Annotated in this window: 58 protein-coding genes and 2 rRNA genes (2 of these 60 cut by a window edge); 30 read left to right on the plus strand and 30 right to left on the minus strand. The window is 53.6% G+C overall.

Going from position 1 to position 56,481, the window contains the following annotated elements; genetic code table 11:
* The 3 genes from JMG82_RS08120 to JMG82_RS08130 form a co-directional block, all read left to right on the plus strand.
* Positions 1-121, plus strand: a 23S ribosomal RNA gene (locus tag JMG82_RS08120); it begins 2,770 nt to the left of the window's first position.
* 273 nt (positions 122-394) lie between these two features.
* Positions 395-510 (plus strand): 5S ribosomal RNA (gene rrf, locus JMG82_RS08125).
* Between the two features lie 258 nt (positions 511-768).
* Positions 769-2,298, plus strand: coding sequence for a DUF3373 family protein (locus JMG82_RS08130; protein WP_201352201.1), 1,530 nt, complete (start codon positions 769-771; stop codon positions 2,296-2,298).
* Positions 2,299-2,379: 81 nt separating this feature from the next.
* Here JMG82_RS08130 and JMG82_RS08135 read toward each other — a convergent pair whose 3' ends face one another.
* Genes JMG82_RS08135 through JMG82_RS08145 form a run of 3 tightly spaced genes read right to left on the minus strand, consistent with a single transcriptional unit; the run spans position 2,380 to position 4,353 of the window.
* Positions 2,380-3,405, minus strand: a complete 1,026-nt coding sequence (locus JMG82_RS08135) for an Mrp/NBP35 family ATP-binding protein (RefSeq protein WP_201352202.1) — start codon at positions 3,403-3,405, stop codon at positions 2,380-2,382.
* On the minus strand, positions 3,398-3,775 hold the full coding sequence (locus JMG82_RS08140) for a hypothetical protein (protein ID WP_201352203.1): 378 nt from the start codon (positions 3,773-3,775) through the stop codon (positions 3,398-3,400). Before JMG82_RS08140 ends, JMG82_RS08135 begins: the two co-directional genes overlap by 8 nt.
* Entirely contained in the window at positions 3,772-4,353 is a 582-nt protein-coding gene (locus JMG82_RS08145) for a HEAT repeat domain-containing protein (protein WP_201352204.1), read from the minus strand. Before JMG82_RS08145 ends, JMG82_RS08140 begins: the two co-directional genes overlap by 4 nt.
* A gap of 338 nt (positions 4,354-4,691) precedes the next feature.
* On the opposite strand from JMG82_RS08145, the gene JMG82_RS08150 reads away from it, so the two are divergent.
* The 7 genes from JMG82_RS08150 (at position 4,692) to JMG82_RS08180 (ending at position 13,214) form a co-directional block, all read left to right on the plus strand.
* Positions 4,692-5,771 carry a sulfurtransferase gene (locus tag JMG82_RS08150; protein WP_201352205.1) on the plus strand — a complete coding sequence of 360 codons (1,080 nt, stop codon included), beginning with the start codon at positions 4,692-4,694 and terminating at the stop codon, positions 5,769-5,771.
* A gap of 10 nt (positions 5,772-5,781) precedes the next feature.
* A complete protein-coding gene (locus JMG82_RS08155) occupies positions 5,782-8,676 on the plus strand; it encodes a molybdopterin-dependent oxidoreductase (protein WP_201352206.1) in 2,895 nt (964 codons plus the stop codon).
* Between the two features lie 14 nt (positions 8,677-8,690).
* Entirely contained in the window at positions 8,691-9,791 is a 1,101-nt protein-coding gene (locus tag JMG82_RS08160; protein ID WP_201352207.1) for a 4Fe-4S dicluster domain-containing protein, read from the plus strand.
* Positions 9,784-10,989, plus strand: coding sequence for an ethylbenzene dehydrogenase-related protein (locus JMG82_RS08165; protein WP_201352208.1), 1,206 nt, complete (start codon positions 9,784-9,786; stop codon positions 10,987-10,989). The genes JMG82_RS08160 and JMG82_RS08165 overlap by 8 nt, the downstream gene beginning before the upstream one ends.
* The gene (locus tag JMG82_RS08170; protein ID WP_201352209.1) at positions 10,986-11,390 is read left to right on the plus strand and encodes a hypothetical protein; all 405 of its coding nucleotides are present in this window, start codon (positions 10,986-10,988) and stop codon (positions 11,388-11,390) included. Before JMG82_RS08165 ends, JMG82_RS08170 begins: the two co-directional genes overlap by 4 nt.
* 176 nt (positions 11,391-11,566) lie before the next feature.
* Positions 11,567-12,142 carry a TorD/DmsD family molecular chaperone gene (locus JMG82_RS08175; RefSeq protein ID WP_201352210.1) on the plus strand — a complete coding sequence of 192 codons (576 nt, stop codon included), beginning with the start codon at positions 11,567-11,569 and terminating at the stop codon, positions 12,140-12,142.
* Positions 12,135-13,214, plus strand: coding sequence for a 4Fe-4S binding protein (locus JMG82_RS08180; RefSeq protein WP_201352211.1), 1,080 nt, complete (start codon positions 12,135-12,137; stop codon positions 13,212-13,214). Before JMG82_RS08175 ends, JMG82_RS08180 begins: the two co-directional genes overlap by 8 nt.
* 160 nt (positions 13,215-13,374) lie before the next feature.
* Here the strand turns inward: JMG82_RS08180 and JMG82_RS08185 are convergent, their stop codons facing one another.
* From JMG82_RS08185 to moaC, 3 genes are read right to left on the minus strand one after another with little or no spacing between them, the layout of a single operon-like run.
* Entirely contained in the window at positions 13,375-14,481 is a 1,107-nt protein-coding gene (locus tag JMG82_RS08185) for a DUF6781 family protein (protein WP_201352212.1), read from the minus strand.
* Positions 14,482-14,492: 11 nt separating this feature from the next.
* The gene (locus JMG82_RS08190; protein WP_201352213.1) at positions 14,493-14,762 is read right to left on the minus strand and encodes an HP0495 family protein; all 270 of its coding nucleotides are present in this window, start codon (positions 14,760-14,762) and stop codon (positions 14,493-14,495) included.
* Entirely contained in the window at positions 14,737-15,174 is a 438-nt protein-coding gene (moaC, locus tag JMG82_RS08195) for a cyclic pyranopterin monophosphate synthase MoaC (RefSeq protein WP_201354314.1), read from the minus strand. Before moaC ends, JMG82_RS08190 begins: the two co-directional genes overlap by 26 nt.
* 213 nt (positions 15,175-15,387) lie before the next feature.
* Between moaC and JMG82_RS08200 the strand changes: the two genes are divergently transcribed.
* The 13 genes from JMG82_RS08200 (at position 15,388) to JMG82_RS08260 (ending at position 28,555) form a co-directional block, all read left to right on the plus strand.
* Positions 15,388-16,074 carry a recombinase family protein gene (locus JMG82_RS08200; RefSeq protein ID WP_201352214.1) on the plus strand — a complete coding sequence of 229 codons (687 nt, stop codon included), beginning with the start codon at positions 15,388-15,390 and terminating at the stop codon, positions 16,072-16,074.
* Complete coding sequence (gene ccoG, locus JMG82_RS08205) at positions 16,074-17,534, plus strand: cytochrome c oxidase accessory protein CcoG (RefSeq protein ID WP_201352215.1); 1,461 nt, start codon at positions 16,074-16,076, stop codon at positions 17,532-17,534. Before JMG82_RS08200 ends, ccoG begins: the two co-directional genes overlap by 1 nt.
* Before the next feature lies 1 nt (position 17,535).
* Complete coding sequence (locus JMG82_RS08210) at positions 17,536-17,886, plus strand: NifB/NifX family molybdenum-iron cluster-binding protein (protein WP_201352216.1); 351 nt, start codon at positions 17,536-17,538, stop codon at positions 17,884-17,886.
* A gap of 19 nt (positions 17,887-17,905) precedes the next feature.
* Positions 17,906-19,072: an NAD(P)/FAD-dependent oxidoreductase gene (locus JMG82_RS08215; RefSeq protein ID WP_201352217.1), complete on the plus strand. Its 1,167-nt coding sequence runs from the start codon at positions 17,906-17,908 to the stop codon at positions 19,070-19,072.
* Positions 19,073-19,083: 11 nt separating this feature from the next.
* The gene (locus tag JMG82_RS08220) at positions 19,084-19,476 is read left to right on the plus strand and encodes a DUF6858 family protein (RefSeq protein ID WP_201352218.1); all 393 of its coding nucleotides are present in this window, start codon (positions 19,084-19,086) and stop codon (positions 19,474-19,476) included.
* Between the two features lie 107 nt (positions 19,477-19,583).
* Positions 19,584-21,206, plus strand: coding sequence for a cation:proton antiporter (locus JMG82_RS08225; RefSeq protein WP_201352219.1), 1,623 nt, complete (start codon positions 19,584-19,586; stop codon positions 21,204-21,206).
* 238 nt (positions 21,207-21,444) lie between these two features.
* Positions 21,445-23,079: a CTP synthase gene (pyrG, locus tag JMG82_RS08230; protein WP_201352220.1), complete on the plus strand. Its 1,635-nt coding sequence runs from the start codon at positions 21,445-21,447 to the stop codon at positions 23,077-23,079.
* Positions 23,072-24,649, plus strand: coding sequence for a single-stranded-DNA-specific exonuclease RecJ (gene recJ, locus JMG82_RS08235; protein ID WP_201352221.1), 1,578 nt, complete (start codon positions 23,072-23,074; stop codon positions 24,647-24,649). The genes pyrG and recJ overlap by 8 nt, the downstream gene beginning before the upstream one ends.
* A gap of 73 nt (positions 24,650-24,722) precedes the next feature.
* On the plus strand, positions 24,723-26,213 hold the full coding sequence (locus JMG82_RS08240) for an NAD(P)/FAD-dependent oxidoreductase (protein ID WP_201352222.1): 1,491 nt from the start codon (positions 24,723-24,725) through the stop codon (positions 26,211-26,213).
* A gap of 34 nt (positions 26,214-26,247) precedes the next feature.
* On the plus strand, positions 26,248-26,565 hold the full coding sequence (locus JMG82_RS08245; RefSeq protein WP_236579119.1) for a hypothetical protein: 318 nt from the start codon (positions 26,248-26,250) through the stop codon (positions 26,563-26,565).
* 10 nt (positions 26,566-26,575) lie between these two features.
* Positions 26,576-27,010 carry a protoporphyrinogen oxidase HemJ gene (gene hemJ, locus JMG82_RS08250; protein ID WP_201352223.1) on the plus strand — a complete coding sequence of 145 codons (435 nt, stop codon included), beginning with the start codon at positions 26,576-26,578 and terminating at the stop codon, positions 27,008-27,010.
* Between the two features lie 13 nt (positions 27,011-27,023).
* The gene (locus JMG82_RS08255) at positions 27,024-28,145 is read left to right on the plus strand and encodes a hypothetical protein (protein ID WP_201352226.1); all 1,122 of its coding nucleotides are present in this window, start codon (positions 27,024-27,026) and stop codon (positions 28,143-28,145) included.
* A 26-nt stretch (positions 28,146-28,171) separates the two neighbouring features.
* Positions 28,172-28,555: a hypothetical protein gene (locus tag JMG82_RS08260; protein ID WP_201352228.1), complete on the plus strand. Its 384-nt coding sequence runs from the start codon at positions 28,172-28,174 to the stop codon at positions 28,553-28,555.
* A 120-nt stretch (positions 28,556-28,675) separates the two neighbouring features.
* Here the strand turns inward: JMG82_RS08260 and tpx are convergent, their stop codons facing one another.
* The 7 genes from tpx to JMG82_RS08295 all read right to left on the minus strand — a co-directional run bounded on the left by tpx (position 28,676) and on the right by JMG82_RS08295 (position 34,617).
* Positions 28,676-29,194, minus strand: coding sequence for a thiol peroxidase (tpx, locus tag JMG82_RS08265; RefSeq protein WP_201352230.1), 519 nt, complete (start codon positions 29,192-29,194; stop codon positions 28,676-28,678).
* Between the two features lie 141 nt (positions 29,195-29,335).
* Positions 29,336-30,328, minus strand: coding sequence for a tRNA (adenosine(37)-N6)-threonylcarbamoyltransferase complex transferase subunit TsaD (gene tsaD, locus JMG82_RS08270; protein WP_201352232.1), 993 nt, complete (start codon positions 30,326-30,328; stop codon positions 29,336-29,338).
* Positions 30,325-30,903 carry an RBBP9/YdeN family alpha/beta hydrolase gene (locus JMG82_RS08275; protein ID WP_201352238.1) on the minus strand — a complete coding sequence of 193 codons (579 nt, stop codon included), beginning with the start codon at positions 30,901-30,903 and terminating at the stop codon, positions 30,325-30,327. Before JMG82_RS08275 ends, tsaD begins: the two co-directional genes overlap by 4 nt.
* Positions 30,890-31,960 (minus strand): 1-deoxy-D-xylulose-5-phosphate reductoisomerase, encoded by a 1,071-nt coding sequence (dxr, locus tag JMG82_RS08280; RefSeq protein WP_201352239.1) that lies wholly within the window; start codon positions 31,958-31,960, stop codon positions 30,890-30,892. Before dxr ends, JMG82_RS08275 begins: the two co-directional genes overlap by 14 nt.
* 82 nt (positions 31,961-32,042) lie before the next feature.
* Positions 32,043-32,810 (minus strand): phosphatidate cytidylyltransferase, encoded by a 768-nt coding sequence (locus JMG82_RS08285; RefSeq protein WP_201352241.1) that lies wholly within the window; start codon positions 32,808-32,810, stop codon positions 32,043-32,045.
* A 90-nt stretch (positions 32,811-32,900) separates the two neighbouring features.
* Positions 32,901-33,227, minus strand: a complete 327-nt coding sequence (locus JMG82_RS08290; protein ID WP_201352243.1) for a hypothetical protein — start codon at positions 33,225-33,227, stop codon at positions 32,901-32,903.
* Between the two features lie 64 nt (positions 33,228-33,291).
* Positions 33,292-34,617, minus strand: coding sequence for an NFACT RNA binding domain-containing protein (locus tag JMG82_RS08295; RefSeq protein WP_201352251.1), 1,326 nt, complete (start codon positions 34,615-34,617; stop codon positions 33,292-33,294).
* A gap of 103 nt (positions 34,618-34,720) precedes the next feature.
* On the opposite strand from JMG82_RS08295, the gene JMG82_RS08300 reads away from it, so the two are divergent.
* From JMG82_RS08300 to mobA, 3 genes are read left to right on the plus strand one after another with little or no spacing between them, the layout of a single operon-like run.
* Positions 34,721-36,301 (plus strand): methyl-accepting chemotaxis protein, encoded by a 1,581-nt coding sequence (locus tag JMG82_RS08300; RefSeq protein WP_201352253.1) that lies wholly within the window; start codon positions 34,721-34,723, stop codon positions 36,299-36,301.
* Between the two features lie 57 nt (positions 36,302-36,358).
* The gene (gene leuC / locus JMG82_RS08305; RefSeq protein WP_201352254.1) at positions 36,359-37,624 is read left to right on the plus strand and encodes a 3-isopropylmalate dehydratase large subunit; all 1,266 of its coding nucleotides are present in this window, start codon (positions 36,359-36,361) and stop codon (positions 37,622-37,624) included.
* The gene (mobA, locus tag JMG82_RS08310; protein ID WP_201352255.1) at positions 37,625-38,194 is read left to right on the plus strand and encodes a molybdenum cofactor guanylyltransferase MobA; all 570 of its coding nucleotides are present in this window, start codon (positions 37,625-37,627) and stop codon (positions 38,192-38,194) included.
* A gap of 36 nt (positions 38,195-38,230) precedes the next feature.
* Here mobA and JMG82_RS08315 read toward each other — a convergent pair whose 3' ends face one another.
* Complete coding sequence (locus tag JMG82_RS08315; protein ID WP_201352256.1) at positions 38,231-39,133, minus strand: LysR substrate-binding domain-containing protein; 903 nt, start codon at positions 39,131-39,133, stop codon at positions 38,231-38,233.
* A gap of 177 nt (positions 39,134-39,310) precedes the next feature.
* Between JMG82_RS08315 and JMG82_RS08320 the strand changes: the two genes are divergently transcribed.
* Positions 39,311-40,348, plus strand: coding sequence for a YeiH family protein (locus tag JMG82_RS08320; protein ID WP_201352259.1), 1,038 nt, complete (start codon positions 39,311-39,313; stop codon positions 40,346-40,348).
* Positions 40,349-40,477: 129 nt separating this feature from the next.
* On the opposite strand, the gene JMG82_RS08325 is transcribed toward JMG82_RS08320, so the two are convergent.
* From JMG82_RS08325 to JMG82_RS08380, 12 genes are all read right to left on the minus strand, one after another.
* Entirely contained in the window at positions 40,478-40,738 is a 261-nt protein-coding gene (locus JMG82_RS08325; RefSeq protein WP_201352261.1) for a hypothetical protein, read from the minus strand.
* 26 nt (positions 40,739-40,764) lie between these two features.
* Positions 40,765-42,564: a CAP domain-containing protein gene (locus JMG82_RS08330; RefSeq protein WP_201352263.1), complete on the minus strand. Its 1,800-nt coding sequence runs from the start codon at positions 42,562-42,564 to the stop codon at positions 40,765-40,767.
* Between the two features lie 114 nt (positions 42,565-42,678).
* Positions 42,679-43,323, minus strand: a complete 645-nt coding sequence (trhA, locus tag JMG82_RS08335) for a PAQR family membrane homeostasis protein TrhA (protein WP_201352272.1) — start codon at positions 43,321-43,323, stop codon at positions 42,679-42,681.
* A gap of 56 nt (positions 43,324-43,379) precedes the next feature.
* Positions 43,380-44,414, minus strand: coding sequence for a dipeptide epimerase (locus tag JMG82_RS08340; protein ID WP_201352274.1), 1,035 nt, complete (start codon positions 44,412-44,414; stop codon positions 43,380-43,382).
* Positions 44,411-45,544 (minus strand): DUF819 family protein, encoded by a 1,134-nt coding sequence (locus JMG82_RS08345; RefSeq protein WP_201352276.1) that lies wholly within the window; start codon positions 45,542-45,544, stop codon positions 44,411-44,413. The genes JMG82_RS08340 and JMG82_RS08345 overlap by 4 nt, the downstream gene beginning before the upstream one ends.
* Positions 45,541-46,173: an N-acetylmuramoyl-L-alanine amidase gene (locus JMG82_RS08350; RefSeq protein ID WP_201352278.1), complete on the minus strand. Its 633-nt coding sequence runs from the start codon at positions 46,171-46,173 to the stop codon at positions 45,541-45,543. Before JMG82_RS08350 ends, JMG82_RS08345 begins: the two co-directional genes overlap by 4 nt.
* 1 nt (position 46,174) lies before the next feature.
* Entirely contained in the window at positions 46,175-47,683 is a 1,509-nt protein-coding gene (locus JMG82_RS08355; RefSeq protein WP_201352280.1) for a YifB family Mg chelatase-like AAA ATPase, read from the minus strand.
* The gene (gene def, locus JMG82_RS08360) at positions 47,680-48,207 is read right to left on the minus strand and encodes a peptide deformylase (RefSeq protein ID WP_201352282.1); all 528 of its coding nucleotides are present in this window, start codon (positions 48,205-48,207) and stop codon (positions 47,680-47,682) included. Before def ends, JMG82_RS08355 begins: the two co-directional genes overlap by 4 nt.
* Before the next feature lie 14 nt (positions 48,208-48,221).
* Positions 48,222-49,223, minus strand: a complete 1,002-nt coding sequence (locus JMG82_RS08365) for a GGDEF domain-containing protein (protein ID WP_201352290.1) — start codon at positions 49,221-49,223, stop codon at positions 48,222-48,224.
* Positions 49,224-49,241: 18 nt separating this feature from the next.
* Positions 49,242-49,829, minus strand: coding sequence for an ATP-dependent Clp endopeptidase proteolytic subunit ClpP (gene clpP, locus JMG82_RS08370; protein WP_201352292.1), 588 nt, complete (start codon positions 49,827-49,829; stop codon positions 49,242-49,244).
* Positions 49,826-51,151 carry a trigger factor gene (gene tig / locus JMG82_RS08375; RefSeq protein WP_201352294.1) on the minus strand — a complete coding sequence of 442 codons (1,326 nt, stop codon included), beginning with the start codon at positions 51,149-51,151 and terminating at the stop codon, positions 49,826-49,828. The genes clpP and tig overlap by 4 nt, the downstream gene beginning before the upstream one ends.
* 71 nt (positions 51,152-51,222) lie before the next feature.
* Positions 51,223-51,612, minus strand: coding sequence for a lysozyme inhibitor LprI family protein (locus JMG82_RS08380; protein WP_201352296.1), 390 nt, complete (start codon positions 51,610-51,612; stop codon positions 51,223-51,225).
* Positions 51,613-51,812: 200 nt separating this feature from the next.
* Between JMG82_RS08380 and folE the strand changes: the two genes are divergently transcribed.
* Together folE and fliI are read left to right on the plus strand one after the other, a co-directional pair.
* Positions 51,813-52,397, plus strand: coding sequence for a GTP cyclohydrolase I FolE (gene folE / locus JMG82_RS08385; RefSeq protein ID WP_236579217.1), 585 nt, complete (start codon positions 51,813-51,815; stop codon positions 52,395-52,397).
* A 12-nt stretch (positions 52,398-52,409) separates the two neighbouring features.
* Positions 52,410-53,708, plus strand: coding sequence for a flagellar protein export ATPase FliI (fliI, locus tag JMG82_RS08390; RefSeq protein WP_201352300.1), 1,299 nt, complete (start codon positions 52,410-52,412; stop codon positions 53,706-53,708).
* A 19-nt stretch (positions 53,709-53,727) separates the two neighbouring features.
* On the opposite strand, the gene JMG82_RS08395 is transcribed toward fliI, so the two are convergent.
* From JMG82_RS08395 to JMG82_RS08405, 3 genes are read right to left on the minus strand one after another with little or no spacing between them, the layout of a single operon-like run.
* The gene (locus JMG82_RS08395; RefSeq protein WP_201352301.1) at positions 53,728-54,093 is read right to left on the minus strand and encodes an HIT family protein; all 366 of its coding nucleotides are present in this window, start codon (positions 54,091-54,093) and stop codon (positions 53,728-53,730) included.
* Entirely contained in the window at positions 54,090-54,542 is a 453-nt protein-coding gene (locus JMG82_RS08400; RefSeq protein WP_201352303.1) for a hypothetical protein, read from the minus strand. The genes JMG82_RS08395 and JMG82_RS08400 overlap by 4 nt, the downstream gene beginning before the upstream one ends.
* The gene (locus tag JMG82_RS08405; protein ID WP_201352305.1) at positions 54,539-55,003 is read right to left on the minus strand and encodes a heme-binding domain-containing protein; all 465 of its coding nucleotides are present in this window, start codon (positions 55,001-55,003) and stop codon (positions 54,539-54,541) included. The genes JMG82_RS08400 and JMG82_RS08405 overlap by 4 nt, the downstream gene beginning before the upstream one ends.
* Positions 55,004-55,501: 498 nt before the next feature.
* Here JMG82_RS08405 and JMG82_RS08410 point away from each other — a divergent pair, with 498 nt between their 5' ends.
* The gene (locus tag JMG82_RS08410; protein WP_201352306.1) at positions 55,502-55,972 is read left to right on the plus strand and encodes a hypothetical protein; all 471 of its coding nucleotides are present in this window, start codon (positions 55,502-55,504) and stop codon (positions 55,970-55,972) included.
* A 107-nt stretch (positions 55,973-56,079) separates the two neighbouring features.
* Here the strand turns inward: JMG82_RS08410 and JMG82_RS08415 are convergent, their stop codons facing one another.
* Positions 56,080-56,481 carry the 3' portion of an endonuclease III domain-containing protein gene (locus tag JMG82_RS08415; RefSeq protein ID WP_201352307.1) on the minus strand. Its footprint extends 252 nt past the window's final position, so the window shows 402 of its 654 coding nt (coding positions 253-654); its start codon lies beyond the right edge, outside the window; its stop codon occupies positions 56,080-56,082.

Consider the following 56,481-nt stretch of genomic DNA (forward strand, 5'->3'; position numbering starts at 1 on the left):
CCAACTCCAAGATGAACGCTCCCTGAAGGTCCGTCGAAGACTACGACGTTGATAGGCCGGAGGTGTAAGTGCAGCAATGCATTTAGCTGACCGGTACTAATAGACCGTTTGACTTGCTTTTTTCTACGCGTGCTGCCGCCTTGTTGAGTGTTGCACGAGGCTGTGGGCAAAATTGGGCAGACTGCTGAATGAACACCTAAAAACTAAAAGTTAAAAACTAAAAACTCGGGTGAACTGCTTCGCAGTCAATTATTTAGAAATAAAAGAGCGAAGCGATTTTCCTAAACTTTTAGTTGTTAGTTGTTAGTTTTTAGTTGAAAAATACTGTTTCCTCGAGCCACTTGGAAACAAAGAGGTGAAAGCCAACTTCACGAAGTTGTCTTTCACCTCTTTGTCCGGTGCCTACAGCGAGGGGGTCATACCCAGCTCCATCCCGAACCTGGAAGTCAAGCCCCTCTGCGCTGATAATACTGCACCCCTCGGGTGTGGGAAGGTAGGTCGGTGCCGGGCTGGAGGTTTCTTCTCTTCTTCAATCTTTCTAACTGCTGCAAAAAAAGAATAAACAATAAATTGACACTTTCTTCTAAAAATATAGATATTTCTTATAGATAACGAATGGTTCGCATAAGACAAAAATATAATTAAAAATTATCCGTTTACTTTTCGTTAATCTAAGTTCCATTTAAAGATAATACACATATAATTGTCGTTAATACAGTACTACAAGACTGTAAGTATGGGAAACCATAGAAACAAGAAGGAGTGAGAATGAAAAAGTTGATTGCGATGTCCACAGCGGCAGCAATTGCGGCAACAATGTCCTTTGCAGCGTCCGACGATGATCTTCGAGCAGAACTCGAAGCACTAAAAAAAGAAGTTCAGGCACTGAAAAAGCAGACGAAAGGTTTGAAAGCCAAGAGGCTGAAGAAGCAGATCAGCGAGCTTAAATCTGCAGCCTTGAACGACAACATCAAATGGAATGTGGATTTCCGAAGTGCTTTCGATTACATCCACTATGAATATAATGACGGAAGTTCTGATGCGAATCAGATCTTTACCAATCGTCTCTGGCTTGGAATGAAGTATGCACCGACACAGAATCTGTCGTTTATAGGAACATTGAGTTACTATAAAATGTATGGACAATTGCCAAGTCCCGCTATGGGATTCAACTATTTCGACTGGGTTGTCAATGAAACTCCCAATGATGGCACGGTTCGTGTCAAAGAGGCGTATTTCATCTACTTTGGGGATAAATTGTTTGGTGCCAATGTACCCTGGACCGCCAGTATAGGACGCCGACCTGCTACAGATGGTTTGCTGGTGAATTATCGTGAAGACCAAAACCCCAAATCTCCGATTGGACACATTATCAATACTGAATTTGACGGTGCCAGTTTCAAGTTCGATCTGAGCAATGTTACCGATATTCCTGGTATGTATTTCAAGCTCTGTATGGGACGCGGTATGACCAATGCCAACTCTCGATACGCCGTTCAGGTCGATGGAGTTAACTATACAAAGCTTGACGGCTGGGATCATACTGATCTGGCCGGTTTTATATTTGTTCCTTATGATGACGGGCAATATTCTGTGCATACAACATGGTTTAGAGCTTTCAATTTGCCAGGAATGTATGGAACAGAGTATTACTACAATGGCCTGACAGGAGCACCCATTGGTCCGAATCCTCAAACGATGGAGTTTAAGCAGGGTGGTGATATGGATGGAGCTGCGATAAGCCTGCTTGCCGAAGGTATCGGGGATGGCATCAACGACTTTCTGGATGAAACGAATTTCTTTGTGAGTTTTGCCTGGAGCAAAACGCGACCAGGAGGATCACACAACGCTAGCATGATCGATGTAACCGGCACAAATCCGACGATGGATACATTGGTTGATAATGCCATGCTCGGCAGTAATGACAATGAGACAGGAAATTCTATTTACGTAGGTACCAATTTCCCGGTGATGTTTATAGACGGTGGACGAATCGGGCTGGAATATAACCACGGAAGCGAATACTGGAGAAGCTTTACCTATGCGGAAGATACGCTTGCAGGAAGCAAACTTGCTACACGCGGTGACGCTTACGAAATCTGGTATAACCAGGAGCTGATTGGAAAGACACTGACGGCACAAGTGCGATATACTTATATGGATTACGACTATACAGGCAGCCAGGGCTTCTTCGGGGAAGCGGGGGCACCGATAGACCAAAGCGATGCTGAAGCGATGGGCATGGTTTCCGTTGAAAAAGCGCAAGATCTTCGAGTATACGTTCGCTATCGTTACTAAAAGACCTCTTTGTGTCACTGCGCCCCTTTTCAGGGGGCGCTCTCTTCCATAAACGAAATCTACAGAGTGCTTCTTGACTCTTTAAAGTACCTGTCTGAGTAAATTTTCAACGATATTTTTGTAGTAGGTTTTCAGCTTTTCATCTCCCATTGCTACCGAGGGTGTGCCTTCATCGGATTGCTGGCGAATTTGCATATCCAGAGGGATTTGTCCAAGAAAAGGGATATTGTATCGGCGTGCCGTCTCTTCTCCACCGCCTGATCCAAAGATATCGTAGCGGTTGCCCGTGTCGGGGGCGATAAAAAAGCTCATGTTCTCCACCAGTCCGCCGATGGGGACTTTGATGTCCTTGAACATCATGATGGCGCGGCTGACATCATCCAGGGCCACCGGTTGGGGTGTCGTGACGATGACACCGGCGGTAATGGGCAGTTCCTGCGCCATCGTCAGCTGAATGTCGCCGGTGCCAGGCGGCATGTCGATGACCAGAAAATCGAGCTCGCCCCAGTCGACATCTTCCAAAAACTGTATGAGAGCACTGACGGCGACAGAGCTTCGCCATACCAGCGGGGTGTCGGGCGTGGGGGTTGTTAGTCCGACGCTCATGATTTTGATGCCGAAATTTTCGGAGGGGATGATCTTGTCATTATCTCCCCAGCGGAGCTTTTCGTCGGCGGTTTGGGTCATGCGGGGTATGTTGGGGCCGTAGACATCGGCATCCAAAAGACCCACCGTGAATCCTTTCTGGGCCAGAGCTATGGCCAGGTTGACCGAAACGGTGCTCTTGCCCACACCGCCTTTGCCGCTGGTGACGGCGATAACACGCTTGGCATAGGGGGCGCGGTTGTTGGGGTTGGCGGTGTGACCGTAATTTATATCTTTTTTCTTCGCCATCGCTTTGCGCCTGACCTCTACGGTACCGCCGAAGAGATCGGTGATACGGCGGAGCAAAATTTCGTAAGCTTCGTCGTTATGCATCGAGAGAGTGATGGCGGGCCGGTTCCCTTCCGTTTCGATGCTCTCGACAATTTTCAGATCGACGATCGATTTGTCAAGGCCCGGGTACTGGACGTTTTCCAGAGCATTGAGTATCTCTTCTTTATTCATAGGGATTGCTCCTCATCTCCCGCTGCAGAAGCATTGCAGTGGAGCGGGCTTTCTGTATCCATGTCTGGATAAGCGGCGCTGCGGTCGGAAACGCCTGCGCCAACGTCTGATAGCTCTTTATCCGCTCCTGAAGCAGCTGGATGAATGCCTGCAACATGGCTGGCTTCATGTCGTTGTCGTAGGCATGCTGCATAATCTGCTTCAAAAGGGCTGTCCGCTCTTTCAGAGGCAGTTGCAGGCCGAGACTCTTTCCGACCTTTACGATGTCGGCGTTGGTGATATAGACGCCGGAGTAGAAGAGCGCCATCAACTGACGCTCGACTCCCTCGTAGGCGGGAGGAAGAGGATCGTTATACCGTGGGTGCTTCATTCTGCCACCTCTCTTTTCTCAAGATTCGTCCGGGCCGCCTTGGCCACGTTTTCATCGGTGTCGTTCATCAGCTTTTCAAGAAGTTCGATGGGCGCGGAGGGGTTTTCGGCAATGCGCATGCGCACCATTCTATCCGAATCGTCGGCAAGAATCTTCAGGAGTTTCGGCGGCGTGGTCGGGTTACCCGAGAGTCCGTCGCGGACAATCTTTTCGTCGCCAAACAGTGACTGCAGTACCGTTGCCGGCGTATTCGGATTGGTGGCGACAAGTGCCCGGACGAGATTGACCTCGTCACCGGCGAGTTTTGCGAGGACTTCCGCGGGAGTGTGGGGGTTTTTCGCAACCGCCCAGCGGCTGCCCATGTCTTCGACTTTTGAGAGTTCGACGAGAAGTTCGACCATGAGAGGGCTTCCCTCTTTTTCCCGGTCATAGACGGAGGTGCGCAGGCTCAGATTCATGGCCACTTGGCCGACAACCTCCATATCATCCCTGTAGGCTTCAAAAATCTCTTTTACCTCTTCAAGAGGTGCTGTTTTGTCTTCGAGACGTTCGATAGCTTCATCTTTGTTTCGTTTCATATTTTGTATGCCCTTTGGTTCTGGTAGATTACGAACTTTATGGTATCAGAAAGAGAGAAATGGCGTCAATAATTTTACCCACAACCGCTTCAAAAGAGGCACGAAGGCGAATACAAAAATAACTTTTTATAATTTCGTCAAAAAAAATTGCAAGGTTCATCATGAAAATTGCACAAAAGCCCCCCCGATACCGTTTTATGATGAATAGAAGTGAAAAAAAATGGGATTTTTTTTGTTTTCAGTTACGATTAAGAGCACGGCGCCTACAATGAGAATGTATCGGAAAATTCCGAAATATCGGCTATTCGCCGTGTTAAACAATCTTATAAGGAGTGGTAATGAAGCAGTGGTTCAAGACGCTTTGTTTTGCGTCTCTCTTTTCTGCCTCTGTCGTGATGGGGGCCGAAAAGATCACGATTCAGCCCGAGGAAGCGATCAAGCTCATCGGCAAACCGGGCTATGTATTTGTCTGCGGCGACAGCGAAACGGCCTATGAGGGCGGTCACATCAAAGGAGCGCGGGAGATGTATGCCCACCATCTGCACCATGCGGACATCATGGGCAACCTCCATTGCGAGCCGCTGTATCAGTGTCCCGAACACGCTGAGCACTATATCAGCAGCAAAGGGATCAAAAACAGTGATGTGATCATCGCCTATGACAATTGGCGCGGTCCCAATGCCACCGGTGTCTACAGCTTTTTCAAATCGTTCGGTCACGAAAAGGTTTATGTGCTCGACGGTGGTCAGGACGGCATCAAGGCGCTCGACCCGAACCAGAAGATCTACAACGATTTGAAGATGAAAAGCCGAAAGCTGAAACGGGCAGCCCGAAAAGCGAAAAAAGCGGGAGACAAGGCCAAAGCTGCCGAATTGAAAGCGAAAGTCAAAGAGCTGAAAGCCCAGATGAAGCAGCTTGAGCCGAAACTGTTGGTGCAGCGCGGCAAAGAACCGCACTGGGAGCATACCCACTACAAGATTGAAAAGAGCAAAATCCGGCCCGAAATGCTTGCGACGACCGAAGAGGTCTATCGCGCCATGCAGGATATCCTCAAAAATGGCAACAAAAGCAAGTACGTCATCATCGATACCAGGAGCATGATCGAGATCATCGGGGAGCGCAAAATGGACAATGTCGCCCGTGGGGGGCATATCCCCGGTGCCAAGTTCATCGAATGGAAAAAAGTTACCGATTTCGACCGCAAAAAGAGCTTCCGCACAAAAGAGGAGCTTAAAAAGATGTTTGAAAGCAATGGCGTGACGCCCGACAAGACAGTTTACGCTTACTGCCAGGTAGGCGCGGGACGGGGGTCGGAAATCATTACTGCGCTCGAACTTCTCGGTTACAAAAATGTCAAAGTCTATTCCGGCGCATGGGATACCTGGGGCAACAATATGAATCTGCCGATTCGACGCTAAGGGAGAGAAAATGGTAAACAACAAACGACGAGATTTTCTTAAATTTTCAGGGGTGACGGCGGCTTTGGTCGCGTCACAGGGAAGCCTGTTTGCGAAAACGGGTGTCATTTCTGTGGAAAACGGCAAAAGCAACTATCCCAACACGACCTATACCGAAGAGATGTATCGCAACGAGTTCAGCTTTACCCGTGGCAAGAAAGAGGATACAGGATTCGCCTATCACTGTGTCAACTGCCAGGGCAACTGTGCCTGGGAAGTTTGGTCACACAACGGTGTCGTAACCCGGGAGAACCAATCGGCCCGCTACCCTTCCATCAATGCGAAGATTCCCGACTTCAACCCCCGGGGATGCAACAAGGGTGTCCAGCACTCCCAAATCATGTACGAGAAAGACCGCATTCTCTATCCGATGAAGCGTGTCGGCGAGCGTGGCGAAGGCAAATGGAAGCGTATTAGCTGGGACGAGGCGGCGACGGAAGTGGCCGAAAAGATTTTCGAGGTCATGACCGATCCCGATCGCGGTCCCGACAAGCTGATGGTTCATGCCGGTACGGGACTTCTTACCGAAGGACGCCGCGGTGCGCCGCTGCGATTCTCCACGCAACTGGGTGCGGTACGCATCTACCCCGCTTCCTACCTGGGAGACATGTTCTCCGGTGCGGCTGTCGCCTACGGCGAAGGCAACGTCGGCGGAACCTACGACTTCATGTACAATGTGGACACCTCCATCTTCTGGGGCGGCAATCCGTCGGTTTCCCGCATCCCCGATGCCCACTTCGTCTGGGAGGGTAAATACAACGGCGCGAAAGTCATCATCATCACGCCGGAGTTCAACGCATCGGCCAAATCGGCAGACCTCTGGATCCCGGTCAAGGCAGGAAGCGACAACATCCTTGCCATGAGCGTTATCAACGTAATCCTCAAAGAGAAGCTCTACAAGCCGGGCTTCATGAAGATTTTCACCGACCTGCCGTTCCTCGTGCGTCTGGACAACCAGAAACTGCTTCGTCGCTCCGATATGGAACATGCCAAAAACGAGGAGGAGGAAGAGAAGTTCGAGGAAGAGTTCTACGCGATCAATGCCAAAACAGGCAAGCCGGTTTTAATGCCCGGTACCGAAGGAAGCGAGCACAAGACGCTGCGTATCGAAGAGTTTGGAATCGATCCGGAACTTGAAGGAACATGGAGCGTCAAGCTGGCCAACGGCGAGACGGTCAAGGTTACGACGGTTTTTGAAATGCTGAAAAAATCGGCGGCACGCTTCTCTCCCGAGAGGACGAAGCACATTACCGGTGTGCATCCTGACATTGTCCGTGAATTGGCTCACGACATCGCGAAGCCCAAAGTGGTCACCATTACCACCGGTTTCTCGCTCAACAAGTATTTCAACGGCATGATGACGATCTGGAACATCTCTTCCATCTGCGGCCTTACCGGACGGATGGGGCCCTATGGCGGTCTCAACACGGAAAACGAATTCAGCCTCAGCGGTCTGGGTGCGCTCAGCGGCTTCGGCGGCAAATACAAGCCGCGATTCGGTTCCGGTTTCGTCGGCGAGTTTGTTTTCGGCGACGGCCTCAAGACGTTCGATCAGTATTTCAGCGACGAAGATGTCCGACGCGCCCAAAACGGCATGAGCAAGAAAGATTATATGGAGATCGTTCAAAGCCTCCTGAAAGAGGGTGAAAACAACAAAGGAAATCTCGAATCGCATCATGGCAACGTGGTCAAACCCTGGTGGCAGCCCGAAGTTGCTCTTATCGTGGCAGATTCCAAATTCCGCCGCAACAAGGGTAGCAAATACCGTGAAGCCTTCCTGAAGAAGACCAAGTTTTTCGCCTACGTCGATTTCCGTATGTCGGAAGCAGCGGTTTATGCGGATATTCTGTTGCCGGCCAAGTCGCATTACGAAGTTTACGACCTGCGTACGTCACCGGGTTACCACCGTTTCACCAACCTGGCACAGCCGATTGCCAATATGAAACCTGTGGGCGAAGCGAAAGACGAGTGGAGCATGTTCGCACTGCTTGCCAAGAAGCTCGAAGAGGTGGCCAACCGACCCGAAAACAAAGACAAAGCGAAAGTGCCCGACAGCAAGGCCTACTGCCGGACGGGATTCCGCGACCTGGCCAATTTCCACAAAGAGTACACCAATACAGATGAGGAGTCCGAAGCGGCGGCAGAACCCTATCTGGGTACCGACAAACTTGCGGTGCAGGCGGCACTCGAAAAATGTGAACAGTACGAACCGTGGACGATGGAGAAGATGTACAAGGCGGGCGGCTTCCTGCAGCTGAACGAAAAAGCGGGCAAATTGTCGCCTCTTTATGCGGACCGACCCTATTACACGTTCGAAAATACACTCTACAAGTTCGAGCGTCTCGAAACGATCAGCGGTCGCCAGACATTCTATGTCGACCATCCGATGTTCATCAAACTGGGTGCGGCAACCAACACGGGCATGGAGGGCATCCGGCCGGTTGGCGGAAGATATCCGTTCGTCCTGATGACACCCCACGCACGCTGGTCGATCCACTCCAACTACAAACAGAGCCGCATCCTGCAGCGTCTACAGCGGGGTGTTCCCTATGTTCAGGTCAACCGCGTGGTGGCCGAGAAGAAGGGAATCAAAGATGGCGATACGATTCGCGTCTTCAACAATCTTGGCGAGTTTTACGCCATGGCGAAAGTCTCCAGCTCCTGCCCACCGGACGGTCTGGTTATGGAGCACGGCTGGGAGCCCTATATGTACAAATTCAAGAAGGGTCACAACGAGGTCGTCCCGACGGCACTCAACCTGCTCGAGATGGCAGATGGATGGGGCCACCTGAAATTCGGCGGCCTCTGGGATGGCAACCAGTATGCGTACGATGGTGCGATCGACTTTGAAAAAGCAAATGTGTAAGGTAGGAGAGCAGTATGTCTAAACGACAATTAGCAATGGTAATGGATTTGAACAAATGTATCGGATGCCAGACCTGTACCGTCGCATGTAAAACGCAATGGACCAACCGTAACGGCCGCGAATACATGTATTGGAACAACGTCGAGACCTATCCGGGGTCCGGTTATCCGAAGAACTGGATGGAGCTTGGCGGCGGATTCGACGCAGCGGGCGACCTGCAGGCCGGCATCGTCCCCAACATCGAAGCCGATTACGGTGTGCCGTGGGACTACAACCACGACGAATTGCAGTTCGGAGCACAGCTCAAGCCGAATGTGGAGCCGACATGGGGGCCAAACTGGGACGAAGACGAGGGAGAAGGGAACTTCCCGAACGACAACTACTTCTTCTATATTCCCAGAATATGCAACCACTGTACAAATCCGGGATGTTTGAGTGCCTGTCCCCGTGACGCGATATTCAAACGGGAGCAGGACGGTGTCGTGCTGGTCGACCTGGATCGCTGTCAGGGATACCGTTACTGTATCGCGGGATGCCCTTATAAAAAGATCTACTTCAACCCGAAAATCAGCAAGAGCGAAAAGTGCATCCTCTGCTTCCCGCGGGTTGAGAAGGGTCTGCCGCCGGCTTGTGCCCAGCAGTGTGTCGGCCGTATCCGTTTCGTCGGATTCCTCGACGACGAAGAGGGGCAGGTTTACAAACTGGTCCACAAATACAAAGTGGCCCTTCCGCTGCGCAGCGACTACGGAACTCAGCCCAACGTTTACTACGTGCCGCCGACGGAGGCACCGCCGAAATTCGATGCCGAGGGGCGCATCATCCCGGGCAGCAACCGTGTGCCGATCGAGGAGCTCGAAAAACTCTTCGGCAAAGAGGTGCATCAGGCGATGAAAACACTGCGTGCCGAAAAAGAGAAACGCAAGAAGACGGGAAAGAGCGAGTTGATGGATCTGCTTATCGCTTACAAACACGAAGATATGTTCCGACTCGATCAGAACTACTATCAGGGTATCGCGAAGAAGCAGGGACTTTCCCTCGCACCGATCGACAACCGGTACATGGCGGGTAAAAATACCGAGAACAAATACAAGTTTAAGGTGGTGGAATATGAATAAGCTATTATCTGCAGCCGTGGCTGTGGCGGTTGCCGCTACGGTGGTATCTGCCCAGAATGCCATCGTCGCACAAAAAACTAGCCGGGATGTCACCCATTTGACACCGACATCGAAGGCGTGGGATTATGTCAAGGGCACAGAGGTGGATCTCTATCCGCAGTCGACGATTCAGATGAACGATCTTCGTGCGAATCTGATGAACAAGCGGATCAAAGGCAAAACTGCCACGGTCAAGGCGATTTACGACAGCAAAAACATCGCCTTTTTACTGGAGTGGCCCGACGGTACCCGCAGCATCCAGCAGGGGTACCGCTCCGATGTCTATGGCGACGGATTCGCGGTTCAGCTCCCCGTCAATTTCGATGATCCGAAAAAGCTTCCCTATATCGGAATGGGAAGCGAAGGACGGCCTGTCGTGATTCATTTGCAAAAAGCGGTACAACCGATCTTCGAACCCAATGGAAAGGGCGATGTCGGAATGCAGCAGAATGTGCTGAGCAAAAACGCCTTCGGGAAGGATGCCGGAGCGTATCAGGACAAAGTGGCATCGCTGGCCGTCAAAGATTATCAGCGATCCTTCGTTTCCGAAGGCTTCCGCTCGATGACCGAAATCAAAGACAGCAGCGAGAAGTTCGATGCCGATATGAAATACGGCAACAAGCACTGGAAGGGAACGCTGATTAGACCGTTGAACGATGTCTATCTGCATCTGGACAAAGGGGGCGCTTTCCCCGTCGCTTTTGCAACATGGGACGGAGCCCGAATGAACCGGGACGGCCTGAAGCTGCTTTCCGGATGGGTTCCGGTGAAACTGGAGGGCCAGACGGGCGGTGACGCCTTGGTCGAGGAGTTGACGGCAAAACCGAAAGGGAATGCCGAAAACGGCAAAAACCTTGTGATGCAAAACGGCTGTATGGGATGCCACTATATTCCGGGCATGAGTATGCCGGGCTTCATGGCACCCAATCTCAACAATGTCGGCGGCCAGGCGACGGCGGCCTATATCCGTGAATCGATCGTCGATCCCAATGCGGTCATCGTTCCCGGATACAATCGCAACGCCCATCCCAACACGCCGTGGTACAATGTGGTGGACGGCAAGCGACAATCCACAATGCCGCCCTATCCTCTGGATGACAAGAGCCTGGACGATATGGTCGCTTACCTGAAAACCCTCAAAGTGGAGGTGGAAAAATGAAAAAGCTTCTGATAATGCTGCTCGGTTTCGGCCTGGCGGCAGCCATGGCCGGGAACGAAGGGTTCGAAAAGAAAGGTTTTCTGACGACCAAATGGTGTGTGCAGAACGACATGTTCAAGGATTGCCGTCTCGAAACGGCGGTATGCGGCTATGAGGGTTGTTATGAAAAGTGGAAATTCGGAGACAAAATCAAAGAGGAGATGGTACTTTACGTTCATGACGACGGCAAATACTACCGGGTGGACCTGGGCAATCTCAAGCGAAGCGAACTCGACGAGGCGATGAACCGCAACGAAGTGACACTGATCGGCAGCTATGACAAGAAGAGAAATCTCATTCATGTTAAAGAGTTCAAGGCCCCTCCTCCTCCGAAAAAATCCTTCTTCAAAGGATGCCTCTAATTTTTCCGCCCTTCGGGGAGAAAAACAATATTTGTACCAAATCCCTTCCCGGGATTTGGAATGCGGGCAATGACCAATCCGTTTGATGAAGCGGAATACAAATTGTCAAAAAACAGATAGGTGATTGTCCTTTTTTTCTGCTATCATTTTCTACGATTTTCTCAAGGAATTTTCATATGGACGACAAAACAAGACTCTATATCTACGCTTTTTTATCCCGTGTTTTTACAGAGGAGCTCGACGCCAAGGCACTCGAAGACCTCAGAAACAGCGAATCATTGCTGGAGACCATCGGCGAAGAGACGCACGAATGGTTCCGCACCACCGACGAAGTGGCACTGGCGGAGGCTCTCAATGTGGACTACAACTCGCTTTTTGGGATCAACAACCACCCGATCGAATCGGCCGTGATGGACAGCAAAAACGAGATTCTCGTAGGATTGCAAAACCCCGTGATGCAGTTTTATTTCAGCCATGGGTACGATTTGAATCTGGAGAGTTCCAAGCTCTACGTGCCCGACCACGCCGGCATCGAATTTGGCTTCATGCAGAGCATGATCAGTGCCGGTGACAAAAAAGCGCAAGCGGAGTTTCTGCATAAACATCTGGTACAGTGGATCGTCCCCTTCCTTGTTGCGGTCAAGCCAATGGCAGATACACCTTTTTACCGGGATCTGTGTGATTTCACGATCGAATTTCTGCTGTCGGACTATTCCCAGCTGGTCGATGAGGTAGGAGAGGTCGATGCGTAACGAGGCAATGACCGAAGGAAATCTTTTCAAGTTCGACTACTTCAAGTGCCTGCGCAGCGACTATGCAAAAAACGAGTGCACTATCTGCATCGATCTGTGTCCCGAAGAGGCGATGGTTTTCGACCGGAAAAAACTGACTCTCGATACCGAGAGATGTACGGCTTGTGCCGCCTGTGTGGGAAGCTGTCCGACCGAAGCGCTCGCCAGCGAGGTTTTCGACCCCAACCGGTTCTCTCTGGAGTTTGCCTCGCAGCAGAAGCCGCTCATCTCATGCAAGGAGAATGTCCCCTGTCTCTCGGCACTTTCGAGCGAACATTTTATCGCCATCGCGCTTCGCAAAGAGGGTGGAGTGGAGTGCGACCTGTCCCATTGCGCGGAGTGTTCCGTCAACAAGGATGGCAAAGTGCTTGCCTCCATCGAAGCCTCCATCGCCGAAGCCAACAGGTTTTTGGAAATGTTTGGTTTTGAACGCCTAGTTTCGATGCGTCACGAAGCCCAGGAGAACGCGCCCGATGCCGGACGCCGGATGCTTTTTAAAAAACTTGCCAATGCGGTGAAAGAGGCGGGTGAAGAGGATGGGATGAGGGAGTTGATCCATCTGAACGATGAAAAACAGCCGCTGAAGCGCATTCTTTTGAAAAACGCTCTTAAAAAAGTTTCGGAGAGTTTCCCAAAAGAGACGACGCGGGAAGCTGCGTTCTCTTTTGTGGTGGGCAAGAAGATCGACGCGATAAGCTGCAACAACTGCCAGGAGTGCGCCATGTTCTGCCCCACCGATGCGCTTTCGATTCTGAAGGACAATACCGGCATCCTGTTTCAAATGGGCAAATGCATCGCCTGCGGCATATGCAACGACGTCTGTCAGCCCCGATCGATCACCGACGACAACAGCTTTGACCTCGTCGATTTCGCATTCGATAGAATGCAGATTTTGGTGAAACATCGGCTGGAGATATGCGAAGAGTGCAAGGTGGCATTTTCCTATCACGGCGGCGAGAAGGTGTGTGATAGGTGCAAAGAGTTCAAAGAAAATTTCTCCGACCTCTTTACGATGGCCAAAGACCTGGAGTAGAGGCTCTCAAAACTTTCTATTTTTCGCACTCAACCGAAAGGGGGCTGTGCCTTTGTGGTGATTTTCAGAATGAGCTGCCGTCTGCGCCCTCTATCGCCTCTAGCCAGGCTTTCCCCTCCTCTTCCGGCTCATTTTTACTGGGTATCGCCGGTTCTTTTAGTTACTTTCCACCCTTTTTCTTATAGGCTTCGGCCATCTCCAGAGCTTTTTTCCACGCTTTGGTCCCCAATTTTTTCGCTTCGGCCGTCAATTGGTCTTTGATCTCCGCACCTTTGAGGGCGGCCTCTTTGGCCAGCGTCGCCATCTTCTGTTTGGCCACATCTATCGTTTCTGCGCTGATGCGCTTGAGTTCGGCGAACTGGTCACCCAGGATGTCGGCAGACTCTTTGAGGATTTTGCCGATAAAAGGGGAACTTTTGGATGCGACATGGTCGATGATTTCACGGTAGAGTTCGTCGCTTCGCGAGAGCATGGCGACCAGCTCGTCCCAGTTGGTCACATGGCCCAGCCGAATCTCTTCGGGGGCGAACTGCAACTGCTCCTTGAGTTGGCGGACAGTGGCGATGAGAGCGTCGTTGATACCGTAGACGGTCCCTCGGATGATCGTTTCGGCATTGGTGGGGGTCGCTTCGGCCAGTTCGGACGCTTTCATGAGAATGGTGCCAAGAATGGCGCGGATGCGTGCCGCGCTCAAGAGTCCTTCGCTGAGGGCTTTGTGGGTAATCTGGCGAATCACTTCCCGAATGGAGCTTTCGACCGTTTCGGCCTCTTCCAGTGCCGCGACGAGTGCCGCTTCGACCGTTTCATTGAGAATACCGAGCCCTTCGACATGCTCCAGTTCCGTATTTTCAAGCGCTTCCTGCCAGATTTTCCGATCATGAGACACCAGCTTTGCTCCTGCTGTTTCGATACCGTTGAAGAGCTCGCGCAGACTTCGCTGCAACTCCTCCTCTTCGGTGCTCAGATGGCGCTGCAGGCGGTCGATTTCGACGATGAGTCGTTCAATCTCCTTCTCTTTCGGTTTCTGTACCGTATCGACGAGTGTTTCGAAGGCGTACTGCAGTATCTCCTCCCGTGCCGCTCCCATCTGCGTCAATTCCCTATGCAGCGACGCCGCTATCGATTCGCTCAGGCTTTGGGGGGACATGCCGGGATGGGTATGCACCGCCGTTTCGATCGCTTTCGCGATGCCCTCCTTCAACGCCGCCTCTTCATCTTTGCCGGAGCGAAGGGCCTTTTCGTAATAGAGTGTTATTTCAAGTTCCATCTCTTCCCTTTCTAAAGAACCATTCTCAGATCATTGTGCGTTTTGAGCTGGCGAAAAATCTCCGTTCGGTCATCCTCGTTATGGACGATGGTCTTGACTTCGTAGCTGTAATAGCTCCCCTTCTTCGACGTTTTGGAAAATGTACAGGTATGGGGGCGTTCGCCCATGACCGATTTGACCGCTTCGAGAATCTCTTCCTTCCGATGGCCGATCACTTTGTATTTCCATTCGCAGGGATAGACTATTTCGACCTTTCTATCCATTGCGTTGATAATTTCCACTCTTGCCTCCTTCTTTGGACTCGAGCTGGATGTTGAGTATCTGCATCCCCTTGTCGATCGCCTTGACCATGTCGTAGATCGTGAGCAGACCGATGCTCACACCCGTCAGCGCTTCCATCTCCACACCGGTCTTTCCCGACAGTTTTGCAGTGACGTAAAGTTTGAAACCCGGCAAATTTGGCAACTCTTCGATGTCGCAGTCTATTCCTGTTAGAAGAAGCGGGTGGCACATCGGAATGAGTTCCGGTGTCTTTTTGGTTCCCATGATGGCCGCGATGACGGCCGTCTGGAAGACAGGCCCCTTTTTCGTTCTGTTGCTGACGACGGCTTCGTATGCCTCTTTACTCATTTTGATCATGCCGCTCGCCACGGCGATCCGGCGGGTCGGCTCTTTCGAGCCCACATCGACCATCTTCGGACGATCGTTCTCATCGAGGTGTGTCAGATTGGCATCCACGTTCTCCGTCCTTTGGTTATATCTATTTTGTTTTTTATTTTATCATAACTGCTGACGAATAAATAAAGAGAGTGACGCAAATACAGTGTAGAATGACGATTTAATAATCATTTAATTGACTTTTATCGTCAAAATCATGTAAGATTATGAAAAAATTCAAGGAAGCTTATGACATATGCCTATTTGCGACAGATCCCGGGCACAAAAAATCTGACGCTGCAGCAGAAAGATGTCATCGGCTACGCACTTGGACAGGGGCTTGAGATCGACAAGGAGGTGGTCGAACACTCCAGCAAGAACCGCCCCATCGAAGAGCGGAAGCAGTTCGAGGAGTTCATGCATTCGATGGAAGAGGGGGACAACCTGATCATCGACGAGATCTGGACACTCAGCAATCGGGTGGAGGAGCTTGTCAAGATCCTCTGTTGCACGATGAGCCGGAAAATCAATCTGTATGTGGCAAGCCGGGGCATTCTGATTACCAAAGAGACGCCGATCGGATACGTGATGCCGCTATTGAACGAGCTGCGGGAGGAGTCCCATGACCGTCGAAGCGGCGTCGGACGGCCAAAGGGAAGCAAGTCGAGATCGAAATTCGACACGCTGCAACCGAAAATTCTTCAGATGCTCAAAGATGGGCAGAGCGTCAGCGCGATCGCGCGCGAACTGGGTGTTAGCCGAAGTTCGCTCAAAGACTATATCGAATCTCGCTCGCTCAAAGAGCTGGTGGAAAACACTTTTGTCGAGATCGGACGTCCTCTGGAGACGGATATCATCAGCGACGAAATCCTGATCTGTCCATTCGAACAGGAGGATCGGAACAACAACACTATCAAACAAAAAGGAGTTAACTGATGCAAGCTACAAGCGGTGCGACAGCACCGAAAAAGAACCGGGCCAAAGAGTACCTGAAGGGGTGGGTACCGTACCGGTACAAGCGGTACTGGCTGTTTGGTATCGTGACGGTGATATCGCTGGTGCTGCCGTTTATACGGATCAACGGCAACCACTTCTTCCTGCTCAATTTCGACCACAAGCAGCTGCATTTCCTGTTCGTGCGGTTCGATATGCAAGAGCTCTACCTGATGCCCTTTCTGCTGATGCTGCTCTTTCTGGGGATCTTCTTCATGACGACCCTGGGCGGAAGAGTGTGGTGCGGCTGGGCCTGCCCGCAGACAATCTTTCGGGTCATCTACAGAGACCTGTTCGAGACCAAACTGCTGCATTTAAGAAAGCGGATCACGAACAAACAGCAAGAGCCCGACTTCTCCAAGGCCGAGAACAAAGCCAAAGAGGGGATCGCCATCGCCCTGTGGACCGTGCTGGCCCTCATCGCCGCCGCCGACTTCCTGTGGTACTTCGTGCCGCCGGAGGATTTCTTCCAGTATATCCAAAATCCCGGTGAGCACCCCGTGCTCATCGGCTTCTGGCTCGGCGTGACCCTCTTCCTCGTCGTCGATGTGGTGTGGCTCAAAGAGAACTTCTGCATCTACATCTGCCCCTACAGCCGCGTGCAGTCGGTCATGTACGACGACGATACGGTCATGGCGATCTACGATGTCAGACGGGGCGGGCACATCTACGACCACGAAGGCCAGGACAGCAAAAAACTGATCCACAGCGTCAAAGAGCTCCACGAAAGAGAGCCCGAAGCCGAATGCACCGCCTGCGAAAGCTGCGTCAAAGTCTGCCCGACCCATATCGATATACGACAGGGAATGCAGTTGGAGTGCATCAACTGCCTCGAGTGCGTCGACGCCTGCACCAAAGTGATGGGGGCGCTGGGTAAAGAGAGCCTCGTGCGCTGGACCAGCCCCCGAGAGATCGAAAAGGGAGAGAAGACCCACTGGCTCAGGCCCCGTACCATCGCCTACGCCGTGGCCCTGACCATCGTTTTCGTGGCGCTGCTGGTCATGGGGACCAAAAAAGAGCATATGCTGCTCAACATCAACAAAACGGCCCAGCTCTACCGGTTCACCCACGACGGACGGATCGTCAACGATTACACCTTCCTGTTCCAAAACACCGACAGCAAGGATCACAGCTACTACTTCAAAGTGGTGGACAACGACAAAATACGGATCGTCAAGCCGCGCAAGCCCTTCAAACTGCTGGCCGGCAAAAAGGCCAAGAAGATCGTCCAGCTCGAAGCGGTCGAGCCGCTGGCCAAAGATACGCGCAAAGACACCCCGGTGCCGATCACGATCAAAGCTTTCGCGGTCGACGACCCCGAAAAGATCGTTGTCGAACGGCATACCGTCTTCGTCTATCCCCGGTGGGATATCGCTCAGAAAAAATTGAAAAAGGCCAAGTGAGATGCTGATCGCGATGCCGGTGAAGATGAACCGGGAAAACCCGCCGTTGACGACCGTTTTCGGCAAAGCGAAATGGTTCGCCTTCGCCGATGAAGGCGGCACGGTCGAGATACGCGAAAATCCCTATGCCGGCGGGCCCAAAACGGTAGTATGGCTGATCGATAACGGTGTTGATACGATCATCACCCAGCATATCGGGGGGAATCCCTTCATGATTTTGAAAAATGCGGGGGTGCGCCTCCATTATCCTGGTGAAGGGCGTATAGTTGTGTCTGAAGCGATCGAAAAACTCAAAAACGGTCAATGCGAGGAGATCGATACGGACAATGTGATGCGGTTTATGCATCATTAGAGGAAATGAGGAGGTGACAGTGAAACACGTATTGGTTCTAGGAGGCGGTTTCGCGGGATTGGAAGCGGCGATTTTTCTGCGGAAAGAGAACTACAGGGTGACGCTTGTTAGCGAGCGGGATTACTTCTACATCTACCCCACATCGATCTGGGTGCCGGTGCACAAGGCCGACTTCGGGGATGTCACGATCGATATGAACGAACTCTCGAGAGTACACGGGTTCAAATTCGTCAAGGACCGGGTCGAAGCGATCCGCGCCAAAGAGAACCGGGTGGAGCTGGAACATCAGGTGATCGACGACTATGACGAGCTAGTGGTCGCCATCGGTGCGAGCAAGGTCAAACACGAGGGCATCGAACATACGCTGAGCATCTGTGGAGAACCCAGGCAGGCGCTTTTGATGCGCCAGAAACTGGATGCACTGGTTGAAAGGGGGGGTGGAAAGATCGCGATGGGATTCGGCGGCAACCCGAAAGACTCTACCGGTGTGCGGGGTGGGCCCGCTTTCGAGATGCTCTTCAATGTCCATCACATGCTGAAGAAAAAGGGCATCCGCCAAAATTTCGAACTCACCTTTTTCGCGCCGATGGAGACACCGGGAGCCCGACTCGGCCCTCAGGCGCTGAAGATGATGGACGTTTTCTTCTCGAAACTCGATATCGCCAAACATTTCGGCAAAAAGATCAAGCGGTTCGAGGAGGACGGAATCGTTTTCGAGGACGAGAGCAAACTCGAGAGCGATTTTACAATGTTCATCCCCGCCAACGCGGGGCATCCGGTTTTTCAGAATTCCGATCTGCCGCTAACGGAGGCGGGATTCGTGAAAATCGACAACTACTGCCGGGCCGAAGGTTTCGACAATGTCTGGGCGGTAGGTGACTCCGCCGCCATCGAGGGTCCCGACTGGCGTGCCAAGCAGGGGCATATCGCCGAGGTGATGGCGCGCAACACGGCCCACAACATCAAGGTCAAAGAGTCGGGAGAGGGCGAGATGCAAGGGTATCTGGACCATCTTAACATCCTTTGCGTCATGGACAGCGGCGACGGGGCGGCCTTCGTCTACCGCGACGACCATCGCGGCCTGATGATTCCGATGCCGCTTGTAGGCCATTGGCTCAAAAAGGGCTGGGGATGGTATTGCAAAAACTCCAAACTGGAAAAAATTCCCCGTATTCCGGGACTGTAAGGAAAGGGCGTATGAAACAAAAAGTATTCAAGGAAAAATATCCGATTTTCGAACTCATTCTCGACAAGAGTGAAACCACATGCAAAAGCGTGGACGAGATTATCGCATTTTTCAGAAAGAAGATCGAGGCCCATCCAGTGGCGACCTATATCGCCACATTCGATCATTACGCCCATACTGCCGCCCTGGCGGAGGGCAGCATCGACAAAAACATCAAAGCAGCGAAGAATATCGTCTTCTGTTTCGGCAAAGAGCTGCCGACACCGGAAGTGATGGCGGTGCGGCCGCGATCGATCGGAGTGAGTGACCTGGGCGACAGGTTTGTCGTCATTTTCATGGAGGCGCCCAATCCGCAGGCGAACGAAGCGATGGAGGTATGGAGTAAAGCGCTCAAAAACGCCTGAGCCCTTCCCCGGGATTTGGTTGGCTTCTCTATGTAAGCATGCCGCCGCTCGGTGGCATGCGTGTATCTTTGCGGGTGCTTCGCGGTCACCTTTGATATAATCTCTTTATGCACTATTTGCCGATTATACTTCTGGCGACTTTTCTTTCGGTCGTCATCAACCTTTTTTTAAAACGCTTCAATGTTCCGACGGTGATCGGTTACATCATGACCGGTATCGCCGTTACGGCATTTTTCGACCTGCATCGCGATTTCACCGAGCAACTGCACCATATCGCGGAGTTCGGAATCGTCTTTTTGATGTTCACCATCGGCCTAGAGTTCTCCTATCGCCATCTGATCAGGATGAAGCGGGAGGTTTTTCTTTACGGTACGCTTCAGCTGCTTCTGAGTGCCCTGATATTCGGTTTTTTCGCATACAACCTTGGGGGACTCTCTTTTAAGGGCGCTATCATCACCGGGTTGGCGCTGGGCCTATCCTCGACGGCGATCGTCCTGAAAATGCTGGGAGAGTCGGGGCAGATGCACGCTCCTTTCGGAAGAAAAGCGGTGGGCATACTGATTTTCCAGGATATGGCCGTCATTCCCATTCTGCTGATGATCACCATTTTTTCATCCCGAAGCAGCGATTTGGGCGGAATGCTCTGGCAGACGTTCATCGACGCCGTCGCCGTCGCCATCGTTATCTATCTCGTGGGCAAATATCTTTTGGAGTGGGTGCTGGCACAGATCGCCCGGGCCAATTCTACCGAAATCTTTTTGAGCGCCATTTTGCTCATCGTCATCGGCGCGGCGCAACTGGCGCACTTTTTCGGGTTCAGCTACTCTTTGGGGGCGTTTTTGGCCGGTATGATGCTGGCCGAAACCCACTATAAATACAAGATCGAGGCGGAGCTGGTGCCTTTCCGCGATCTTCTGCTGGGGCTCTTCTTCGTCACCGTCGGCATGCAGATCGACCTGCCGGTGGTCGCGAAGAATATCGGCTGGATACTTGGGGTCGCAGTTGCCGTCATGGCATTGAAGTTCGCGACAGTCTATCTTTTTCTGCGCTTTTTCACGCGGTCTCGTGTCGCTCTGAAAACAGCGCTCGCTCTGGCGCAGGTGGGTGAATTCGCTTTGGCGGTTTTCGCCCTGGCGCAGGCGAACGGCCTGCTGGATGCGCGCATCACCCAGATCATGCTGAGCGCCATCATCGTTTCGATGGTGGCATCGGTCTTCATACTCGCCCGTATCCGCGATATCGCCGACCGTTTCTCCCCCGAACCGGAGCCCGATTTCCGGCCACCGGAGTCGGCGGGATTTCACAACCATGTCATCGTCTGCGGGTACGGGCCGCTGGGCCGGAAGGTGTGCGCCGAGCTGAAGCGGCAGCAGGCCAGCTATCTGGTGCTCGAACACGATATCCATAGAATGGAAGAGGGGCAGAGAGCAGGAGAACCGATCTTTTTCGCCAATGCGGCCAACGAGGGAACGCTCAGGCATTTCAATGCCGCCGAGGCAAGCGCCGTCATCGTCGCCGTGGATAACGCCAAGCATCTGCGGCTCATATGCGAAGCGCTGGATGCCGTCGCCCCCGAGGCCAATGTGGTCGCCAAGGCGAAGACCCGCTCCGAAGCCGAACTCGTGGTGGGGCTCAATGTCGATCATGTAGTCATCGAAAGCGAAGAGATGGCGCGACTGCTCGTGGCGGAGGCGATGCGCTGCAGACTCGGAATTCACGCAAAGCGCTGAGAAAGGTGAAACTGACGTTACGCAAAAAGCAAAACGTCATCTCCAATCTAAAGATTTCGAAGCTTTAGGGGGAGGCCATAAAGATCTTTGGGACGGCCAGTCCCCGCCAAAGCTTAGGTCCAGCTCAAGCTTTGCGTAACATCGGATTGAAATTTCTGCCGCCGGACACTCCAAACTCAACGCTCCTTTATCACCTCTTTGCTAAAATTCGTCCAACATCTTTCACGGCGAGGCGATTATGACAAAATATATTTTTGTAACGGGCGGTGTTCTCAGCTCGTTGGGCAAGGGCATCACGGCGGCGAGTGTGGGGACGCTGCTGAAGCAGACGGGGCTGAATGTCTCCATTTTGAAGATGGACCCCTACCTGAACATGGACCCGGGGACCATGAGCCCTCTGGAACATGGCGAGGTATTCGTCACGGCCGACGGGGCGGAGACCGATCTGGATCTGGGGCACTACGAGAGGTTTTTGAATGTCGATCTGAGCAAGAAGAACAACTTCACCACGGGCCAGATCTACCACTCCGTTTTGACCAAGGAGCGCAAAGGGGAGTATCTGGGCAAGACGATCCAGGTGATCCCCCATATCGTGGGCGAAGTGAAGCAGCGCATCTTCGAAGCGGGTAAGGGCAAAGATGTGCTGATCGTGGAGCTGGGCGGCACCGTGGGTGATATCGAAGGGCTTCCGTTCCTGGAGACGATCCGCCAGATCAAGCACGAACTGGGCAGTGAACGGGTCATCAACATCCACGTGACGCTGGTGCCCTACATCAAAGCCGCCGGCGAGCTGAAGACCAAGCCGACCCAGCACAGCGTGCAGGAGCTTCGCCGTATCGGTATCACGCCCCACATGATCATCGCCCGGTGCGAAAAGCCGCTTCCCAAAGAGCTGAGAAAGAAGATTGCCGTCAGCTGCGATGTCGACATGGACAGTGTTATCGAGTGCATGGATGCGCCGACGATTTACCAGGTACCGCTCAATTTCCTCAAAGACGGCATCATGCATCCGCTCATCAAGCGGTTCCACCTGACCGATACCGAACCAAACATGGAGGAGTGGGATATTCTGGTCAAGCGAATCATCGCGCCCCGCGACGAGATCACCATCGCCTTCGTCGGAAAGTATCTGGGGCTCAAGGAGTCCTACAAATCCCTGACCGAGGCCTTGATCCATGCAGGCGCCGCCCTCGATACGAAAATCAATCTCCACTGGGTCGACAGCGAGGATATCGAAGAGAAGGGGATCGAAGAGACGATCGGCGAAGTGGACGGCATTCTTGTCGCCGGCGGCTTCGGTGTCCGCGGAGTCGAGGGCAAAATGATGGCGATCCGCCATGCCCGCGAGAACCGGATTCCCTATCTTGGCATCTGTCTGGGTATGCAGCTGAGCCTGATCGAATATGCCCGCAATGTTTTGGGCATCGAAGAGGCCAATTCGGTGGAGTTCGATCCGGAGACGAAGGAACCGGTGATCTATCTGATCGACGAGTTCATCGACCAGGCGGGCCAGAAACAGGTGCGGACCCATACCAGCCCGCTGGGTGGGACGATGCGCCTGGGGGCGTATCCCTGCGAAATCAAAGAGGGAACGAAACTGTTCGAAGCCTACGGGGGCAAAAAGATCATCTACGAGCGGCACCGTCACCGCTACGAAGCGAACCCGGCGTATCGAAACAGACTGGAAAAAGCCGGCATGGTCGTGTCGGGAGAGTCCAACGGCCTGATCGAAGCGGTCGAAGTGAAAGATCATCCCTGGTTTCTCGGTGTGCAGTTCCATCCCGAATTCACCTCGCGCCTGCAGAACCCCAACCCCTCTATTCTCGCGTTTGCAAAGGCGGCATTGACGGCGAAAAACGCAGAGAATGAGTAAACTCCCCCGGCTCACCAAAGCGAAGGTCGAAGCGCTCCTCGCCGCACGTTTTGAAGACGGCATCAAGGAGCTGAGGGACCTTCCCGATCCCTTTGCGCTGCACGATATGGATCGTGCCGCCGACCGGATCGTATCCGCGATTCGCGGCAATGAGCGTATCGCGGTCGTCGGCGATTATGATGTGGACGGTGTCGTCTCTTCGGCATTGATGGCGGAGTTTTTTCAGATTATCGATTATCCCGTCGAGATTCTCATCCCAAACCGGTTTACCGACGGCTACGGAGTCTCTGCGGAGATTCTCGACCGTCTCGATGCCGATGTCGTCATCACGGTCGATAACGGCATCGCCGCCATCGAAGCGGCGGAAGTGTGCAGGGCACGCGGGATCGATCTGATAATTACCGACCACCATACCCCTTCCGATACGCTTCCTAATGCCTATGCCATCGTCAATCCCAAGAAAGAGAGTTGCTCCTTTGCCTATCCGGAAATCTGCGGGGCCCAGGTGGCGTGGTTTTTGATCGGTGCTCTGAAACAGCGACTGGGGCTCGCTATTAAAATGGGCCGTTTCCTCGATCTTCTGGCACTCGCGATCGTCGCCGACGTGATGCCGCTGACTTCGATCAACCGGCCGCTCGTACGCAAGGGGCTTGCCATGCTTTCTACCTCTTCCCGTCCCGCGTTCGTGGCGGTACGCTCCTATCTTGGAAAACAGAACTTCAGTGCGGAGGATATCGGTTACGGCATCGCGCCGAGAATCAACAGCGCCGGCCGGATGGAGGATGCGTCCATCGCCTTGAGGTTTTTGCGGGCCAGTACGCTCGAGGAGGCGAGCAGAGAGTGGCTTGCGCTCGATTCGCTGAACCGGATGCGCCGCCAGGAGGAGGCGCGGATGACGGAAGCGGCGGTCGCCATGGCCAATCCGGACGACTCCGTCATCGTTGTGGCGCAGGAGGGCTGGCACGAAGGGATTGTCGGCATCGTCGCATCGCGGCTTGTCGACAGGTTCAAAAAACCGGCCATCGTTCTTTCGGTCGAGAACGGACGGGCGAAAGGGAGTGGCCGCAGCATCGGCGAAGTCGACCTCTTCGCGCTTCTTAAACGCTCCAGTGACTACCTGACGGGTTTTGGAGGCCATCCGTTGGCGGCGGGGCTTGCCCTGGACGCAGACAATCTCGAAGCGTTCCGCGCCGCTGTCTGCGAAGAGGCTTCAAAACTGGACCCCGCTCTTTTTACACCCAAAGAGCATCTGCTGGGTGAGCTTCCGATGGGTGAGATCGACTGGGAGTTGATGGAAATTCTTCAGCGGTACGAGCCTTACGGCGAGGCGAACCAGCGTCCCAGATTCCTGCTGAGCAACGTTGAGGTGGCGGAAGCGAAATCGGTGGGTGCCGAAAAGAAGCATCTAAAGCTTTTTCTCAAAGATGGCGATATCGGCCTTCATGCGATTCAGTTCGGATATGTGAAACCTGTGAAACCGGGAGATCGCATCACCCTTTCGGGGACGCTGCAGATCAATGAATTCAATAATAAAAAATCGATTCAAATGATGGTTTATCAAATTTATTGATGATTTAATAAGATATTTTTTACCTTCATGACACTATAATAGTGCCATTCGCAAAATTGAGAGGAGATGCATAATGGATAAGAAAATTCTTAAACACAGCGAAGAGGTGATTTCGGAGCTGATGAAGAAGGAGGGCATGAGTCGCCGGGACGCCCTGAAACTGATGGGTCTTGGCGCCGGTGCGACGATGCTCGGGCGTGCCCCGGCCATGGCCGCTACGGATGCACAGGCGGCAGGGAGCGACAAGAAGGCGAAAATAGTTATCGTCGGGGGTGGCGCCGGTGGTATTATGGCGGCCGCCCGTTTGCGAAGAGCCGCTTCCAATGCGGAAATCACGGTGATTGCCCCCAACGACATTCACCTCTATCAGCCGGGTCAGGTTTTCATGGCGGCAGGCCTCTATACGGAAGAGGACATCAAAAAACCCAATGCCGATCTGATGCCCGATGGCGTCAAGTGGGTCAAAGACGAGGTCAAGGCATTCGATCCTGACAACAATCTCGTCGAAACGGCACAGAACGGAAAAATCAACTACGATTTCCTGGTCGTGGGAACGGGTCTGCAGTACGATTACGAAAGAATCGAAGGGATGTCTGCTGACCTGGTGGGCCAGAAAGGAATTTCCAGTGTCTATCTGAACAATCCGAAAGCCGGTACGGCCAAAGGGGGCGTCGCTACATGGGAATGGTTCAAGCAACTGCGCGCGGCGGCGGAGAAAGCGAGTCCGGACAATCCCATCACTGCCATCTACACCCAACCCGATACCCCCATCAAGTGCGGCGGTGCACCACAGAAAATTCTCTATCTCAGTGACGACTTCCTTCGCGGCAACGGTCCGGTCGGAGGTGCGGATGTTCATAACAATGTCAAATCCTATTTCTGCAAAAAAGGCACCAAACTCTTCGGTCTCCCGGGATACAACAAGACACTTGTCGAAGAGGTGACTCCGATGTACGGCAACATCACCGACAAGTGGAACCATGTTCTGCGCAAGATCGATGCCGACAAGAAGGTCGCGACATTCGAGCATACGTATCAGATCAAAGGCAAATGGGATCCCGATCTGGAAGAGTATGAGATGACAACGAAAACCGAAATGGTTGAGATGCCGTATGACTTTATCCATGTCGTCCCGCCGATGAAAGCGGTTGACGCTGTTGCCAACTCCCCTCTTGGATGGCAAAAGGGTACTGCGAAAGGATGGCTCGCCTGCGACCGATACACTCTGCAGCACATGAAGTACAAAAATGTCTTTGGTATCGGCGATATTTTGGGGATACCCAAAGGCAAAACCGGAGGATCCGCACGCCATCACGGACCCATACTCCAGGACAACCTCATTGCGGTAATGGAAGGGAAGGAACCGACCGCCAAGTTCGACGGGTATACGGTTTGCCCCCTGAAAACCCAATACGGCAAAATCATGCTTGCCGAGTTCAATTATGATGGACCGGCCCCCTCATTCCCGCTCGATCCTACCGTTCCAAGATGGATATGGTGGGCATTCGACCTTTACATGCTCAAGCCGATGTACTGGCAGCTGATGATGCGCGGCCTCATGTAAGAGGCTTTTTGGCGGACTCCTGCGCGGAGTCCGCATGTTTTTTCTGTTTTCTTCATATTTTTTCTCCTTTTGGACCACTTTTTGCTACCATTTTATAAACCAAGCGGATGCCAACGGGGTATTGAAGATGTCTGTTGTGAAAAAAGAGTTGACTCTATTTGTGGCGATTTTTTTTATTCTTGCCATAGGAATGCATTTCAAGGAGTGGGTCGATCATCCGATCGCGCACATCGAAGCTCTTCCAAAAAGCCCGCTGGGGCCCTTGCACCCCCTTTACATTACGGTATCGGTGTATCTTTTTTTTCTTGTTGGCCGGTTGGCCATACGCGGTATAATGAAACTTTTCAAATAAGGATGCTCTATTGGAATATTATACTTGGATACTGGCGTTTCACGTGATGAGTTTCATGAGCTGGATGGCGATGCTTTTCTATCAACCCAGGCTCTATGTCTACCACCAGGAACATGCTGACAACCGGGGATTTGTGGATGTGGTCAAGATACAAGAGGGAAAACTCTACCACTTTATCGGCGTGCCTGCCATGTGGGCGACCCTGCTTAGCGGAGGCGCGATGATCTGGCTCAATCCGGGGCTTTTCCAAAGCGGTATCTGGCTCTGGGTCAAGCTTGTCGCCGCGGCGCTGCTGGTCGCCTACCACTTCTCACTGGGATGGTTCATGGCACGGCTTCAGAAGGGTGAATGCAGCAAAAGCGGAAAGTTTTTCCGGGCGTACAATGAAGTCCCGACACTTCTGATGATCATCATCGTCATCATGGTGGTTATCAAACCTGTGTAAACAGGGATACGGCATGGAAAAAATCGAAAGGGAGGTGGTTCAAAGAGGTATCGTCAAGGCGCACATACGGTTTGTGAAAAAGAGCGACATTTCGCTCGCCATGCTCTGTTTCGCTTTCGATCCGGCCAAAATGAGTGAGGAGACGCTCGAAAAAGCGGTTATGATAGTGCAGGAAAATACCGATTTCTCTTCGCTTGAGCTGTGTGAAGACGGTACGATGATGACTTTCATGAAGGATATGCATCTGCACCGGTGCGTTCAGGTGGTCAAAAACATCCAGGAGACCCTTCGCCGATCCCATGACGTGGAAATTGCCTACGGCGCGTTGACGATCATCGACAAAGAGGATGATTACGAGAGTCTGATGCACCGGATTCGGCGCTATCTGGAGCAGTCCAAAGTGGGTGAAGAGGGCAGGCTTTGCTACGGGACACGAACCTACGACTTTTGCAGCGAAGGGGGCGAGGAGCAGATTTTCTCCAACTTTTTCGCCGACAACCGAAGGATAACGCTCTACAACTTCTACAACGGCATGCCATTGAGCGAAGAGGTAAAGGTCCTCTCCTACAAAAACGGCATCCTGCGTATCAAAACAACTCTCGCCAGGGCCGCCTTTTTGAAAAACGAGCCCTTCACATTCTTCAAGCACCCTCTGTTGCCCGATACGGTCAAAGCGGATGTGGCCAATGCCGTGCCCAATCGTGCCGAAGTGGTGTTGACAAATCTGCGATTCATCGACAAATCGCCCGTAGACAGAGAAAATATCCGCGTCATGCCCGATGAAACGATTGAAGTTTTCATCGAATGTGCCAATGGGGAGGAGATCGTTGGCAGCATCCACTCTCTGGCGGTCAATTCGCTGGCTATCCGTTTGGATGATAGGGAGATGGCCGACTTCTGCTTCGAAGGGGACGAGAAGCACGTGGTGATCTCCTTCGACCTTCCGGAGAGGGAGAGACGCAAAACCCATTTCCGAATATCCGCGATTCTGCGCTATCGCAAGGCCAATCAGTTGATTTTCTCCATCTATCCCAACCATTTTTTCAAGCAGAAGATCGAAAACTATATCGCGCTACAGCAGACGCGGCTTATCACCATCATGCAGAAGATGGTGCTCAACTTCTATCAGGGCTGATCGATTTCAACAGAAAGGAAACAGGTGTGAAAAAATATATGAGAGGGATGGTGCTGGCATGTGTTCTAGCGGGTGTCACGGCTTTCGCGGCCCAGAAGGAGGCATTGCGTATGGGCGCTTATTTCGGCCAAATCCCGGTAAAGATCGACTTCGACAAAAGAGACGGGTATCCGCTGCACTATGGAACCTGGGCCGGCAACCTCTATCTTTACAAAGAGAAAAAAGAGATTCAGGAGTGGGTCGGAGAGATGAAGACCGAGATGATCAAAGAGGCGCTGCAGGCGTCAAAAACCTATGCGGAGTCCAACGGATACAGGTACTTCGCTGTGGACAATATGCACTTCCAGGTGGTTCACACAAAGGAGCGTATCGAACTCTATTTCGACGGCAATGCCGTGGTGTGGAAGTAGTATCCATCTTTGTTGTTGTACCCAGAATTTCCGGGATTGCCCACGCAGACGGCATAAAAAAAGGCGGACCCGAAGGCCCGCCTTGTATTCCCCTGAATGTAGCAGTCAGCCGATCTGTTTTTACTTGCTGGCAGCGGCTTTCGCGGCTTCCAGAGCCTCTTCGTAATTCGGCTCTTCGGTGATTTCCGGTACGAGCTGCTTGTAGACGATCGTGCCGTCTTTGTCGACGACGAAAATGGCGCGTGCGGTGACACCTGCAAGCGGACCTTCCGCGATGAGCACACCGTAGGCGTTCGCGAAATCTTTGTTTCGGAAGTCGGAGGCGACTGTCAGGTTTTCGATACCTTCGGCAGAGCAGAAGCGACCGGCTGCGAAGGGAAGGTCCATGGAGATGACCGTCGTGTCGACGCCCTCGAGCTGCGCGGCTTTTTCGTTGAATTTGCGGGTTTCAGCCGCGCAGACCGGAGTGTCGAGGGAGGGGACGACGACAAGAAGCTGTACCTTGCCTTGTGCGCCGCCGACTTTCTTGTCCGCAAGACCTTCAGAGTTTACGACAGTCACTTCCGGAGCTTTGTCTCCGACATTGACTTCGTTGCCCGCCAGTTTGACTTCGTTGCCCTTGAGTTTGGTTGTTGCCATGGGTTTATCCTTTTATTGTGGTTTGTTAGCATTGTTTGTTTCGCATATTTTTTGCGACTGAGGAAATTGTACAGGAATAGGATAAAAAAACTCTTAATTAAAAAAGTTTAGTTTTAAGGTTTTTGTAAAGGTTCAGCCGAATTAAAAAATCTTATCGGTTCTTGGAGAAACTTCGATACTCAGTGCGTCACTGAAGCGTTCCAGAAAAAAGGCGTCGATGCCGCATCGGCCGACCATGGCGGCATTGTCCGAGCAGTATTGCAGCTCGGCCAGGTGGAGGGTGGCTCCGAACTCGGCACAGAGATTGGCGAAAGCCTCCCTGACCGCCGTATTGGCGCTTGCGCCGCCGACGATGGCAAAATCCCGGGGATTTGTCTGTTGGAATATCTTTTTGGTTTTATGCAGCAGATGGGTGATGGCCGCTTTTTGGAAGGCTGCGGCGATATCGGCTTTTGTCTGCTCATCGAGAGGTTTGTTTGCCTCGACAAGCAGACGCACGGCGTTCTTGATACCCGAATAGCTGAAGGCGATTTTGGGAGAGTGGAGAAGAGGTATCGGCAGCGTGAACCGCTCCGGATCGCCTTTTTGTGCGAGTTTCTCGATGACAGGGCCGCCCGGATAGCCAAGCCCCATCATTTTGGCCGTTTTGTCGAAACTCTCCCCGAAACTGTCGTCCATCGTCGTGGCGAGAATCGTGATATTGTCGAAACCCCGCACATCGAGCACCATCGTGTGGCCGCCGGAAATCAGAAGCACCAGCATCGGAAATCGTGCCTCCTTTTCGATAAAGAGGGAGTATATGTGGGCTTTGAGATGGTTGACGGCAATGATGGGAATTCCTTTGGCGATGGAGAGGGCCTGGGCCATCGCGACCCCTTCAAGAAGTGTTACGGAGAGTCCCGGCGCATTGGTGACGGCGACGGCGCGCAGGTCGTCGAGATAGGGTTTGGCCTCCCCCAGCAGCCGGGGAAGATCCACGGCATGGAGGCGGCTGGCGAGTTCGGGTACGACACCGCCATATTGCGCATGCGCAGCTTCCTGGGAGATCTTGCGATGGAACAGGAGCCTTTTTGTATCGATCTCGGTGACGGCGATCGCGCTGTCGTCGCAGCTGCTTTCGATACTCAGAATCATTGCGCCTCGCCTTCTTTTGGGCAGATTGCCCCGCTTTTGAGATATTCGAGCATCCAGGGCCACGGGCCGTAGCCGCTGTCGGCGTTGATGTGGCCGGCGCGCTCGATCACCTTCATCGGGATCTTCAGCCTCTCCTGCAGCCTCCACGCCTCTTCGAGCGTCATATAGGGATCGTCGGTCGAGACGACCAACGTCGCGCATTCGGCATGCAGGTTTTCCGGGGCTTCCACCGGAAAGAAGCTTTTGATCGTCTCGATCTGGCAAGTTAGGCTCGGCGGGGCGACGAGGATCAGTTTTTCGACCGTTTCGATCGGCTCGCTTTCGGCATCGTTGCACAGATGAAACCAGAGGGTGTTGGCCAGAGAGTGGCAGATGACGGTCGTGGGCCTGAAATCTCTCAAATGGGCGCGCACCTCCCTTTTCCATCGGTTGAGATGCGGATAGTGCGGATGCTGGATCAGCGGAAAGCTCACGGTGCCATAGTCTTTGGCCAACTCCGCGGCGAGCCAGCTCTGCCAGTGCGGCCAGTCACTGCCGCCCCAGCCGTGCAGCAGCAGGGTCTTATCGCGTTTCACACCATCTCCTCACCTCGTCGTCGATCGCGAAGACTTCGTCGAGGTTCGCGGGCTCGCGGTGCCCAAAATGTTTGTACGCATCGATCACGAGGCGGGCAATGCCGCCGAAGGGCATCTCTTTGGCCAGAAACTTCCCGATCGCCGCTTCGTTGGCGGCATTCACCACCACACCGCGCCTGGGGTGGGCCAGAAGATCTTCCTTGATCGCCCAGATCGGATAGCGCGCCGCATCGATCGGGCGAAACTCCAGCGAGCCGACGGAGAGCAGATCCACCGGCTCGAGCACCGGTACGTCGACGCGATCCATCAGGGCGTAGGCGATCGGAAGTTTCATATCGGGATGGGCCATCTGCGCCGTCGTCGCACCGTCGACGAACTCCACCATCGCGTGCACGACCGACTTGGGCTCGATGACGGCGTCGACATTCTCGCACCCGTAGAGCCAGCGTGCTTCGAGCAGCTCGAAAAGTTTGTTGGTCATCGTCGCGCTGTCGATCGTGATTTTGGCCCCCATCGACCAGTTGGGATGATCGAGCGCCTCTTCGAGGGTGGCGTTTTCGATCGTCTCGATCGGACGGTCGCGAAAGGCGCCGCCGCTGGCGGTGATGACCATTCTTTTCGGGGTGCGGCCGTTCAGCAGATACCAGAGGCCGAAATGTTCGCTGTCGATCGGCCGCAGCGCCCTGGGGTCGATGAAGGCGCCGGCGGCCACGAGCGACTCCTTGTTGGCCAGCGCCACCCTCTTGCCCTCCTCGATCGCCGTCACCGTCGGGCGGAGCCCCAAAAAACCGACCAGCGCATTGACCACGACGGCCGACTGGCCGGCACGGATCAGCTTCAATATCCCCTCTTCCCCCCAGAAGACGCGCGGATGGTCGATCTGCCTGGCCAGCGCTTCGGTCGCGACACTGACGAAGCAGGGCTGGAATTTTTGGATCTGCTCCTTGAGCAGTGTAATGTTGTAGCCGGCCGCCAGTGCTTCGACGCGGATATTGAAACGTTCGGCCACTGCCAGCGTATTGACGCCGATGGAACCGGTGCTTCCCAGGAGGATCATTGATCCTCCTGGGAAGCAGTGGGCAGCAAAAGAGGGACTGGTTCTCGAACGAGAGACGAGGGACGAGGGACGACTTTGTGCATTACAAAAGTCCTCTCAACAGCAGCACCATCATGATACCGCCGAAGAGATAGCCGTCCACGCGGTCGAGCATGCCGCCGTGACCGGGGAGAAGGTCGCCGCTGTCTTTGACATTGGCCTGACGTTTGAGGTAGCTTTCGAAAAGGTCGCCGAAGACGGAAGCGATCGACGTTCCAAGAGAGATCAGCAGGGCCTGGGGCCAGTCGACCAGAAGACTGCCGGCGAAAAATCCGACGAATGTGGCGATCAGAACCCCTCCGACCACACCCTCAACCGTCTTTTTGGGGGAGGTGGGGCAAAAGGGGCGCTTTCCGAAGAGTTTGCCGCTGAAAAAGGCGAAAATGTCGGTCAGTGCCACCACCACAAGAAGCCAGAACAGCGAATCGACGCCGAAATCCTTGTAAAGCGCCAATAGAAACAGGAACGAAGCCGTCGGATAGAGGAACGGAAGGAAAAGTCGCTTGTCGAAATCCTGGGTATAGGCCAGCAAAGAGGCGAAGATGACGGCGATCAGGAAAAAGAGATCGTCCGGATTGGGATAGACCAGTGCCAGCAGCCAGACCAGCATGGCGTAGGCATACATTTGATTGTTTTTTTCGATACCGAAAAGGCGCATCGCTTCGTAGAACGAGAAGAGAAAGACGATGCCCAGAAAGAGCCAGATGAGAAAAAAGTTGTCGATCAGCCCGATGGAGACGACGACGGCGATGAGTACAGCACCGGTGAGAAAACGAGCCCTGTTTTCGGAAACGATGGAGAAAAAACCCATGATACACCCCTCTTTTGTCGGGTTTGAAGGATAGTTAGTATAACGGAAGTTTGGTTAAAACGCGCAAAAAGGTGAAGACCGAAAGAGAGGTCAGACACGGATATCGACGTGGGGATTTCCCTCGTCGTCGATGGTGAAGCCTTTGTCCTTGCGGGGTTTTGGTTTGAAGCGGGCGTTGTGTTCGCGCTTTTTTTCCCGTTCCCGCGCCTCCTGCCTCTCGTGATCTTTGTCCGGATCGATGGCTTCGGCCTCCTCGGCGGGCCGGGTCTCCTCGATGACCTTCTCTTTCTCGTTGACCATCGCCTGGGCTGCGACATTCTGGATATCGTAGCGGTTGAACTGCATATTCTGGACCGATGCGGCCACCTGCATATTCTGGTTGACGAAGATAATATTGGTGAGCGGTGAAATTGCCAAGAAGCCTCCTTTCACCCGGTGAAAAGGTCAAAAAACCTGTGAGGTGACTCTGCCTGCTTGTCCTTTACATTTTCTTTACCATTATTGTATCGTAATTGACGTAATTGACATGGGCGCCATGGACGATTTTGACATTTCGGCGCTGTGTGACATCCACCGGATAGTTGCCGGGCTGCATGACACTCGTCTCCACGCAGATCCTGGCCGCCTTTTCGACGATCTCTCTGGGAATCTGCTTTTTCCCACCGCTTTGGATGATGCAGTGGGCGGAGGGACGATCTTTGAGGTGAAGCCACAGGTCTGATGCCCTGGCATGTTTGAGAACCCAGATATTCTCACGCTCGTTGCGACCCACCATGACACGGAAATTATCGATCCAGAAGATTTCACACTGCGCTCCGGCCTCCTTTTTTTTTCGCTGCACACGCGGCGGAAAGAGAAGCGATATCTCCTCTTCGCGTTTGGCCTTTTGGACATTTTCTCGCAACCTTTCGTAGAAAGCGAGCCGGCTCTTGAGACTCTCCTCCTCGATATGCAGGCGGGCCGCCTTGTTTGCCGCCCGCTTCGAGAGGGCGTAGAAGTGCTCGCCCATCCTTTTGGGGTTGGGGAGCCCGGGCAGATCGATCCTGACGGGGTTGCCTTGGAAATCGAGAGTCTCGAGTTTCGTGTCGTAGGGGTTGATTTCGTGCAGGTGGGCGAGCACGATGGCGCCCTTCTGTTTCATCTCATCCGCTCTTTTCTCCAGTGCCGCCTTGTCGGGCAGTTTCGCGAGCTCCTTCTTCAGGCGTTCGATCTTCTTCTCGAGCGAGAGGCTATGGCGTGCCTTCAGCCGCTCCAGTCGCGTTTGGGCCCTTTCGGCCGCGCGCGCTGTTAGCCAGGTCTTTACATCGTCTATATGCCCCTCTTTGCGGGGACCGGCGTAGGGCGGCAGGGGCTTGAGAGGCACACCGGGTTTGACGACCCTGAAGCTGGCGTCGCTGTCGACATGGCGCAGCGCTTCGAGCACGTTCCCTTTGTCATCCAGAATGATCGCATTCGTATGGCGGCCCGTGAACTCCAGCTGGAGCGTACTTTTGAGCGCTTTGTAGGCACCCTCGAGCACCGCGTCGATGCGAAGAATCCTGTCACCGCCCACCATCGAGACATCCAGAATCTTCGCACCGCCGAAACGTTTTTTGAGCATCGTATCAAACGGCGCATGGTAGCTTCGCGCACCATGCAGATCGGAGGCCTCGAAGATATCGCCGCCGCCGCGCGTAAGATCGAAGGCAATGGCATGGGCTCTGTCGAAGAAAAGACGGATGACGTTGTCGTCGATCCGCTCGGCTTTTCTGATGCGGCCGAATCTTTTCAGATAGTCCGCCACGGCTTTCAACTGATAGTATTTCATTATATTTCAATTCCCCTGCCGATTTCGTGTCGGGTTAATATTTTCTTATAATATTCGATATTTATGTCCTAATCCGGTCACACACAAAAGGAGCAATCAGCCCATGACAAAATTCGCCTGCACACTTCACACCATTCGCAGCAAATTCATCGCCAATCTCCTCTTCTCGGTCCTGGCCGTCTTCATCAGTGTGATTGTAGCATACTACCTCGCCGTCAAAGATGTCGATTCCATCATGCGCACCGATATCAATTCGGTCGCCGACGCCCTTTATGAAGAGACCCTCTATATCGCGCGGAAGAGACCCGATGCCTACAGGGACCCCGATTTCAAAAAGCAGATTTACAACATCAAAATCGGCAGGAGCGGGTATGTCTATATGATGGACGCAAAAGGCACATTCGTCGTCCACTACAAAAAAGAGGGGAAAAATTTCGCCGGCCACGGCTATGTGGACAGGATACGCCAAGACAGAAGGGGAGGGATTATCGAGTATACTTCCGCCGCGACGGGACAGCATAAAATCGCCGCCTACCGCTACATTGAGCCCTGGAGACTCTGGATCGTTCCGGGTGTCAACAAAGCCGATTATTTCGATGCGATTCAAAAAAATTTCATGCTGTGGTTTACGCTGCTTGGGCTGACGATGATCGCGCTGCTGACATTCATCAACTACAAAACAGGGATGAGTGTCCTGGGGCCGGTGCAGGAACTCGACGAGGTGGCCAAGGATCTGGCCGAAGGGGAGGGGGACCTGACCAAGCGTCTCCCGATACGATCCAGCGACGAGATCGGCATCGCCGGGCGTTTTGTGAACCATTTCATCGAAAAGATCCAAAAACTTGTCGCCAAAGCGAAGGAGACGGGCGATGCCACCCTCTATAAAATTTCGATGCTCGCCAGGAAAATCGACGGGGTGACCGAAAGCGCCCACGCCACATCCGAAGCGGTAGGACGTACGAAAGAGCTGGCCGATGAAATCCGAAGCACGGTGGACGATTCGCTACAATTGAGCCAAAGGACCAAGGAGGAGATCGACACTGTCGCGGGCCGGATGCAATCGGTGGCCGACGCGATCGGGGGTATCAACGGGCAGATCGCCCGGACCGCGCAGATCGAAAACGACCTGGCGGAGCGCTTTAGGCAGCTCGAAAGCCAGACCGCCTCGGTCGCCGAAGTGCTTCACCTCATCTACGAAATCGCCGACCAGACCAATCTGCTGGCACTCAATGCCGCCATCGAAGCGGCGCGTGCCGGCGAACACGGCAGGGGGTTCGCCGTCGTCGCCGACGAAGTGCGAAAGCTGGCCGAAAGGACCCAGAAGAGCCTCACCGAGATCGACGCCACGATCGGTGTCGTGACGCAGTCGGTCACCGAAGCGAGCAGCATGATGTCGCGCAACGCCGAAAATGTCGAAAATCTTCTGAAGGAGAGCGACGAGGCCAGGGCCGCTATCGAAACCTTCGAGGCGCAGCTCTCACAGACGGCGTCATTGAGCGATACCAACTTCGCGAGCACCCGCACGATCGTCGGAAAGATCGAAGAGGTCCTCTTGGGTATCGACCGCATCGACACCCTCTCGGCCGCCAACGCCGAAGAGGCCGCGCGGATGCGCGCGATAGGAAAAGAGCTTGAAGCCAAGGCGATGGAACTCAAAAGGCTTCTGGACTCTTTCAAAAGCTGACTTTTGCTATAATCGCGGCAATTTACAGTGCCCTCTGTGCACCGAAGAAGGATTTTCATGGGAATGACCATTACCGAAAAGATTTTTTCCGACCATGCCGGCCGCGAGGTGAAAGCGGGCGAGATCGTCCGGGTGCCGATCGACATGGTGATCGGCAACGACATCACCACCCCAATCTCCATCCGCGCCTTCGAGGAGAGCGGTGCCCAAAAACTGGCCAACCCCGACGGTTTCTCGATCGTGATGGACCACTTCATCCCGGCCAAGGATATCGCCAGCGCCAACCAGGCGAAGATCAGCCGTGAGTTTGCCTACAAACACGATCTCAAGCACTTTTTCGACGAAAAGGATATGGGGATCGAGCACGCCCTGCTTCCCGAAAAGGGGCTCGTGGTCCCGGGTGACGTCATCATCGGGGCTGACAGCCACACCTGCACCCACGGTGCGCTGGGCGCCTTCAGCACCGGCATGGGATCGACCGACCTGGCGTTTGCCATGATCACCGGTGGCAACTGGTTCAAGGTGCCCGAAAGCATCAAAGTGGTCTTCAGCGGAAAGCCGGGCGAGCACATCTACGGCAAAGACCTGATTTTGGAGCTCATCCGCATGATCGGCGTCGACGGCGCACTCTACAAGGCGTTGGAGTTCACGGGTGATACCATCGAATACCTGAGCATGGACGACCGTTTCAGCCTCTGCAACATGGCGATCGAAGCGGGGGCCAAAAGCGGCATCATCGCCGTGGATGAAGTGACCGAAGCGTTCCTCGCCGACAAGCCGCTGGCGCGCGAACCGAAATTCCACTATTCCGACGCCGACGCCGCCTACACCCGGGTGATCGAAATCGACGTGGCCGCGCTCGAGCCGGTGATCGCCTACCCGCACCTGCCCAGCAACGGCAAGCCGGTCAGCCAGGCCGTACGCGACGACCTGAAGGTCGATCAGGTCTTTATCGGAAGCTGCACCAACGGCCGCCTCAGCGACATCAAGATCGCCGCGGAGATCGTCAGGGGCAAAAGGGTGGCGCGCCACACCCGAATGATCGTCACCCCCGCGACCCAGAAGATCCTCAAAGCCGCCGAAAAGGCCGGCTACATCGACACGCTGATCGACGCGGGTGCGGTTGTTTCCAACCCAACCTGCGGCGCCTGCCTGGGCGGTTACATGGGAATTTTGGGCGACAACGAACGCTGTATCTCCACGACCAACCGCAACTTCGTGGGCCGCATGGGTGCGCGCAGCAGCGAGATCTATCTGGCCAACTCGGCTGTCGCCGCCGCCAGCGCCATCGCCGGCAAGATCGTCGATCCCCGCGATATCTGAATGCGTTTTCCAATTCCCTGCGTCATCTTCGCCGGGGGGAAGAGTTCCCGGATGGGACGCGACAAGGCGCTTCTGCCGTTTGGCGGATACGACACTCTTGCCGAGTATCAATACCGCCGTCTCTCGGTGTGCTTCCCAACCATTTACATCAGTGCCAAAGGGAACAAATTTCCTTTCGAGGCCCCGTTGATACCGGATAATAAAGGAAAGGACCTATACGCTCCCACTCTGGGGCTGCAGGCGGCTTTCGAAAGGCTGCAATCCGATTTTTTCGTTCTCAGTGTCGATACCCCTTTTGTGGAAGAGAAAGAGATTGCCGAAATTTACGAAGCGTATCGGAGGGAGGAAAGGGATGCGGTTATTGCCCGAAGTCCGTCCGGCATCCATCCGATGTGCGGTATCTACACCGTGAAGATGATACCGAAGTTAAAGAAGATGATGGAACAGGGCATCCATCGGTTGAACCATCTATTGAAAAATTCCGATACCCTTTTTGTGGATTTTTCGGAAGAAGAGCCTTTTTACAATATCAATACGCCGCAGCAGTACGAAGCGGTGATTCGGCACTGAGCCACGAACCACCCCCTTCGCCGCAGCAACGCCGAATCACCGCTTGAGAATTTTCCCCAATTGCATCCGGGTGAAATAGATGAATTTATTGAGCAGAGATGTTTTGTATTTGTCTTTGTGGTACACGAGCAGAAACTGCCGTTCGAATTTCAGTTTTTTGATTTTGACTTCGAAAAGATCCCCCCGTTCCAACTCTTTCATGACGCTGATTCTCGGAAGGCAGGTGAGGCATTTGCCGCTTTGAATCAGCATATTTTTGATCGATTCGGGGTGTCGCAGCTCCAGAAACAGATTGATTTGCGCCGCCAGATCTCCCAGATGCGTCAAAAAGACTTCACGGGTTCCGGACCCCTCTTCCCGGAGTATCCACCGTTTGTCGAGCAGCTTGTCGATGTAGTAGCCCTCTTCGTTCTGCGCCAGCTCTTTGTCACCGGTGACGACGATCAGTTCGTCGAGTCCGACGACTTCTTGCTTGATGACGGTGGAATCGACATTGCCTTCAACAAATCCCATATCCACCTTCCCGTTTTCGATCATCTCCACAATCTCTTTGGTGTTGCCGATTTTGAGACTGATTTTGACCTGCGGATAGGTTTTCATGTAGTCGCAGATAATCGGAGGTATCAGGTAGTCGGCTATCGTGGTACTGACACCTATGAGCAATTCGCCATTGTTTTCATCGTTTTTGAACTCCTCTTCGATGTCGTTGAGTTTGCTCACAAGTGGAGCGATCGCTTCCGCAAAAGCGCGCCCCTTTTCGTTGAGGGCCAGCTTCTTGTTGATGCGGTCAAAGAGTTTGTAGCCTATGATGTTTTCGAGTTCTTTGATGGACATGGAGACAGCGGACTGGCTCAGGCCCATCTTTTCGGCCACTTTGGTCAAATGGCCCACCTGAGCCACTTCCAGAAATATCTCCATTTGACGCAGTGTAATCTTCATCTTCTGTCTTCCTGTCATGAAAATAGGGATCGATCTGTTCCATCACCAAAATTATTGATAATTGTATCATATTTTGTTTATTTTCTTTATAATAAGGAGTTTATGTATAATTACAAATAATTCTTATTAATATAATTCTTATTGATAAGGAAAATAAATCAACTTGAAAGGAATGTCATGGCGTTTTCCAGGGAAAATATCCGTTATACTCTCAACGGAATTCTTTTCGTCGCCCTCTTTTCCATCGCGGCGATTCAGATTTCCGAAGTCGAATTTATCAAAAAGCTGGCGATCAGTCCGTTGATCATCGGTATTCTGATCGGTATGTTCTACGCCAACACACTGCGCAACCACCTGCCGGAAGAGTGGGTGGCAGGTATCGTCTTTTCCGCCAAGCAACTGCTGCGTTTGGCGATCATTTTCTACGGGTTCCGCATTACGTTCCAGCAGATTGCCGATGTCGGCATGGCGGGCCTGACCGTTTCGACGGTCATGCTGACTTCCACCATTGTGCTTGGCTCCTGGGTTGGCATGAAGTTTTTCAAACTCGATCGCGATACGGCCATTTTGACCGCTTCGGGCAGCTCTGTCTGCGGTGCGGCGGCGGTATTGGCCACAGAGCCAGTGCTCAAAGCCGAACCCTACAAAAGCGCCATTGCCGTGGGTACCGTCGTTCTTTTCGGTACGATCGCCATGTTCCTCTACCCGATCATGTTCCGCTCGGGCATTCTGGGAATGGATATGGGCACCTACGGCATCTACGTGGGCGGGACGGTGCATGAAGTGGCCCAGGTCGTTGCCGCCGGCGGTGCCGTGGGACCGGAAGCCTCCGATACCGCGGTCATTGTCAAAATGACCCGTGTCATGATGATCGCTCCGATGCTGATTCTCCTTGGCCTCTGGATCTCCGCCAAAGCACGAAAAGAAGGCAGCGAAGCGGGCGGTGTGAAACTGGTGATCCCCTGGTTCGCCGTCTGGTTCGTCGTCATGAGCGGCGTCAACTCTCTCAACATCATTCCTGCGACCATCGTTTCGGGCATCAACCAGGTCGACACCTTCATGCTGACGATGGCGATGACAGCGCTGGGCATGGAGACCAACGCCGCCAAGTTCAAACAGGCAGGCATCAAGCCGATTCTACTGGCACTGGTCATGTTCGCGTGGCTTATCGTCGTCGGCTACTTCGTCACCAAAGCGGCGGTCGCCATCTTCTAAAGATCGTTCTCTTTCGGGGCTTCGGCCCCTTTTCTTCTTTTTTCGTTGTGGTGCGGAAACGACGGTTTTTCATCTGGCTGTTTCAGAAAGCCACACCGGTATCTCGTAAGCTTTCGGCATGGGCGGGGTTTATTCGATAGTCGCACTGCCCGATTGCAGCGTAGCGGTGGTCTCCCCACTCAGGGCATCCGTTTCAAGAAGCACGACGGTATTGTCCGATTTTTTGACAATGGTGTCACCTTCGTGAAGCACGTAGGCAACACCTGTCTGCATCTCTTTGATGCCGACCTCGGCGCTCTTTTTATCACTATCGCCGGTGCCGGTGCTGCTCCCGCCTCCACATGCGGAGAGGAGCAGCAAAATAGTGCAGGCCAGGCAAACTTTTTTCATTTTTATCGTATATCGCATCTTTTCTCCTAAAATTCGAGTCTATCCGGCAGGGGTACGACCATTTTGATTGAATCCCCCTCAATATTCAACTGCGTGCCCGCCGGGAGCGCTGTTTTGGGAAGCACGGCCCCTTCCATCACCATAGAGAGCGTGCCGTCGGGCCGAACGATTATTTCGGTGCCGGATAGAGCCGGCAGAATAAGACGACCCACATTGGAGTAGTCAATCTTCAGTTCGGCCCGCTTTGGGTCGATATGTACGGTCGTTGTACTTTGCGTGAGACGGACACTGTATTCGAAGCTGTTCTCCCGAGTCGTTTCGGCTGTAATGGTGTAGGTACTGTCCTGGATTGTCAATCGGGGGGAGTCGAGGGGTAAAAAATCACCCTCTTTTCTCTCCTGACGGCTGATCACGATCTGGGGTGTTTCGCCCTTTTGCGTGTTCTCGCTGCTGCCGACGCCGTTTGGCTTCTCTTCGCTTTCAGACGGCGAGGTCGCTTCACCCTTTCCATCTGTCGATGATGGGGCCGATACACTCTCTTCGTCAGTGGACGGGGAAGTGTCATCGTTCAAGCTTGTATCGCTTACGGGGCATGTCGCGCTAGTCGGTGCCACTGCGGTATCGTCCTGGGCGATGACGAGGGTGATTTTCTGGCCATTGGAGAAGCTGAGTTGGGCTGTTTCACCCGGCGTTCCTTTCAATGTCACGAGAAAAGTGTTGGAGTCGATGTAATCGAAGGAGGTTTGGGCCGTATAGTGATAGCTCACAGAGCCCAGCTTGTCATTTGTGTCTTTGGGCACGACGTAGATGGCATAGGCTTTCCCCGAAACCACATCCAGCGTCGGGGCATCGGCGTTTTCGATGCGGTAGAACCGTTCCGCACGCTTCGCCAGTGATCGGGTCGAAAAACACCACCGTTTCTCAAAATCGGACCCCACGGCCGAATAGATGACATCGGCGTAGTAGATGCTGCCCCATTCGAGACGTTTTTTGGGAAAAAGCGCGAACTGGTAACCCGAAAATTCGTGATTGGGATCGTTGTTCGAGCTCATGAGAACGAGGGTTTCCATTGCTGCACCCGATTCGTTTTGCAGGGAGAAGTGTGTCAGTTTCGGGGTTTCGGAGAATTTTTTGTCGTTGAACTCGATACTGACGGGATAGCCGGTGACACTATGCTTGGGGAGCGGGTCGGGATCCTCTTCGTAAAATACGGGCGGAATATCCTGGGCGTCGGCGGCGGGCCAGATGACAACGCGGGGCACTTTCTCTTTCAAACTCTCGAGAGCGGATAGATAATCTTCTTCGCCGATTTTTTTGTTCTCGTCTCTGCAGACCCCTGTGTAGTAGGCACCGTACCCCTCGAAGGATGCGTTCTGGCACAGGAGATTGAGGGAATGGTTGCCCATGTCGTAGGTGTAGAATACGCCGTTGGATCCGATACCGATTTCATCCATGGTGAGTGCCAGAAAACCAAAACGGTGGTAGATGGCCGAGAAAAGGCTGTCAATCGATTCTTCGATCGTGACGTGTCCGGCGGAGACATTTTCTCCGACCAGGCGGCTTTCATAGCCGGCATGCAACGTTCGATCCCACGGATATACGCCGGTGAACCCGCTATCGCCCTTTTGTTCGTAATGGCCTGAGAGATTGTTTCGCTTCATATAGTCGCTGTGGTTCTGGGCGGCGGCATCGAGGTGTCTCTCCTGACGTAACGGGAAAAGCCCTGCATCCGTCCGCAGTCTATTGAGGTAATCGAGACCGGAAGCTTCGAGGCATCCTGCCAAAAACATCGAAATCAGAATCAAAACAGTCGGTCGTTCTCGCAAATCGACTCCTTTCAAATGTTCAATAGTCTAATCTATATCGGTTAAATCGTGATGAACAATAAATAAAATTTTGTGAATGGTTGAAGCCGAAGCGAGAAGAAAAGCCCTGTGGCTCTACTGTGTAATAAGCAAAAAGACCGTAAAATAGTGGAAAATGCTGCCGCCTAGCACAAAAAGGTGCCAGATGGCGTGATTGAGCCTCATCGACTCCCGTGCATAGAAAAAAATTCCCACGGTGTAGATGATGCCCCCTGCAAAAAGGAGAATGGCGGGCAGCCAGCCCGCATGAAGAACCAGCGGTTTCCATGCGACGACGATGAGCCAGCCCATGCTCCCGTAGAGGATGAGCGAAAAGATTTCGAAACGTCCCGGAAAGAAGAGTTTGAGGAGAATGCCGATGATGGCCATTCCCCAGATCACACCGAAAAGTATCCAGCCAAAAGTGTCCCGAACCCCCAGAATCACGACAGGCGTGTAAGTGGCGGCGATGAGGATGTAGATGGCGACATGGTCGAAAATCTGAAGCGCCGATTTGATTCTTTTGTGGGTGATGGCGTGGTAGAGAATCGAGGCGCCGTACATCGTAATGAGCCCGATGCCGAATACGATGCTTGTCAACACCTTCGCCGTATCGCCGCTGACAGCCGCAAGGGTCACCAGTACCCCAAAGCCGAAAGTGCTCAGAAAAAGGCCGAAACCGTGCGAAATGGCGTGCCATATCTCTTCGACGATCGAATAGGCGTTTTTTTCTTCTCTCATCGCTCCCACCTCTTCAAAACGCTTCCATCATGATACCGGAAATTTTGGAGGCGGCTTCACTCCAAACGGAGTAGATTTTTTTCTGCCCGGATGTTGCAGCGCCTTGGAATCTCTTTGTAGAGCAATGGACTGTCCAAGTCGGCGTAGCGTATGACATCGGTGAAGGTCGCTGCCAGATGGAGCGACGCTTCGATGGATGCGGGCGTTTCGAGCATCGAGCCAAGCATGACGGGAACCTCATGGCTTCGGCACCACTGCAGTATCTCTTTTGCCTTGTGGATGCCGCCGCATTTCATCAGTTTGACGTTGACCATATGGGCCGCTTCCGTCTCCATGACGCGCCGGACATCCTCCAGGGTGAAGGCCGCTTCGTCGGCGAGTATCGGAATGGGGCTGCAGGCGGTGATACGGCGCATTCTAGCAAGGTCATGGGCGGGAAGGGGCTGTTCGATCAGCTCGATGTCAAGAGCATGGCTCGCTTCGATGAATTCGAGGGTTGCCCTTTCGCTCCAGGCCTGATTGGCGTCGACAAGCAGTGTGGCGCCGGGAAGGACTTCGCGTATGGCGCGGACGCGCGCGATGTCTTTGCCGTCTTTTTCTCCCACTTTGATCTTCAGCAGGTCGTAGCCGCGGGCGTAGGCGGCCAGGGCGTCGCGGCGCATGGCCTTGGGTGTGTCAAGACTGATGGTCACGACGGTTTTTACCGGTCGCCTCTTGCCTCCCAGAAACGCATGAAGAGGCATGCCCTCCTTTTGGGCGAAAAGATTGTAGAGCGCGATGTCCGCGGCCGCTTTCGCGCTGGTGTGACCGGCGCGGGCGGCATGGAGAATCTCTTGCGCCTCGTCGATGGTTGAGAGGTTTCGGTGCAGCAGCTGCGGCAGGAGCCGGGCCTCGAGCGTATGGGCGATATCTTCCAGCGATTCGCCGGTGATGGCGACGGTGGGCGGCGCTTCGCCCACACCGATCCATCCCTCGGCAGAGACCAGTTCCAGGCGGAGTGCCGTGGCGGTTTCGACACGCCGAAGTGCCGTCACGAAGGGCTTTTCGAGTGGAATATGAACAGTCGTTAATCTGTAATCGGCCAGAATCATGCGGCCAGCCATTGAAGCGCGTAGCCTACCGCCAGGCCCCCAAAGGTACCGACGAGGTAGCCTGTCACCGCCATCAAGACGGCGACGCCGACCAGGGTGCGATGGTAGGCCGAGGCGAGAATGGGGGCGGAAGCGACGCCGCCGATATTGGCCAGGGAGGCGACGCCGATGGCGAAAAGGTCGAGCCTGAACCGTTTGGCCGCCAAAAGGAGCAGCGATCCGTGAAGTGCCAGGATGGCAAATCCTGCCGCCACATACCGTGGGATCTCCCCGAAGTGGGCGAACTGGGCCCTGGAGCCGATGAGCGCCACCAGCAGCAGAAGCATCGTTCCGGCGAGCTCCTGGGCGCCGTTGAGGCGCGCCAGAGGCGTGTAGGAGCCCGCGACACCCAAAAAAGTGGCGATCAGCACGCTCCAGGTGGCCTGCCCCAGCCACGGGAGACGGGCGCCGAGCCATTGGGAGAGGAGGGCGACGATCAAAGCGCTTCCTAGCAGCAGCCAGTAGCGGCGCGGCCCGATGGTGCAGGCGCACCCGAGTTCTGCGTGTGTTGACGTTGTCTGCGTGGCGCCGGACCAGCGGGCGAAACGATTGGCCAGCGGAACCACAGCCAGCAGAAGCATGACCCAGAAAGTGTAGCAGACGGCATCGACGACGAGGGCGTACCCCATCATCGTTTCGCCGACATGCATGGCGCTTCCCACGGCCAGCATATTGGCGGTGCCGCCCATCCAGCTTCCCGCCAGTGCCGCAAAGAGCCCCGCCTCCTCTTTGCCGAAGCCGAAGAGAAGAAAAACCGCCAAAAAAGCGATCATGATCGAGAGGGTCGCCGCGGTGTAGGCCGCGATAAGCCTGGGCCCCAGTTGTGCGAAACGGCGCAGGTCCACAGAAAGCAGCATCAAAAAGAGCATGGCGGGAAGCAGATTGTTTTTGGCGGTTTTGTAGACGGCGGTGAGAGCATCGGTCTTCTCCCACACCCCCAACTGCGCCGCGACCATCGCGGTAGCGTAGATGAGGACGACGGCAGGTAGATAATCGAAGAGGAAGCGGGTTTTCTCGATCCTCTCGGCGATGCCGAAAACGCTGGCGATAAGGGCGACGGAGAGAAGATATAGAAGCGGCGAGTCGATCATGGACGGTTTTTGAGCGAAGGAAAACGGGTGCGGAGTTTTTCCATGAAAGAGCGTCCGGGGTCGCTTTTTTGTGTGCGATACCCGGCATCTTTCTCCAGCCAGAGGGGAGAGCCTTCGAAATGGCGATACTCGTAATGGCCGATGAGGTAGCGGATGGTTGGGTATTTGCGCATCAGGTATTCGATGAGTCGGCGGTTCGCTTCCAGCTGGGCGGGGGTCAAATCGTCGCTTCCGACGTTTTCGATGCCGATGGCGCAGTGGTTGAGGCCGATGACGTGGCGGGCCATCCGGGTCTCGGGCATCAGGCGGTAGATGGTGCCGTTTCGGTCGACAAGGTAGTGGGCCGAGACGTTGAGAGCCGAAGCGCGGGCGATGTCGGCGCGGTTGCCCGGCAGCGTTTGAGGCTTGAAAGCTTTCCATGATTTGTCGAGAGTGGGGATGGCGGTGTAGTGGATGACGATCATTCGGGGCACAATCCGAATGGTTTGGGTATCGATGCCGTAGTGCTGTTTGATGTACTGCCGGGTCAAAACGATGCGGTTGGGGCCGAAATCGATGGGTTTGTCGATGATTTCAAGGGCGAAAAGGGGAAGGAGAAAACATGACGCCAGCAGGAAAATTTTCGCCATCTCACCCCCTTCTTCGCAGGCTCAGCGCTTCGAGAATATGGGGTTTTTGTATCGTGTCGGCGCCGTCTAGGTCGGCGATGGTGCGGGCCACCTTTTTAACGTTGGCGACGGCGCGGTGACTGAGGCCGAAACTGTGGATGGCTTTTAAGAGCACCGTCTGTGCCTCGGTGTCGAGATTGCAGTAGGTTTCGATTTCTTGTTCATCCAGTTTGCCGTTGAGATGCTTCTGCCCACGGGATTTTTGCCGCCTGAAGGCTTCGATGACCTGTTCATGCAGGGTGGCTGAGTCGACGGAGGGTTTGTCCTGGGGGTCGCTCTCTTGCATCTGGACGTAGATGTCGATGCGGTCCAGCAGCGGGTCGGAGAGGCGCTGTTTGTAGCGCTTGATTTCGATGTCGCTGCACCGGCAGGGATGCGTGCGACTGAGCAGGTTGCCGCAGGGGCAGGGATTCTGGGCGGCGACGAACATGAAACGGGTGGCGTATTCCACTTTGTTGTTGACCCGGGAAATGAGCACCCGGTGGTCCTGCAGCGGCTCCCGAAGCGCTTCGAGAATCGATTTTTGAAAGTGGGGGAATTCATCGAAGAAGAGAATGCCGCCGTTTGACAATGCCACCTCCCCGATGCGGGCCCGGGCCGAACCGCCACCGAACACACTCGGTTTGCTGGCCGAATGGTGGGGGGAACGGAAAGGGCGGACGGGTCTGAAGGATGGCTCTTCGTCGCCGAGCAGGGCGTACTGGTTGGACTGCAGGATCTCTTCGAGGGACATGGGAGGGAGGATGTGGCGCAGGCGCTTGGCGATCATGCTCTTGCCGCATCCGGGGCTTCCTTCCATGAGAAGGTTGTGCATCCCGGCGGCTGCTATGAGGGCGGCCCGCTTGGCGACCTCCTGGCCCTTCACCTCCCGGAAATCTTCCGGGTACTCTTTGAGGATATAGTAGGTTTGCTCTCCGATCTCAAGCGTTTCTCCCTCGATGGATGTCGCCTGGACGGTTTGGGGCGGGATTTCGTGTTTGAAAACGGCGATCGCCTCGGGCAGATTTGTGACTCCGATGTAGTCGATGCCCGGGATCAGCGAGAGTTTCTCCAAAGAGGCTTTGGGGACCATCGCCTTTGTTACGAGGTTCCGATTTTTAAGAGAGAGGATGATGGGAAAGATGGAGCGGGTATCTTTGAGCGTTCCGTCCAGACCCAGTTCGCCGAAAACGAAAAGCTCTTCCGCTTCGGTCTCATCGTTTTGCAAGGCGATGACCAGGGCGATGGCCAGGTCCATGTGGCTGCCGCTTTTTTGAAGGTCCGAAGGGCTCAGGTTGACCGTGATTTTAAGCGGAGGAAAGGAGAAACCGTTGGTTAGCAGGGCCGACTTGACCCTCTCTTTCGACTCCTGGATCGAGGTGCTCCCGAGGCCTACGATGCCGAAGGCCGGAAGCCCCTTGGTGAAGGTCGCTTCCACATCGACCGGTTTGGCATCAAGACCGTCGAGGGTTGCGGAACGTAGATGCTTCACCCCGCCTTCTCTTTGAGTTCTTTGAGCTTCTTTTTCCACTCTTTTTCAAACTTCTTGCGTTTGAGGAAAGAGAGCTTTTCGATGAAGAGGTGACCGTCGAGGTGGTCCATCTCGTGCTGGAAGGCGATGGCCAGCAGGCCGTCGGTTTCGATCTCATGTTTCTCGCCGTGACGGTCCTGGAATTCGACACGGATCCATTCGGCCCGTTCCACATCGTCATAATATTCGGGAACACTGAGGCACCCTTCGGTGTAGGTGGTGCTTCCCCGTTTTTCCAAAATGACCGGATTGATCGCTTCGATCAGATTTTCGGGGTACTGGTTCCCCTCTTCGTCGGGGAGGTTGATAAGCAGGGCGCGGATGGGTTCGCCGACCTGGATGGCGGCAAGACCGATGCCGTTGCTGGCGCTCATCGTTTCGTTCATGTCGTCGAGCAGTTCGTGGAGTCTGTGGTCGAACTCGGTTACCGGGTGGCTCTGCTGCTTCAGGCGTTTGTCGGGATAGACCAGGATCTGACGTTTCATGGATAGGGCTCCCCTTAGATTTCTACATCCTGCGGACAGATGCCGCAGGACTCATCCACTTTTTTTGCAATATCGAGCGCTTCGAGGGCGCAGACGATCGTCTGTTCGGTCGATCGGTCAAGATCGATGCGGGCGATGCCGATATCGACATCGAGCATGATCTCCTCGTCTCCGACGAAAAAGTTGGTGTTGCTGACCAGATCTTTGAGGCGATCTGCGGCGAGCCGGGCGTTTTCGAGGGAGGTGTGCTTCATCAAAATCGCAAAAACACCCGCTTCGTAGTGGGCGATGGTATCGCTGCGTCGGGAGGTTTTAAGAAGAAGCCGGGCGACGGTCCTAAGGACCAGCTGCTGTATTTTAGGGCTCTTGAGTCGGGAAACGACCTCTTCGTTCGTCCGCACGAGCATCAGGGTGCTTTCGTGGTGGAACTCTTTGATCAGCTTCTCCTCCTGCGCCATCTTTCTAAGGAGGTAATTTTTCTTGTAGACGCCGTACCGATCGTCGTAAATGGCGTGTTCCTGGACATCTTGAACCAGATCCGTGGTGGCCGTATAGATCTCCTTCAGTTCGGAAGCATCTTTTTTGATGATCGACGTCATCGTCCGGATATCTTTCTTCATCGCCTCAAGGAGGTTTGTCATGGCGCTCTGATCGGCGATGGCGTCGGCTTCGAAGGAGCGTTTCTCCACCACCGTTTCGAGATGGCGCAGGTTTTTGTAGAGCAGGTTGATGTGCTGAAGAAATTTCTTGATATTCGAAAAAGCCTCTTTGAGATGCTGTTCCAGTATGCCCTGGTTGTCGTCGTCCCCATCTTCCAGCTCCAGAAGTTTGAGGATTCGTTTGCGAAACGGCACCGGCTTGTTGTCGAGAAGTTTGTCGAACCAGGCATCGAAATTGGAGGGAGTGGGCGGAATACCCTCGCGGATCATCGCATTCATGACCTCCCTGGCATATTTTTCGAGATCGCTCGTCGGTTCATCCAGGTCATGGGTTCTGTATCGTCCGCCACGCTCCATGTTTGTGTCCTGTTGGGTTTATTTGAAACTTCGTTTGAGAACTTCGTCGATCAGGCCGTACTCTTTCGCCTCGTCGGCACCGAGGAAGAAGTCGCGTTCGGTATCTTTTTCGATCGTTCGGACCGTTTTGCCCGTGCGCTCGGCCAGAATCTTGTTCAGATATTTTTTGAGACGAAGAATCTCTTTGGCCTGGATTTCGATGTCGGTCGCCTGACCCTGCGCACCGCCAAGGGGCTGGTGGATCATGATGCGGGAACTTGGCAGCGCGTACCGTTTGCCCTTGGCCCCGCAGGCAAGCAAAAAGGCGCCCATCGAAGCGGCCTGTCCTATACATATCGTCACAATATCGGGTTTGATGTAGTTCATCGTATCGTAGATGCTGAATCCGCTGGTAATGACCCCACCCGGCGAATTGATGTAAAGAAAGATGTCCTTGTCCGGGTCTTCCGCCTCCAGGAAAAGCAGCTGGGCAACGATCGACGAGGCGACAGCATCGTCGATGGGACCGCTGAGCATGATGATGCGGTCTTTCAGCAGTCTTGAGTAGATGTCGTAGGAGCGCTCGCCGCGCCCGCTTTTTTCTATGACGAATGGAATGTAGCTCATGCTTCTTCTTTTTCGGTTTTCTCTTCTTTGTTCTCTTTTTTCTCATTCAGGAGCTTGGTGAGGAGACGATCTTCGATCATCGCCATCTTGATGGCCGGCAGGAGGTTCTGCTTCTGATAGTACTCGAAAGTCTGCTGAGGATCCTGCCCCATGCTTATCGCTTCGTAGTAGATCGTCTGCATCATCTCCTGGTCGCTTACATCGACCCCCTCTTTTCTGGCAAGGGCATCGACGATGAAGGTCGCCTTGACACTTTTGGCGGCGTCGCCGCGAAGCTCTTCTCGGAGTGCTTTGACTTTCTCTTCGTTTTCGCGGAGTTCGGCGAGCTCCTCCTCCTTCATTTGCTGAATCCTGTTGCGCAGCGCCATTTCGATCTCCTGCTCGACGACACTTTCGGGCAGATCGAATTCGAACATCTCAACCAGCGCTTCGACCAGTTTCGGCTTGAGCTCTTCGTTGTAGAGTTTGCTCAGTTTTTCGCTGCGAAGCTGCTCTTTGGTCTCTTTTTCGAGGTCGGCCAGTGTCGCATCCTCTTTTCCGAGCAGTTTTTTCGCCAGTTCGTCATCGATTTCGACCGGTTTTTTCGTTTTGATGTCGTGAAGTTTGATTTTGAACTCGACCTCTTTGCCCGCCAGCTCCTTGTTGCGGTAATCTTCGGGGAAGGTGACGGTAATCGTCTTTTCTTCTCCCTTCTTCATGCCGATCATCTGCTCTTCGAAACCCGGGATGAACTGGCCGCTTCCGATGCGCAGTTCGAAATTTTCCGCCTTTCCCCCTTCGAAGGGTTCGCCGTTGAGGAAACCTTCGAAATCGAATACCGCAAGGTCGCCCTCTTCGAGGCCCCGATCCTCTTCAAGCGATTCGAACGGCGCCTGAGCCTCGGCCATCTGTTGGATCCGCTCTTCGATCTCTTTTTTCGTCACGCGCGGTGTTTTGACTTCCGGAATGATGTCGCTGATATCGCCGATTTCGATATCGGGGCGCAGGCTCAGTTTCAGCTCCACCTCGATGAACTCTTCGCCGCGGTCGAATTTCGTCACGGCCGGTTCGCCGATGATCTTCTCCGCATCGAGCTCCAGCTCTTTGGATGCCTGATTCAAAATATCGCGAAGCGCTTCGGCTTCCGCATCCTGAACGAGTCGTTCACCCAGCCGTTTCTTGATGACCGACACCGGCGCTTTGCCGGGGCGGAATCCGTCGATCTTCATCTGTTTTGCCGCCTGTTTGGCGATCTTTTCCACTTTTTTGTCGATGTCGTTCTGAGCGATTTTCGCTTCGACGCTGACGTTGGCACTGTCTGTTTTCTTGGCAGTCACTTCCATAAAATTACGATCCTTCTAAAAAATTAGTCCATTATTTTACCCAAAAGAGGCCCGCAATCCAAAATGAGGCATCAAAAGGTGTCAAAACGCAGCTCGACGGTGCGCTTGATCGTTTCGTCGACGAGGCACTGCATCTCGTCGTTGGCGGCACCGCTGCCGCTCTTTTCGTGGCGGAAAAAGCCGCATTTGGCGTCCCGGTAGCGGATCCACGCCCGCTGCATCTTCCTGAGTGCCGCACGCCGTGACGGTGCAATTTCTTTTTTCAAAGCCATATAGGCTTCGTTGAGCTTTTTGTCCTGGCGTCGCAGTTCCGCATCCTGGCATTCGGTGACGGCCATCGTGGTACCGCCCGAGTTTTCGATACACTTTCTGTAGGTATCGCTGTAGAGCGCCCGAATGTCGACGCAGTCGGCACCCGCTGCGAGGCCCAGAAAGAGAAGGGGAAAAACTGCTTGTCTCATGAAATCTCCTTGAATCCTGTCCCGAAAATTCGGCGGCTGTGCATAGATTTTCGGGAGAGATGCTTGATGGTTACGCAACATTTTACGAAAAAATCGTTATACTTCAAAAAGTATAACAGAAATATTCCACCGGGATGTCGGGCAGGGAAGCCCTGGTGAAAACGAAGTTCCGCGACCCGACTCCGGAGACAGAGAGCGATATGTCCGACGAAAAAGAGGTGAAGTTTGAAAATGCCGTCAGAACGATTCTGGAGCTGATCGGTGAAGATCCGGATCGTGAAGGTCTGGCCAAAACGCCGCAGAGGGTCTACAAAGCGTTCGAACATATGTGCGGAGGGTACAGGATGGACCCCAGGAAGGTGCTTAATGACGCGATGTTCGAAAGCAGCAACGACGAGATGGTGCTGGTGCGCGATATCGAATTCTACTCGATGTGCGAGCACCATCTGCTGCCCATCATCGGCCGCGTCCATGTGGCCTATATACCCAACGGAAAAGTGGTGGGGCTGAGCAAGATACCCCGGATGGTCGATATCTTTGCGCGGCGCCTGCAGATTCAGGAGCAGATGACCGAACAGATCGCCGACGCGATTCTCGAGACGGTCCAGCCCAAAGGGGTGGCCGTCGTCGTCGAGGCGCGTCATATGTGCATGGAGATGCGCGGAGTGGAAAAGATCAACTCCACGACGGTCTCTTCGGCGCTTCGCGGGCTTTTCAAGCGTGATGCAAAAACGAGGGAAGAGTTCATGAGCATGATCAACGCCCCTTTGAGACCCCGCTACTGAGCAGGTGTGAAGATGCCGCTCAAGTCGCTTCGAAACCGCGTCAGGACCATGCCCCTCTCCCCTGCGTACGGAACCATCCAGAGCATCAACGCCAATGCGATCGTCGCGAGGGGACTGAAGGTAAGCATCGGCCAGAGCGTAACGATCCTGGCGGGCACGGAGCGCAGACTGGGGATGGTGACGGCGCTGGGCACCGAGAGTTTCACAATTACCCCTTTCGGGTTCATCGAAGGAATGCAGGTGGGCGACCGGGTGCTTTTGAACGAAAAGGGTCTTGAGATTCCCGTTGGCGAGAAACTGCTGGGGCGGGTGGTCGATCCCTTCATGCAACCGATCGATGGCGGGGGTCCGATTATCCTGAAAGATACCGAGCCGATCATGAAATCGCCGATGGATGTGATGAAGCGGGGACTGATCGACGAGCATTTCAGTGTCGGCGTCAAAAGCATCGACGGTCTTCTGACCAGCGGCAAGGGACAGAAAGTCGGAATCTTCGCCGGAAGCGGGGTGGGCAAATCGACACTGATGGGGATGATTGTCCGGGGCAGCGAGGCGACGATCAAAGTGGTGGCGCTTATCGGCGAGCGAGGACGTGAGGTACCCGAGTTCATCGCCAAGAACCTGGGAGGCGATCTGACCAATACCGTCATCGTCGTGGCCACCAGCGACGACAGTGCCCTGATGCGTAAATACGGCGCCTTCAGCGCTATGAGTGTGGCGGAGTATTTCAAGAGGCAGGGGCATGATGTGCTCTTTATGATGGACTCGGTGACGCGTTTCGCTATGGCCCAGCGGGAGATCGGTCTGGCGCTGGGAGAACCGCCCACGTCAAAGGGGTATCCCCCCTCTGCGCTGACGCTGCTGCCCCAGCTGATGGAACGGGCCGGCAAAGAGGAGGGACAGGGCTCCATCACCGCTTTTTTCACGGTGCTTGTGGAAGGTGACGATCTGAGCGATCCCATTGCCGACCAAAGCCGAAGCATTCTCGACGGCCACATCGTGCTGAGCCGTGAACTGACCGACAGGGGCATCTATCCGCCGGTGGATGTGCTCTCCTCCGCCTCACGGGTCATCAATGACGTCATCGAACCGGACCATCTGGCGGCTGTTAGGAAGTTCAGGCAGCTTCTTGCCCTGTTGAAAGAGAACGAGATGTTGGTGCGTATCGGTGCCTACCAGCGCGGAATGGATCCTCAGCTTGACGAGGCGCTGGCGAAAAAGGAGGCGATGGAACGTTTCCTGACCCAGGAGGCGGACAAGCCGGTCCCCTTCGTCGAAACAGTGAATAGACTGAAGGAAGTGGTGAGTTAGCGGCTATTCAGCGCAACCGTCACACCGCTTTGAGCCGCTTTCTCACCATTTTTTCGAAAGGGGCTCTAGATGGCATCGTGTAGCTGCCATCGCGCTGTTTCTCTCCCCACATCGGTTCCGGAAAGAAGCTGTCGTTTTCGAATCGCGCCATGACGTGGATGTGCACCCGCGGCAGATAGTTGCCGAAGGAAGCCATGTTGATCTTGTATGGGCTGAAATACTCTATCATCGCCCTTTCCACGATTTCGTATACGCGCCAGAGTTTGCCGCGCAGCGCATCGGGGCACTCTGTAAGCTCTCTGAAAGGTTCCCGGGTGAAGATTTTTATCCAGGGAATTTCGCTCGCTTCCCACTCGAGAATGATGTCGTCGTCTTCGTAGATCATCCCAGATTGTCCCGTATACCTATGGCATACCAGATGATGACGAGGTTGAGCAGAAAGATCATCATCGAGCTTCCCCGGGAGATGATGTTCTGGAGGGTGGTGCGTTCGATTCCGTGGGTTTTGAAGGCGATGGTCATGTGGATGACGGTAAGCAGCGTCAGGGCCCCCACGATCGTCAGTTTCACATACATCAGATGCGCCAGCGCCGATTCGGATGCATGCGCGAAAACGGCGGGGAAACCGAAATGGAAAAACATCGTCAGCCCCGTAATCCAGAGAATGATGAGCCAGAATGTTTCGAAGTAACCGTAAAGCGGTCCAAGGTGGGCATAGACCGCTTTCTGGGCCGTTTTGTCACGGAGCAGGATGCCCAGTGCGAAAAGCAGGAGCGACCCGCCGATCCAGGCGGTGGCGGCGAGGATATGGGTGTAGAGAACTATTTTGATCAATAGAGGTACCTTTTGGGATTGTTCATGATCTCTTCGGGGCGGATGCCCGTCCACTCGCGGATGGTGTCACGGTCCTTCTGTGAAAGCTGTGCCTTTTTGTGCACCTTGGCATAGGTTCCCAGGGGCATCGCCAGACCGACCGCTTTGAAGATCATCGCTTTGAGCTTTTGCTTTCTCTTGTCGTCATATTTTTCCCATTCGCTGAAATTGAGCCACTGCCGCCCCACCCGCACATCTCTGGCGATGAACCATTTGGCGGGAGCGATGGCACTGTACCACGGCCATTTCGTTTCATTGGAGTGACAGTCGTAGCAGGATCGTTCGAAAATCTCTTTGACTTTGGCCGGTGCTTTGATCTCGAGCGCGGGATCGCTTTTGGGATTGTTCCGCTCGACGGGTATGAGCTGCATTCCTGCAAAAAGAATCGCAAAGACGACTCCCAATGTTTTTCCTACCGACATGTCACTCCTTGTTTCGGGCAAATTTTATCCGTAATTGTAGTCTATCCTGTAAAAAAATGGAAAGGGTTTTTTGTTTTTGTCGAAAAGTTTCAACTTTTTCCAAACTTCTTTTCGCCGAAAGCTTTGAAATTTTATGCGCGATTTTTTCCGAAAGATTGCGTAGCGAAGAGTCGTGCCCCCGCTATTTTTGTTTCGGTATAGCGTTTTTGATTGGTGTTAGTGCATAGTTTTCTCTATATGGCAAAAGCAGCAGTAGATGCAGGCTTTTCCACTGGTGCAGAATCCCATCTTGCTTGCACCCGGGGGAATCGCCTTTTATTTGCACGAAGGATACGTACATGGGGAAGAGTGAAAATACTTTTGATTGTTTAGAGAGGATTGTAGAGCAAGAAATGGTGGTCTGGTTATTTTGAAAAAAGGGATCGAAGAAAAATGCCATTCAGATTTTTTGCCGAATAGCCTACACTTCGAATATATTTTAAACGAAAGGGGGTTGCTATGAAAAAAAGTGTAGCGATTGGGCTGAGTGCCATTTTGATGACAAGTATATTCAGTGGTTGTGCCAAAAAATCCACGGAAGTTCAAGCAGCATATGTGCCAAAATCCAAATATATCGATAAAGAATGTAAGCTGCTTGAAAACGATATGGAAAATGTGAGTTACAGGCTAGCAGATGTGACCAAATCACAAGACTCTGCACACAATCGTGATGTGGCTATGGCCGTGGTCGGTACCGTTTTGTTCTGGCCGGCATATTTTGTTTTGTTCGCGGGAGATAGTGAAGCGCAGCTTGCCAAACTAAAGGGAGAGTTTGAAGCCATAGATGAGGCGATGGTATACAACCACTGCTATGCGAGAGGAGAAAACGGCGTAGATTACATTAGAAAAGCTCAGGAAAAAATTGCAAAAGAAGATAAAAAAGTCGAAAAAACCGACATTGCCGATTCTTCGGATGAACAGAGCTTTTGATGGGACAAGCCGATCCATTTTTATCGAGGAGCTGTTGTCCAATCGATTCGCAGTTCATTTTTTAAAATTCTTGAATATTCAGAATTACGCTTTTTTTGCCAAAGATTTCATGGCTGTAGGGATCGGCCCGTATCGCATAGATCTTTTATCGGGCAGTTGTCGCACTGCGGTTTAAGCGGTTTGCAGATGACCTGCCCGAAACTTACAAGCAGGCGGTTGAGCCCTTTTTTCTCTTGGGAAACCAGAAGGGTTTTGAGGGCTTCGTAGCTCTCTTTTGGCGTACGGGTCTGCAGAAATCCCCAGCGGTTGAGGATGCGGTGCACATGGACATCCACGGCGACCGCATCTTTGCCGAATGCCCGTTCCAGGATGATGGCGGCCGCTTTGGGACCGATGCCTCTGATTTTAAGCAGCTCTTTCTCCGTGTCGGGGACCTTGCCGTCAAAATGTTTTAGCAGGTAGTGGGAAATATCGAGTATCGTCCGGGCTTTTTTGCGGTAGAAACCGAC

It is taken from the genome of Hydrogenimonas urashimensis, assembly GCF_016593255.1.
Classification (GTDB): Bacteria; Campylobacterota; Campylobacteria; order Campylobacterales; family Hydrogenimonadaceae; genus Hydrogenimonas; species Hydrogenimonas urashimensis.

Excerpts from the sequence above, each read along its gene's own strand:
- JMG82_RS08365 (WP_201352290.1), bottom strand. The coding sequence starts at position 49,223 with ATGGAGCGTGGCGGACGATACAGAACCCATGACCTGGATGAACCGACG.
- recJ (WP_201352221.1), top strand. The coding sequence starts at position 23,072 with ATGAGTAAACTCCCCCGGCTCACCAAAGCGAAGGTCGAAGCGCTCCTC.
- pyrG (WP_201352220.1), top strand. The coding sequence starts at position 21,445 with ATGACAAAATATATTTTTGTAACGGGCGGTGTTCTCAGCTCGTTGGGC.
- fliI (WP_201352300.1), top strand. The coding sequence starts at position 52,410 with ATGCCGCTCAAGTCGCTTCGAAACCGCGTCAGGACCATGCCCCTCTCC.
- tpx (WP_201352230.1), bottom strand. The coding sequence starts at position 29,194 with ATGGCAACAACCAAACTCAAGGGCAACGAAGTCAAACTGGCGGGCAAC.
- JMG82_RS08350 (WP_201352278.1), bottom strand. The coding sequence starts at position 46,173 with ATGGCGAAAATTTTCCTGCTGGCGTCATGTTTTCTCCTTCCCCTTTTC.
- JMG82_RS08320 (WP_201352259.1), top strand. The coding sequence starts at position 39,311 with ATGGCGTTTTCCAGGGAAAATATCCGTTATACTCTCAACGGAATTCTT.
- JMG82_RS08405 (WP_201352305.1), bottom strand. The coding sequence starts at position 55,003 with ATGTCGGTAGGAAAAACATTGGGAGTCGTCTTTGCGATTCTTTTTGCA.
- JMG82_RS08220 (WP_201352218.1), top strand. The coding sequence starts at position 19,084 with ATGAAACAAAAAGTATTCAAGGAAAAATATCCGATTTTCGAACTCATT.
- JMG82_RS08255 (WP_201352226.1), top strand. The coding sequence starts at position 27,024 with ATGGAAAAAATCGAAAGGGAGGTGGTTCAAAGAGGTATCGTCAAGGCG.
- JMG82_RS08135 (WP_201352202.1), bottom strand. The coding sequence starts at position 3,405 with ATGAATAAAGAAGAGATACTCAATGCTCTGGAAAACGTCCAGTACCCG.
- JMG82_RS08145 (WP_201352204.1), bottom strand. The coding sequence starts at position 4,353 with ATGAAACGAAACAAAGATGAAGCTATCGAACGTCTCGAAGACAAAACA.
- JMG82_RS08185 (WP_201352212.1), bottom strand. The coding sequence starts at position 14,481 with ATGGAACTTGAAATAACACTCTATTACGAAAAGGCCCTTCGCTCCGGC.
- JMG82_RS08325 (WP_201352261.1), bottom strand. The coding sequence starts at position 40,738 with ATGAAAAAAGTTTGCCTGGCCTGCACTATTTTGCTGCTCCTCTCCGCA.
- JMG82_RS08240 (WP_201352222.1), top strand. The coding sequence starts at position 24,723 with ATGGATAAGAAAATTCTTAAACACAGCGAAGAGGTGATTTCGGAGCTG.
- JMG82_RS08295 (WP_201352251.1), bottom strand. The coding sequence starts at position 34,617 with ATGAAATACTATCAGTTGAAAGCCGTGGCGGACTATCTGAAAAGATTC.
- JMG82_RS08170 (WP_201352209.1), top strand. The coding sequence starts at position 10,986 with ATGAAAAAGCTTCTGATAATGCTGCTCGGTTTCGGCCTGGCGGCAGCC.
- JMG82_RS08245 (WP_236579119.1), top strand. The coding sequence starts at position 26,248 with ATGTTTTTTCTGTTTTCTTCATATTTTTTCTCCTTTTGGACCACTTTT.
- def (WP_201352282.1), bottom strand. The coding sequence starts at position 48,207 with ATGAAACGTCAGATCCTGGTCTATCCCGACAAACGCCTGAAGCAGCAG.
- JMG82_RS08225 (WP_201352219.1), top strand. The coding sequence starts at position 19,584 with ATGCACTATTTGCCGATTATACTTCTGGCGACTTTTCTTTCGGTCGTC.
- mobA (WP_201352255.1), top strand. The coding sequence starts at position 37,625 with ATGCGTTTTCCAATTCCCTGCGTCATCTTCGCCGGGGGGAAGAGTTCC.
- JMG82_RS08180 (WP_201352211.1), top strand. The coding sequence starts at position 12,135 with ATGCGTAACGAGGCAATGACCGAAGGAAATCTTTTCAAGTTCGACTAC.
- JMG82_RS08200 (WP_201352214.1), top strand. The coding sequence starts at position 15,388 with ATGACATATGCCTATTTGCGACAGATCCCGGGCACAAAAAATCTGACG.
- moaC (WP_201354314.1), bottom strand. The coding sequence starts at position 15,174 with ATGGTCGATGTGGGCTCGAAAGAGCCGACCCGCCGGATCGCCGTGGCG.
- JMG82_RS08380 (WP_201352296.1), bottom strand. The coding sequence starts at position 51,612 with ATGAGACAAGCAGTTTTTCCCCTTCTCTTTCTGGGCCTCGCAGCGGGT.
- JMG82_RS08140 (WP_201352203.1), bottom strand. The coding sequence starts at position 3,775 with ATGAAGCACCCACGGTATAACGATCCTCTTCCTCCCGCCTACGAGGGA.
- JMG82_RS08340 (WP_201352274.1), bottom strand. The coding sequence starts at position 44,414 with ATGATTCTGGCCGATTACAGATTAACGACTGTTCATATTCCACTCGAA.
- JMG82_RS08300 (WP_201352253.1), top strand. The coding sequence starts at position 34,721 with ATGACAAAATTCGCCTGCACACTTCACACCATTCGCAGCAAATTCATC.
- clpP (WP_201352292.1), bottom strand. The coding sequence starts at position 49,829 with ATGAGCTACATTCCATTCGTCATAGAAAAAAGCGGGCGCGGCGAGCGC.
- JMG82_RS08165 (WP_201352208.1), top strand. The coding sequence starts at position 9,784 with ATGAATAAGCTATTATCTGCAGCCGTGGCTGTGGCGGTTGCCGCTACG.
- folE (WP_236579217.1), top strand. The coding sequence starts at position 51,813 with ATGTCCGACGAAAAAGAGGTGAAGTTTGAAAATGCCGTCAGAACGATT.
- JMG82_RS08315 (WP_201352256.1), bottom strand. The coding sequence starts at position 39,133 with ATGAAGATTACACTGCGTCAAATGGAGATATTTCTGGAAGTGGCTCAG.
- JMG82_RS08395 (WP_201352301.1), bottom strand. The coding sequence starts at position 54,093 with ATGATCTACGAAGACGACGACATCATTCTCGAGTGGGAAGCGAGCGAA.
- ccoG (WP_201352215.1), top strand. The coding sequence starts at position 16,074 with ATGCAAGCTACAAGCGGTGCGACAGCACCGAAAAAGAACCGGGCCAAA.
- JMG82_RS08130 (WP_201352201.1), top strand. The coding sequence starts at position 769 with ATGAAAAAGTTGATTGCGATGTCCACAGCGGCAGCAATTGCGGCAACA.
- JMG82_RS08175 (WP_201352210.1), top strand. The coding sequence starts at position 11,567 with ATGGACGACAAAACAAGACTCTATATCTACGCTTTTTTATCCCGTGTT.
- JMG82_RS08345 (WP_201352276.1), bottom strand. The coding sequence starts at position 45,544 with ATGATCGACTCGCCGCTTCTATATCTTCTCTCCGTCGCCCTTATCGCC.
- JMG82_RS08210 (WP_201352216.1), top strand. The coding sequence starts at position 17,536 with ATGCTGATCGCGATGCCGGTGAAGATGAACCGGGAAAACCCGCCGTTG.
- JMG82_RS08150 (WP_201352205.1), top strand. The coding sequence starts at position 4,692 with ATGAAGCAGTGGTTCAAGACGCTTTGTTTTGCGTCTCTCTTTTCTGCC.
- tsaD (WP_201352232.1), bottom strand. The coding sequence starts at position 30,328 with ATGATTCTGAGTATCGAAAGCAGCTGCGACGACAGCGCGATCGCCGTC.
- JMG82_RS08410 (WP_201352306.1), top strand. The coding sequence starts at position 55,502 with ATGAAAAAAAGTGTAGCGATTGGGCTGAGTGCCATTTTGATGACAAGT.
- JMG82_RS08155 (WP_201352206.1), top strand. The coding sequence starts at position 5,782 with ATGGTAAACAACAAACGACGAGATTTTCTTAAATTTTCAGGGGTGACG.
- JMG82_RS08285 (WP_201352241.1), bottom strand. The coding sequence starts at position 32,810 with ATGGGTTTTTTCTCCATCGTTTCCGAAAACAGGGCTCGTTTTCTCACC.
- JMG82_RS08160 (WP_201352207.1), top strand. The coding sequence starts at position 8,691 with ATGTCTAAACGACAATTAGCAATGGTAATGGATTTGAACAAATGTATC.
- leuC (WP_201352254.1), top strand. The coding sequence starts at position 36,359 with ATGGGAATGACCATTACCGAAAAGATTTTTTCCGACCATGCCGGCCGC.
- dxr (WP_201352239.1), bottom strand. The coding sequence starts at position 31,960 with ATGATCCTCCTGGGAAGCACCGGTTCCATCGGCGTCAATACGCTGGCA.
- trhA (WP_201352272.1), bottom strand. The coding sequence starts at position 43,323 with ATGAGAGAAGAAAAAAACGCCTATTCGATCGTCGAAGAGATATGGCAC.
- tig (WP_201352294.1), bottom strand. The coding sequence starts at position 51,151 with ATGGAAGTGACTGCCAAGAAAACAGACAGTGCCAACGTCAGCGTCGAA.